Here is a 57,671-nt window from a genome sequence, read left to right as displayed (position 1 = left end):
TTTGTCTTTAGTTTGATTTTCTAATGTCTCTGTTTCATCATCTGTATGCCCTTTTGCCATTTCAAGATTCTTCTCCGTATTCTTACGTTTTTCGGCTTTTGAACGTTTATCATAAGCACGTTCTTCATATACTGAACCTACCGTTAATATGAGTATGACGGCAATTGTAACAATGATGATTACTGCTAATATTATCCACATCCAAATATTAAATTCCATGCGATTTCACCATCCTCAACACTTTTTAGTTAGTTTAATGCTATTCTTAGTTGTGTTTTTCCCTTAAATAACGTGTTCAATCACATAAGACTATGTATTGTTGATGGCTATTTTAATTTTCGAAACTAATAGCAAAAAAGCCACGAACCTCTAACGATTCGTGACTTCAATATTAAATATATTTGTGGATACAAAATTATGAAATATAGTTATAAGAGCTTGCTTGGCTAGCTGAAATTGTACGTGTAGATACAACACCAGGTCCGCCGTTATAGTTCATTTCAGATACTTTTACTGAACCGTCGCTGTTTACATTTTCAACATATGCAACGTGACCGAAAGCACCTTGTGATGTTTGCATTACCGCACCTTGTTTAGGTTTGTTATTTACTGTGTATCCGTCTTGTGCAGCTGCGTTAGCCCAGTTATTAGCGTTGCCCCATGTAGAACCGATTTTACCGCCTACTTTGTCAAATACATAATAAGTACATTGACCTGAAGTATAAAGGTTTGAACCTGAAGATGTTTGACCTGAGAATGCAGCTGATGAATGGTTTGAAGATTGTTGTGTTGGTGCAGATTGTGTAGTAACTTTAACGTTTCTATCTGAAGTTGAATAGCTTGCACCTAAACCTCCGCCATTGTTGTTTGATTGATATGATTGAGTTTGGTTATTATTTGAACCATTGTAATTGTAGCTATAATAATTATTTGAATTATAGTTTTGAGTACCTTGGTTAGCATTTGAGTAGTTAGCGTTATTTCCTTGTTGAGCTTGATTAGGGCTCCAGTTACCTTGCCAATTGTAGTGATAATTACCTTGTTGATCAATTGTATAAGTGTAGCTGTATGAATAAGGATCATTAGGGTTATATCCGTTATTGTTATTTTCCGCTGCATCTGCATCATGTTGCATGAAACCGAATGTTGCAATACCTGCTGTTGCGATTGTAGCTGTAGCGATTTTTTTCATTTTTAATATCCTCCTAAATTTTGTATATCTTTAACTATCTCGTGGCTACCTTCAATTTTCTATTTGCAATATCATTTTAATTTTTCTTCGTTAATTAACGACAAGACACACTCTAACAGACACACAACCATTTGTGGGCGATGTTAATGCTTTGTAAATGAATCATAATAATGTAACGCTTTCTTGTAAAAATGATGTTTGATTTTTACAGAATATAATTTGCTTTCATGACAGGAGTTATAGCATTTTATTCAACAATGTTGCACGAACTGTTGTAATTTATCTGATAATTTTACAACCTTATTTTTTCATAAAAAAGAGGTGAAACTTACGTTCCACCTCTTAAGAGTTAATCATCTTTTTACTATACGTATGACTATAATACATTGCCTTCATGATTGTTCTTATTTACTTTTATCTTCTAGATATTTCACAAACACATCTTTATATAGATCAATATAGTTAAGATATGTATCTTTTTCTAAATATTCATCTACTTGATGTGCTTCAAGTGGTACACCAGGTCCGAAAATTGCAAAATCAACATCATCTTCGCGATCTTTTAATAAATTAGAACCGTCTGTTGTACCGATTAATGCGCTGACAATCATTTTATCATCTACATAATCAGGACCAATGTTTGCGATACATTTGACTAACGCGTTGTCCTTATCACTTTTTACCAAACTATTATCGCTTGGCACTTCGAAAGTTAATCTATCCTCATCTACTTCTTTGATGACATCTTTAAATAACTTCTTCACAAATTCGTTATCATATTCCGGTACAGTTCTAACATTATATTCTATGTAGGCATGTCCAGGAACTGAATTAAACTGACTTCCACCATTAATAATGGAACCAACCATTGAAAATCCTGATACAATATTTTCTTGTTCCTCAGTTAACGGATCATCAAGAAGGCTATTAAACATTGGCGCTACATCTAATTCATGTTTTGTATCTTCTTTTTTAATATCTTGATACTTGTTTTTCATTTGATTCACGAAATCAACAAGCGTATCTATCGCACTATCACCTAAGAATGGCACTGAACTATGCGTTGTTTTACCTTTCGCTGAAACTTTACAATCCATTGAACCTTTGTGTGCGTAAAATATCATACTTTTTGTAGGCTCGGCGATGATGAGACCATCTACATCGTCCATGTACCCTTCTTTAGCAAATAATTTGGCACCTTCTTGCTCTTTTTCTTCTCCTGTTGTAGCTAATAAGCGTATTGTACCATCTTTTAAAGCATCTTCTTCTTTAAGCTCAATAAGTGAAATGACAAGTGCTGCAAGGCCACCTTTCATATCACTCGTTCCTCTACCATACAATTTCCCATCTTTTTCAGTGAGTTCGAACGGAGGATACGTCCATTCATTTTCATCTCCACTTGTCACAACATCCATATGACCACTTATTGCTAATACTGGAGAACCACTTCCAATTTCAGCTACGATATTTGCTCTTTTATCGTTTACTTTTAAAATATTTGAATCAATGTCGTGCTTTGATAATAACTTTTGTAGATACTGGCACACTTCGATTTCATTATCATTTTCTGTTCGAATCTCTACCATATCTGCCAATATTTGTAGTTTTTCTTCTTCACTAAATGTACTCATTTCATCACTACCTTTTTTGTTCTTCATTTATTTCTTAACAAAATACAGCAATGTTAAACATTATATAATATGATGAAAAAGTAGTATTAGTTTTAATAGATCACTAGTGTATGCATGGCAATGTTTTCACTGGAAATCGATTCAAATCGATCATGCTAACTAAATGTTTCAACCTTTTAAAGATATCGATGTGCTTTAAGATAATGGATGACGCGATCTACGGATTCTTCAATTGTCTCATTTTCCGTATCTAGAATAATTTCTGGATGTTCTGGAGCTTCGTACGGTGCGCTAATTCCTGTAAATTCAGGTATTTCTCCAGCACGTGCTTTCTTGTATAATCCCTTAGGGTCACGTTTCTCACATTCTTCAACGCTACATTGTGTATAGACCTCAATAAACTCATCGTCTTCAAGAATTGCACGAACGTTATCACGATCTTCTTTATAAGGAGAAATAAATGCCGTAACGGTCAATGAACCGGCATCTACCATTAATTTGGCTACTTCTCCAATACGACGGATATTTTCAGTACGGTCTTCAGGACTAAAACCTAAATTTTTATTTAAACCATGACGTACATTATCCCCATCTAAACGGTATGTTTGTTTCCCTTCATTGAATAATGCTTTTTCAAGAGCGACGGATACGGTTGATTTACCAGACCCAGACAATCCAGTGAACCATATCACTGCGCTTTTATGGCCATTACGATTTTGTCTTTCTTCTTTCGTTACTTCTGAATCATGCCAAGTAATATGATTAGATTCACTCATGTTATCTTTCCCCTCTATTTATTATTTTTGTTGTAACCCTTTAATAAGCACTTCAGCAACTTCTGGTCTAGAGAATTCAGGAGGTAGTGATTCACCATTACGTAACTTTTCTCTTACTTTTGTACCACTTAGATGCAAATGTTGCGATGCATCATGAGGGCATGTTTTAGCAGTTGCCATATTGCCACACGTTTCGCAATAAAATGCATGTTCAAATTTTAATATTTGAATATCTAATTCATCTTCAAATTGAGAAATGAGTTCTTGTGCCTCGTATGTGCCGTAATAATCACCTACACCCGCATGATCACGTCCTACAATGAAATGTGTACATCCATAATTTTTACGTACTGTCGCATGAAGTATTGCTTCACGGGGTCCTGCATAACGCATAGCTGCTGGATAAATCACTAAACGTGCTCTATTTTCCGGGAAATAATTCTTAAGAATAGCTTGGTAACTTTCCATACGTACATCAGCAGGGATGTCATCAGATTTTGTTTCTCCAACTAGAGGGTTTAATAATAGACCATCCACGATTTCTAACGCTGATTTTTGAATATATTCATGGGCACGGTGAACAGGATTTCTTGTTTGGAAGCCAACGACTGTTTTCCATCCTAAGTCATGAAATAACTGTCTTGTCTCAGATGGATCTAAATGATAATCAGAAAATTCATCATGTTTAGGACGATTCAATAATTGTATAGGTCCTGCTAAATAAACATTTCCTTTTTCATATATCTTTTTCACACCTGGATGTGCTTCTTCAGTTGTTCCGTATACTAACTTCGCTTCTTTTTCTTTATCATATGTGTACTTTTCTTCTAATTTTAAAGTACCGTATAATTCTCCATCTTCACCGTATAAGGCAACATGCTCTCCAATTTCTAGCTGATCCGCTTCATCTTCAGTTACTGGAAGTGTGATGGGAATACTCCAAACTAATCCATTTTCTAAATGTGTGTCTTCAACCACTGCCGTGTAATCCACTTTGTTCATAAACCCTGTTAAAGGACTAAATCCGCCTATACCGATCAATTCTAAATCTGATATACTCCATGGATTTAACGTGATTGATTTATAGGATGAAGCTTCTTTGATTAAATGTTCTCTTTCTTCACCTTCGAGTACTCGATTAATTAATTCTCCACCATGTGGTTTGATTGTATAATTGATTACTTCTTCATTATTAGACATCGTTTCATAACCCCTTTATCCAATTAATTATATTTGTTTACTCGGCTTTTCTTGTAAGAAAAAGACAATAACTTGTTTCGAACCATCTGAACAATGAGTAGAACAATGATTGACGCAAGAATAATAAATCTAACTGTATTTGAAATTGTTGCATCTTTAACGAAATAACTTAATAATGCATTACTATTTGTGAATATAATTAAACCACCAACACAAATAGCTAAAATATTTATAGGTAAAATTTTAACTAAATAAGCAGAAATCGGAGCTGCAATCATTCCACCAACACTAAGCGCAATGACAGCAAACCAATTAATTTGCGTTAAACCTAAAAATATAATAAAGCTTAATGCAGCAGAAGACGTGACAAAAAATTCACTCGCTGAGACTGTACCAATCGCATAACGTGGTTGAATCTTCTTACTTGAGAGCAAAAGTGGCGTATTGACTGGTCCCCAGCCGCCACCACCTATAGCATCTAAAAATCCAGCGATCGCGCCTTGTGGAATAACTTTGAAACTACTTAAATCTCCAACATGTGTATGATGTTCATGTGTTCTTTTAAATAGGAATTGATATAAAATGTAGAACCCCATACTTAATAAAAATAATGCAATGAACGGTTTAATATAATCACCATGAATAAATGTTAAAACACCCGCTCCAATAAATGCGGAAATAGAACCAGGTATCGCAAGCTTTAACATCGTTGGCTTATGAACATTTTCGAATTTCCAGTGAGATGTTCCTGAAGCTGCAGTAGTTGCAATTTCTGAAAAATGAACCGTAGCGGAAACTACTGCTGGTGCGATGCCGTAAGTTAGTAGTATAGATGACGACGAAGCACCGAATCCCATACCGAGTGACCCGTCTACAAGTTGAGCTAAGAATCCTGCAATTGCGAATATTAATACTTTGCGCATATATTATACGCCCCCATTCTTCATTTGACTTGTGATTTAAGCCATCGGATGAATTCATGTTGCTTAGTCTCATCTAAATATTTTTCTGATAAAATTTGTTCAAGTAACGCTTGTTTATCAGATGGCTCTATTCTGAGTGCTTTAATGTATTGTCTACTTTCATATAAAAATTGAACGTAATCCGCGTAATCTTCGGTGTATGTATGTTCTAAATTTTTGATAATACGTTGGCCTAATTTCGGGCTTGCTCCTTCAGTAGAAACGCCAATCGTTAATCGGTTTCTTTTAAAGATATTGGGAAACGTTACATTACCTAATTTGGCTTGTCCTGCATGATTAAATAATGCATGTCGAGGTAATGCGCGCATCACCTCTTCATTTACCTTCTGATCATTAGTGGCTGCTATCACAAAGTCTGCATCATCAATATCTTGTGGTTCAAAGCACTTATTCGAATATGTGATACATTTTGTTTTAACCAGTTGTTCAATGGTCTCAGTTAAGGTTGGACTTACCACGTGAATCAATGTCGCATAATCTAATAATGTTTGAACGCGTCTCGTGGCGATTTTACCCCCGCCCACAATTACGACTTTCTTATCTGTTAAATCCAACATTAATGGCATATTCACGTTAAAGCCCTCCTGAAAGTTTATAGTATTCATCTTACTATTTTTCTTCATTTTCTGAAAATTAATATTAAAACAACGAAGGATTGATTCAAATCAGCATACGATTCAGATGTTACTTTGTCGATAAACTCAGTGACATTTCAGCTTGATCTGCTTGTTCTCTAAACCAATTAATCTTCTCTCTCATATGAACAACATCGCCAACTATAATGATAGCTGGATTTTTAATTTGGTGTGACTTCTCTACAATAGTACTTAATGTACCTGTAACTGTTCTTTGTTGTTCTGATGTTCCCATATGAACAAGTGCTACAGGTGTATCAATTGAACGACCGTGTTTAATCAATAATTGACAGATTTCAGGAAGTCGTTTCACTCCCATATACACACATAAAGTTTCAGGTCCATTAGCTAGGTGTTCCCAATATTGTTCTTTAGTCATTCCTGTTTTATTCACTGCAGTTACGAACGCCACTGACGAACTAAAGTCACGATGCGTAACAGGAATGCCTGCATATGCAGGTGCTGCAATGCCAGAGGTAATGCCTGGCACAACTTCGAAAGGAATATTGTGATTTGCTAGCTCTTCTGCTTCCTCGCCACCTCTGCCAAAGACAAAAGGATCACCACCTTTTAAGCGTGTAACTGTATGCCCTTTTTTAGCTAAAGCGACCATCATTTTATTCGTCTCTTCTTGAGGTAAAGCATACCTGTTAGGGTCCTTACCACAGTATAAGAATTTGGTCGAGGGTGACGCAAATTCTAAAATTTTCTTGTTAACAAGACGATCGTAAAGTATGACGTCAGCCTCTTTGATGGCTTTTAACCCTTTAATCGTTAATAAATCAGGATCACCAGGACCTGCACCAACTAGAAATACCTTGCCCATATCAATCACTCCCCTTTAGATTAGCTATGGAAGTCTCGACCATCGTGAACTTTCGCTACGACACCTGAACGGATAACGAAGTCACCAAAGTGTTCGCCATCTAAGCGCTCTTTTCCGTAACTTATCAATAATGGACGTAAACTATTTAGAATTTCATTTTCATCAATATTTTCTTTATACAATTTATTAAGACGTTCGCCTTTGAAGCCACCGCCTAAATACATATTATATTTGCCTGGGGCTTTTCCGATAAATGCAACTTCCGCAAGCGCTGGACGCGCACAACCGTTTGGACAACCTGTCATACGGATTGTGATTTCATCGTCTTGTACACCCGCTTCGTCTAATAAGTCTTCTATCTTAGAAATAAGTGATGGTAAATATCTTTCAGATTCTACCATCGCTAACCCACAAGTTGGGAAGGCTACACATGCCATAGAATTCCTACGTAATCCAGTATAGTTCTTGCCATCAGTCAGACTATATTTATCTATAATAGCTTGAATTTCATCTTTTTTCGCTGGTGTTACATTGGCGATGACTAAGTTTTGATTAGGCGATAGTCTGAAGTCTCCTGTGTGAATTTCAGCTATCTCTCTTAATGCTGTTTTCAATTGATAATCTTCAGTATCTTTGACACGGCCGTTTTGGATAAATAAAGTAAAATTCCAATTACCGTCCCCTTCAATCCAACCTAAACGGTCACCGTTATGTTCAAATTCAAAATCACGTACCTCTTCAATCTTCCATCCTAAACGACGATTCAATTCTTCTTTAACCCACTTTTCTCCTAGTCGATCAACAGTATATTTGAAACGTGCGTTTTTACGATTTTCACGATTACCATAATCACGTTGAATCGTAAGTAATTTTTCGCAGACCTCTACAGCACTCTCCTTAGGAATAAAACCAATCAGTCGACCAAGTTGAGGGTATGTGTTTGTATTACCATGCGTCATACCCATGCCTCCACCAACAGTGACATTGAACCCAACTAATTCGCCGTTATCCACGATAGCGATTAATCCGATATCTTGAGAATACACGTCGATATCATTTGAAGGTGGTACCGCAATACCGATTTTGAATTTACGTGGTAGATACGTGCTGCCGTATATCGGTTCCTTTTCCACACTAGAATCTAAAACTTTCTCACCGTCTAGCCAGATTTCATGATAAGCACCCGTGCGAGGTAAGAGATGATTACTTATATGAGTGGCGTAATCATTCACTTCCTTATGCACTTGAGATTGATAGGGATTCGGATTACACATAGTATTACGATTCACATCTCCACATGCAGCGATAGAATCTAGCACAGCGTTATTAATTTCTTTCATTGATTGTTTTAAATTACGTTTGAGAATGCCGTGGAATTGGAATGCCTGTCTCGTCGTTAATTTAATCGTATGATTGGCATGGTTGTTTGAAATTTCATCCATGGCTATCCATTGATCTGGTGTCGCTTTACCCCCGGGAACACGCACACGAATCATAAAACTATATGCTGGTTCTAATTTTTGTTTACGTCGTTCATCTCTTAAGTCTCTATCATCTTGCATGTAACTTCCGTGGAACTTTAATAGTTTCGCATCATCCTGTGAAATTGCGCCCGTAATAGGATTAGCAAGACCTTGTTCAATTGTGCCACGTAGAAAGTCACTATCGGCTTTTAAATATTCCATTTCATCAAGATTGTTACCAAGTTCTTCTGAAATTTGCTTATTTGTTTTAGCCATGTATCCCCCATCCTTTCAATTAATACACGTCTCGTTGATATCTCTTATCTCGTTTCAATTGTTTTAAATATTCTTCTGCATCTTCTTCAGATAAGTTTTGTTCTTTCATTAATACTTCTCTAATTGCTAAGTGAACATCTTTAGCCATTTTGCTTTCATCACCACAAACGTAGATTGCACCGCCATTCTCAATCCATTGATTAAATTGTTCACTATTTTCAGCAATCTTATGTTGCACATACACTTTTTGGTCTGTATCTCTTGAAAATGCCACATCCAACTTAGATAGTGTTCCATCGTTTAACCATTCTTGCCATTCTGTTTGGTACAAGAAATCAGTTGTAAAGTGTTGTTCACCGAAGAATAACCATGTATTACCTTTAAATCCTAGTTCTTCACGTTCTTGCATGTAAGATCTAAAAGGTGCTACGCCTGTACCAGGACCAATCATAATAACTGGGGTTTCTTCATTTTGAGGGAATTTAAAGTTCGGATTACGTTTCAAGTAAATTGGCACTGTGTCTCCTTCTTGAATTCTTTCAGCAAATTGGACTGAGCATACCCCTGTACGATCTCGACCATGCGCATTGTATCTGACAGCTCCTACAGTAATGTGCACTTCATCAGGCGTTGCCTTATAACTACTAGATATTGAATATTCTCTAGGTGGTAACTTTCTCAATAATTGATACATATTTTCTGGCTGTAAATCCGTTGTAGCAAAATCATTTAATAAATCGATTAAGTCGCGTCCTTCGATATAATTTTGAATCCACGCTTTATCTTGAACTTTCTCAGATAGCTCTTCATTGTCGAAGAAAGTGGCCGCATTCTCTATTAACGGTTTCGTTAATTTCGTAATTTCAAAGTGTGATGTTAATGCTTCCTCAAGATTAAGTGTGTCTCCATCATCATTGATTAATACTTGAGTATCTGGACTCCAACCTAATGTACTGATTAATAAATCAACAAGTGCTGGGTCGTTTTGAGGTAAGACCACCAGACAGTCGCCCGGTTCGTATTCTTCACCAAAATTATCAAGTAGTAATTCAACATGTCTTGTTTCTTTATTCGAACCTCGACCGTTTAAATTAATATTCGTCAAAACTTCAGCATCATAAGGATTGGACTTAGAGTATTTCTTCTCCTTTGCGGACTTTATTGATTCACTCACCACTTGTTCACTATCTGTATCAGCTGGCGTAGAATCTATGGCATTGATGACATTTGCCATCCACTTTTCAGCGTCTTCATCATAATCCACATCACAGTCGACGCGGTCATAAATTCTTTCCGCACCAAGTTCTGCAAGGCGATTATCGAAATCCTTACCTGTTTGACAGAAGAATTCATATGTCTGGTCACCTAAAGCTAACACTGAGAATCGCACACCATCTAATTTAGGCGCTTTACGACCATGAATATATTCATGTAGTTCAACTGCGTTATCTGGTGGATCACCTTCACCATGCGTTGCTGTAACGATAAATAGGTCTTCAACTTTTTTAAGATCTTTCGGTTTGAAATCATCCATAGACTTGAGCGTGACTTCGTTTCCAATATCTGATAAACGTTCTTCAAAAATTTCTGCTAATCCTTGTGCATTACCTGTTTCAGATCCATAAAGAATGGTAATCGAACGTTTCTGTGGTATAACTTCAGGCTCTTTCTCTTGCAACATCTCTTCCGTTTTCTGTTCTACGGATGGTGTTGAAGAAGTTGTACCATTAAGAGAGGTTTCTCCATTTGCAACATTCGATTGTTGATTTGCTATAAGGTAGCCACTCAACCATACTTTTTGGTCTGGTGTTAAGGTTTGGAGTAATTCATTAATCTGTGATGCTTGCCCTTCAGTAAAGGGACTATTAGTGACACTTAAGTTCAATCATATACACCTCTTATCTATAATATCCCGATATTTTGTTTACTCTATATTTGAAAATGAATTTGCAATATCGTCAATTCTAGTATGTACCAAATATTCTCTACAGTAAAACAAAGAAAATAAAGCATTGTGTCGGACAATGAGTATACATGAGCCACCGAGAATGTTCTTCGTTTATCATTTCAAACATCATACTCACATAGTCAAAATGCAACCTATTCTTTATACCTTATCGGAATACTAGGTTTTAATTGTAAAAAATTTTATTTACCTTTATGGTTTGTCAGCAACATGTAATCCGCATTCTGTTTTCTCGAAGTTAGACCATCTTCCAGCACGTGAATCATTCGAGTCAAATACAGGCGCAGTGCATGGAATACAGCCGATACTAGGATAATGCTGATCATGTAATTCATTGTAAGGTAAGTCATTACTCTTGATGTAGTCCCAAACCTCGTCTTCTGTCCAATAAATTAACGGACATACTTTAACTGATTTAAAACGTTCATCTTTATTAATAAAATCTGTGTTAGCACGTATTGGTGATTGAGCACGTCTTAATCCAGAAACCCAAGCTACAGCTCCAGATAATACCTCTTCAAGTGGCTTTATCTTTCTGATATAACAGCACTGGTTTGGATTGTTCTTCCATAAGGCCGGATTATATTTTTCAGCCTGCTCTTCTATTGTAAGTTCTGGTTTCTTCATTTTAATGCGAAGTTGTGGATATTTGTCTCTCACTCTATCGATTAAATCATAGGTTTCTTGAAAATGTAGATCAGTATCTAGAAAAACGATTTGAGCATCTGGTTTAATTTGAGAAATTAAATCGATGAGTACCATACTCTCTGCACCGAAACTACAAGAATAAACAATGTCGTCACCATATGTTTTGTACGCCCAATTTAATATTTGATAAGCGCCCTTTGTTTCATCGTCAGTATTGATAGCGTTAATAAATGGATCGCCCGTAAAACTTTGATAAGTAATCTTATCGACTGAAATCAATTTATGGTACCCCCTTATTCATAAATTTATTCAATTATATTAATTCCTATCTGAATTGTCAGAATAATTATGTTTTATACTTTAACTACTTTTATATTGAAAGTCAAGATGAGAGTGTAAATATTCATGATTAATTTTTAGAAAATAAATAAAAAAATTTCCTTCAAAGCGTCATTCAATTCAGAACGACTTTGAAGGAAACTTATCGTTAATCTTTGTATTCATTTAATAATTCTTTGATGTGTGCTTCCATTTCTTCTGGCTTATCAAATGGTAAATATTTTCCTACAACTTTACCATCTCTATCAATGATAAATTTAGTGAAATTCCATTTGATTGGTGAACCAAATAATCCTGGTTTTTCACGTTTCAATAAAGTATATAAAGGATGTTCATTTTCTCCATTCACATCAGTCTTTGAATGAATTGGAAATGTGATACCAAACTGTTGTCGATACGTGTCGTATATTTCCTCTATCGACCCCGGTTCTTGGTTGTCAAAGTTGTTGCATGGAAAGCTTAGAATGACTAAGCCCTCTTCTTTATAATGTTGATATAACGTTTCTAGTCCTTCAAATTGATCACTTAATGCGCAATTAGTTGCGGTATTTACAATAATTAGAACTTTTCCTTTATATTTTTCTAAAAAGTAGGTAGAGCCATCATAATTTTCAACTTCTATATCATAAACATCCTTACTCATTGAGATACACCTCTACATCATTGCGAATTTTAATAAATCAATAACGCCACTAGATGCTCCAGGGAAAGCAAAAATATTTTGATTTAATTCTTGAGCTGTCATTTGTTTATTAATAACAAATACTAATAGATTGACTAAATCATTTGCATCATTACCATAAATTTCTGCACCGACTAATCGTTGATGACGATCTAATACTATAGACATTTCTGCTTCAGTTTCATTTTTATATTCAAACACCATCTGTTTACCAAACGGAATATCTTTAACAGTATAGTCATCACTCTTTTGAGCCTCACTTACTGTGACACCAATTTGAGACAATCTTGGCAATGAATATAATACTGAAGGAATTGCTGGATATTGAATTGCATTCTGATCTAATCCAAGAATATGCGCAGCGATATAATTAGATTCAAATGTTGCAGTTGGAGTTAGTTTAGGAATCGTTTTGTCAATTACATCGCCACTTGCATATATGTTTTTCACATTTGTTCTCAAATAATCATCGACTTTTATACCTTTATCGCTAAATTCAATGTTTACATTTTCTAAACCTATCTCTTGCACGTTTGGTTTTCTTCCTGTCGCATCTAGTACGTACTCTGTTTCAATAGATAACCCAGATTCAGTCGTCACAACAAAATGTTGTCCGTCTTTTTTAACTGATTGAGTATTTTCATTGAAATAAAATTGTACGCCTTCTGATTTTAGTTTTTCAATTAATTTATTTACATGAGATGTGTTAAAGCCTTTTAAAGGTTCATTTGAATGATGAATCACATTAACTTCAACACCTGATTTAATCATGATAGATGCGAATTCTATACTTATGATACCCGCTCCAATAAAAGTTATACTTTGGGGTAGAGATTCCATTGATAAGAAATCACGACTATCATACGTGAGTTCTTTCCCTTCAATATCTAATTTATTACTATGCTGACCTGTAGCAACCACAATAAAATCTGCTTGGATTTGATTACCTTCTACATCGATGGTATATTCATCCATAATTTTGCCTTTTCCCATAATGACATCAATGCCTTGTTGCTCAAACATTGATTTAAGGCTACCTGACATCGGGTGAATCACTTCTTTTTTATAATCCATTAAATTTTGCCAATTCACGGCGAGGTTTTGAGTGTTAATGATATTTGAATATTGTTTCGCTTCTTCTAAGACTTCGTATGGCCCTTCAAGTAAAATTTTGGCATTACAGCCATAGTTAGTGCATGTTCCAGCAATTGTATCTTTCTCAACAATCGCAACAGATTTACCAAATTGTTTTAAAGTTAATGCGGCATGCCATGCTGCGTGTCCACTTCCTAGAAATACAACGTCATATTTTTTCATTTTCCTCATCCTTTACTTATTTTTGTATGAGTGCTTTGAGTGTGTGTTCTAGTTCGTCGAATACTCGTTTGGTTTCATCATATTCATCTATATTAAACTCTTTTGGTAAACAACGAGATATGGCTGCGAATACAGCATCTTGTTGTTGATGACCTTTGTGAGTAAGCGAGACAATTAATTGTCTTTTATCCTCTTGCGCGCGTTCTCTTTTAACCCATCCTGCTTGTTCGAGTCTTTTTAATAGTGGTGTCAACGTGTTACTAGATAAATCTAATTGTTGGCCAATGACATTCAGTGGTTGTTCATCCTTTTCCCATAAAACTAATAACACGAGATATTGTGAATAGGTTAAACCAAATTGCTTGAGTTCTTTCTCGTAAAATTGTGCAAATAAGCGACTTACATTATATGCGGAAAAACATAGTTGATTCGCAAGTCCTCTGTATTGTTGATTCACACATTCACCTCTTTTCAATCGTGTGCGATTGATTGCATTCTATTACATTGTGTAATGCAAATCAAAAATTCTGCATAATTGTATGCCAAATAAAAAAAGAGTTGCTTTCGCAACTCTTTGCAACTTTTACTCTTCGAATGATACTGCTCCTCTCAGCCATCGCATCAATACTGATTAAAAGTTATATTTGATCAACATTTTCGATAACAGAGACTTTCCCATCTTTAGTGTTAACTAATACTGAGAAATCATTATCTTTATTACTGTCATAAATTAATTGGTTGGTTTTTCTTTCATCTGGTTCGTTGTATGTTTGGATAAATTGATCTTCCGACACATTACTTGGTGCTATACCAACTTGAACAACTTCATCATTTTCATAAGCCACTGCCAAGTTGCCATATGTTTCATAATTATAATTTGAACCCTCTACATTTCCATTAGATTTACCAAATTTATCTTCTACTTCTTTACGTGTCATACCTTTGTATATACCGTGATATCCACGTGTCGAAGCAGATTTCATATAATTTTTATCAAAATCGCTACTAAAGATATCAATGCGAGGACCTTTGGAAGTTGAATCACTTTTACTTTGCGAATCATTCGAATCCGTTTGAGTCGTTTGTGTTGATTCTGCTTCTGTATCATCATTCTTAACATAATGATTATAGGCGTAATACCCACCATACAGAACTGCGGCAATTAATAAAACAAAGATGATAGATAACAACACAATCCACCCTGTGGGTTTCTTCTCTTCTTTCTGTTGATATAGTTGATAATTTCGATGATTACCATTCGATTGAGGTGAATGATTTTGATTCGATTGTTTAATATGCGTTCCACATTTATTACAGAATGATTGTCCCTCTTTCAATTGATTTCCGCAATTCGGACAATATTTCATTACGCTTCACTCTTTTCCGTTAAAAAATACGCTTCCCTAAGTTTATTTACTTGAGTTAAACCTGATTTCATTAAAATAAATACGAGTAACCAAGCAATAATAATTAATAAGATCATTTTAAGATTCATGCTTCCTAAAATGGTAATATCTGTATCCCAAATACAATGTAAAATTACTGAGGCAAAAAAGAAGAACAAGAAACGTTTATCTAATATATTGCTCCACTCAAATTGACGTTCTCCTTTAGCTATAACAACTGCAGCACCAACAATAGCAGCCCACACTAAGTGTCCACCTAAAGATGACCATCCTCTTAAGACAATGACATCAGTCATCGCACTTAAACTATCTACAGATTGCAACCCTGAATTAAGTATGTAACCAGCTGTCTCGAACACTGCAAATCCCGCTCCTATAGAAGCGCCTACTAATAAACCATTTAAAATTTTATTTGTTTTTAAATAATTGATAAATAAAATTACTATAATAGCTTTCCCAATTTCTTCAATTAAACCAACTAAAAATGCGTCTCTAATCGTCATGATGCCATAATATTGAAATTCGTCACTAAACGTAACAAAATTATATAAAATGATTGTACTGATTAAAGAAAAGACACCACCAATAAAGAACATTTTCATAACATCAAAAATGCTGATATTTTTAAATGCATTGGATTCAAAAAAGAAAATCAAACCGGAAATAGGAACTGTTAAAGCACCTATAAATATCATCCCTGGAATACTGTTCTCATTTCCAAGAACATTAGTTAACACCCATAACACACCAAAAGTAATAGCTAAAGCTATAAACACTCTAGAAAATACCCATGGCTTACTCCATTCTTCCGAAACTTCGCTTATATGAGGCGTTGTGTTTCGTGTACCTGCAATGAATACTTCATCTGAATCATTTTTATTGTGATGTTTAAAAACTTCAGAGAACATGTCTCTCAAGTTTAATTTTAAGCTTTCATCATTTCCAGCTAATTTCCCTATAGATTTCGTTGTACTATTAAATAAATTTTTAGCTTCCTCAGTAAAATTAATACTCTCGGTTGCTTCTTTCTCAATGTGATTATTTGTGTTTGAATAATTTGTTGCAGCTATACTCGAATTTATTTGTGTTTCTGATTTTTCAATTGGACTACCACAATTCATGCAAAATTGATCATTCTCCCCGACAACTTCAGAACATGCTGGACACTTTCTTTCTAAATTATTTTCAGAATGATTCTCCCCATGCCCCTCAGTTTTACTTCCACAATGGGCACAAAATTTATCATCCTTTTGAATGACTCCTCCACAATTTGAACATTGCATAACCAACCCTACTTTCATTTTCTCTTTAAAATAAGTTGTTACACAATATTTTAAATTATTTTTTATAAAAAATCTATACTCTTAATAGTTTAAATTACTCTTATTTACCTTACTTCTCCTATTTAAATGTAAATATTACACTTCAATATCAGTCATTAAAATCTTTATACATATAAATATAACCACTCCAAACATTTTTAGGAGTGGTTACTTTTTGAATTACTTCGTATTGTTTAATCTATTCTGTTTGGTCTCAGCCAACATCTGTGACTCACATTACGCTCTCAGAAATCTTTTAAAAATACTTCAATTGCATTTAATTATTCATTAAATTTTTTCTATTTATTTTTCATCATAATTATCTTCATAGCGAATGCGTTGTCGATAGCCATAGGTACTTTCTTTAATTAATTGGTCATTTAAAAGACCTGCACCAATGGCACCTGCAACTGTTGAAATGGAAGCTGCAAACCAAGGAATACTTAGATAAAGGTCTGGACCAGCGGGACCTTTGAGACTTACTTGTTGACCGAGGAAATCAGCTGGTAGTAATACAAGTTCGGCAATTAAGAATAACAAGTAAAGAATAATATAGTAGATGATAATTGCGATGACTAGAGTCATGACTGTTGTGGCATTATATAGCCAAGTAATGCGTTTATTGTTGCTCTCTTTGATAGATTCCCATAAATTGTGTGACATCATTATCCAAATAAGCATGCCGATAATCGCTATAATTGAAATACCAAATAAACGCCACATTGAAAAACTATTTGCCATTTGCCACATTGTCGTAAACACTAAACCAAATGCGCCAGTTGTAAAGGCAATCGCTACGATATTACTTAAACTTGCCATCATGTTTAATGGATTGTTCGCGAAAGTCATCCCACTGACAAGTCTAAACATACCTCTAGAACGTGAATCAGATAAATATCTTAAATGGTAAGAGTCTGTCTCTTCTAAATATACTTTTGTTTTACTAATTTTCGAGAGAGGAAATTGTCTACTAACAGAAGTTTCAATTTTGTTATTATCATCATAATTACGATCTACATTTTCCGCTTCGTGTAATTCTTGAATGATGCTTACTATTGCTTGTTTAAATCTTTTCTTCACAGGTCGCCATCCAAATGCAGGATATGAAAAGATAGCAGCGCCGTTGTACATATTAATATCCAATGCCATCACTTGATGTTCAGCAAACATCGGCAAATCTGTGATGGAAATAACGTAATCCCATTGACGTTTATCATGATAATCTGCAACTTTCTTGAAAATTTCATCTACAGATTCTGCGAAACCAGTTAACGGATCAGTGACTAAATCAATCGTCCATTCCTTCTTATTGTTGTACTGTTCGGAAAGTACGTCTGGTAGTTCTTGGATTAAACTTTCACCTAACCGTTCTGTGACACCAGGTGCTACAACAAGACCAATTGTTATTTTTTCTGTTTCTGTCATGACTCATCCTCCTCTCTGTGTCCTTGTTTTTTGCCTTCATATTGCTCATCTTTATTTTCATTACTAGATGCTTGTTGTTCCACTTTTTGATGAGAAACATCTTGAGATTCCTCTTGTTGCTCTTGTTCTTGTTCAGCTTCTTTATAACGATGATATTGTCGATAAGAATACGTAATACGACGTATTTTTTCTTCATTTTCAACTGTGGAACCCATAGCACCTGCTAATAAGCCTAATGATGCGACAAACCAAATCAATCGCAGATAATTCGTAAATGTGAACTGTGCTTTAGCGCTTGTCCAACTATTAAATAAATCGACAGGAACAAATAATGTAATACTAACCGCTAGTAAGATATATAAAATGAAATAATTGATAAGTGTAATCATACTTAAAGTGACGAGTGTCGTTGAATTATAAATATAACGATACACACGTTGCGACTTAGCAGTCTTTCTCTCCAATAGCTGATGCGCATAGAAGAGCCATCCTGCCATTCCTACTATGGCAGTGACCATCAATAATATTAATCTGAACGGTGAATAGATGACACTTAACTCCCATGGCATGGAGAAGATAGAAATATAAGTTCCTGTCGCAAAGGCTACAGATATAATCTTCTTAAAGTTAAATATATTCTTCCACGGTTGATTTGCACGTGTCAGACCCGCAACGAGCTGTATCCAACTCATAATAAACAACGTATTAATATAGCGCTCTTTAGATGATTCATCTTCTTCAGGTTCAACTGCTTTCATACGTACAAATGGATGAGGCGCATTTTTACTTTTTGGTCTTTCATAATAAAGTTGTTCAATCAAAGAAGTTACCGTTTTGATCAATTTACGTTTTAAATCAATAACGCCAAGTGATGGCAAAGATAACATTGCCACTTGTTTCTCACTATTATAATCACTGATAACGACTTTATTATCAGAAATACTTGGTAAATCTGTTAAACAAATGACATAATCCCATTGATGTTGCTCTTTGAGTTTTGCAGCTTTATCAACACTTTCATGCACATCCTCCGCTGAACCAATCATCAAATCTACTTTAATATCAAAGTTCCAGTGATTGTCCCCGTCAATACGTTCAGTGAGTAGTTTCTTTACTCTTGGTATTATTTTCTTCGCATGTTCATGCGCAACACCGGGTGACGGTATGATGCCTACTGTATGCATGTGTTAGTGAACCTCCTTTCGTTTTCATTTTCAGGAAAATTAAATTTAATATAACTAAAGTGTACGTCTACGCCGATTGATACGGGTTTCAACGCACACTTGTGTTCATTCATTTATCAAATTCCAATTGTAACATTTATTTCGCTAGTACGAGTGGTGAAAAGATAACATAACTTAATACAACGAGTAAAAGAATGATAGTACCTGCAATATAACGATATTTCCATGGTGTTGTATCAACAACTGCTTTACGTGACTTCAAGTCGTACTCACTTGACGGTTTAATCTTATTGAAAATTAATACAATAGCTAAATCTACAAAGAATAATACGCTAAACGTATATAGATAGTTGATTTGCGTAAATACGAGACTGATAATTGCGTATAGCACAATGTGTGTTGCAAGTGCCACTTTAGCACCTAATTTTGAAGTTTGTTTAGAGAAAAAGGCTACTAAAATAAGTACTAAAACTGGCATACTGTATACGCCATTAAATTGTTGTACAACTGCGTATAATCCACTTGGGAATAATGAAATAACAGGCGCAAGTCCTACTACAATTGCACCAATGACAACAGTAGCAATATGACCTACACGCGCAATGTGTTTGTCGGATTTATTTTTTCCGAAAATAGGTTTATAGAAATCTAACGTCAGTAACGTTGTTGTACTATTTAGAGAACCTACGAATGAACTTAAAATCGCACCGAAAATCACCGCACCAAATAAGCCGAACGCCCAATCTGGTAGAACAGAACTGACAAGTGCAGGATACGCGTTATCTGAAGTTTTGATACTACCATTGAAATAGTTATACGCTACCACACCAGGTAACACGGTAAATAAAGGACCGAATACCTTGAATAAACTTAAGTAAATTGCACCTTTTTGTGATTCTTTTAAGTTTTTAGCGGCGAGTGCTTTTTGTACAATCATTTGGTTAGCGCACCAAAAGAATAAGTTATTGAAGAACATACCAAAGAAAAGTGTTGGCCATGGCACGATATCGGAATCTATCTTACCGAAACCGTTCAATTTCTCAGGTGTGTTTTGGACCATTTTATCGAAACCGTGTAAGAAATTACCATCACCTAGGTGGCCTAATCCAAGAATTGTAATCGCAAGACCGCCAACAATAAGCGCCATTCCATAAATTGAATCACTAAATGCACTTAATGATAAACCGCCAACGAAGAGATAGAGAATCCCTACGATACCGATAACTGAAGAAATAATAATGACAGCAGTAGTACTGCTCACACCTAAATATTTGTCGACGTTAAACATTTTGTTGAAAACGAGTGACCCTGAGTAAAGTACTACAGGTAAAAAGGAAACTACATACGTGAAGATAAATAAGATGGATACAAATCGTTTAGTGAATGTATCATATCTCAGTTCTAGGAATTCTGAAATTGTGCTTACACCATATTGTAGATATTTAGGTAGAAACACCCATGCAAGTAATACAACTGCGACAGCTGCAGTGACCTCCCAAGCCATTACTTCCATGCCTTGTGCATAACTTTGACCATTTTGTCCTACAATTTGTTCTGTAGATAAATTGGTCATAATAATCGTAGAAGCGACTGTAAATCCTGTTAGACTGTTACCTCCCATAAAGTAACCGTCCGAACTATCTGTTTTAACCTTTCTTGATTGCAGATAGGCATATAATGATATACCCCCTACAACTAGAATGAATAAGAATATCGATATCCAATTCATTCTTTAAACAACCTCCCTCAAATTTTAAGTTGAACTTTGCACGCAAGATATATATAGACGTAAATATTATTTTTAAAACTTCATTTTCATATACGCATTGAATTGTGCGCATCGAAGAATTCTAGACTAATTCATTAATATTTTCAATAGTTGTATGTAAATTTCATTTTCATATACAAATCAGTTTGGAAATTTATATTATATAATAGGAAGAAACTCGTTCGTAATGCATCTGATTTGCGTAAAAAATCGACCCAACTTGCGTGTCAGGTCGATATTGGACATTAATATTAAACTAGTATTTATAGCTGTTTAATATTTAAATGGATCTTCTTCTTTTTTATCTTTGCGAAGTTGTTCTTCTTTATCAATAAAGTCGTTATCTTTATGCGTATTAGCGTTTAAATCTTGATGATTGTTGTCTTTATGGTTGGCATGGTTGTCTCTATTCCCATTAACGTTTTGAGTGTCATTGTGGCTATCATTTGAATAGTGTTCTTTAATGTTTTGTTGTTCATTTTTCTTGTCTTCTTCAGATAAAATAAATGAATTGTTTTTTTCGTTTACTTGTTGATCGCCGTTTTCATAGCGTTCATGATTGTTGTTACTTTGATATTCGTTATTTGCATAGGCACCATTATGGTTATTGTTGTCATAATTATCATAGTTGTCATAGTTATCATCTTTAGGTTTACGTGCTAATAACATGATACCTGCAATAAGCCATAGAATTCCTGCGATAAAGCTTGTAAATATACCTATTATACCTGCAATGATGAGTAAAATACCTGCAACTTTAGGTTTTTTACTAATTAAAATCGTACCTATAATTGCAAGAATCAATAATGCAATTAAAAATATAATAAAACCTGTTCCCATACTTGATAACATACCATAAGATTGGTTAAGTTGATCAGATGATACGTTTGGATTTGAACTTTGACTACTGTTAATCATTTCATCTTTAAAATCTTTATTGCCCATCATGGAAACCATTAAAACAATAAAACCTAAGTATAAAAGATGGAGAATATTTCCAATCCAGGATAGAACTTTTTCACCAGTACGTTTAATCATGTTTATTATTCCTCCTTTTTAAGTTATTTATTTTATACCCTCACATATGAGATTTATTCCTGATAAATAAAAAATGGATACTAACTTTTTGATAATATCCATTTTAATTATAAATATTTAATTTGAAGTATTAAACAATTTAGCGTCTACTATTAACAATCATGTAATAAATACGCGAAGTAATCCAGTACATGAGAGAGTATATAGCAATAAATACTACAATTACTCCTAAGTAACTTGTCGCAAACATTCCAATGTCTTTAACTGTTACGAATCCAAGAAGATTAAAAATTATTTTAGATGCAACCAAGGTGTGAATCATTGCTACAATTACAGGTATTGAGAATATCCAGATGATTTGTTTGTTAATAATTTGTTTAATCAAACTTTGTTCTAATCCAATTTTCTTCATGACTTCGTATTCGTGTCGATCATCGTAACCCTCAGAAATTTGTTTATAATACATCATCAAGAATATCGCAATGAGTAAGACAAATGATACAACTGTGCCGACAAATATTAACCCTCCGTTAACTCCTATCCACTGCCTCTTAAACGTTGGTTTATCCTCTATGAATCCTTTAATCTTTTTATTAATTTTATTCATTTGAGCATGTGTCAGAGGTTTATCTTCCATATTATTAAACTCTATATGAGAACTTGAAGGATAAATTTTTTCTCGATTATCTTTATTTAAATAATTAAATATCTTTGTCTTTGTTTGATTATTCTTCGTTACGATATAGGCACCATCCATGACGTTATCTAAAGTATTGATATTCATTTTTTTGATATGCTTCACCTTATATACAGTTCCATTAATTTCTATTTTATTAGCCTTGCTTAATAAACTATTATCCGTGTTAATGGCAATTTCATTACTTTTAAGATTAAGATGGGAATGGTAATGATTATAATCGGCAAGTGGCATAAAAGTTATTGTAAAATAGTGAGGAACTTGTTTAGATAAATAGAATAATCTACCATCAAATTGGTTTGAGCTCGGGTTCAATGTTGAACCATTTTTGTTCACTTCTAATTCAGCATTGATTGTATCTAAGGTATACCTTTTAAACGTATCAGTTTTGACATGTTTTTTAATATAATCTTCTGTTTTTGTCATATCTTTTTTTACTTTTTTATCTTTATGAAAGTCGCCACTCATATTGACTTTATATTGATTCGCCCATATATTATCTAATCTTTCATTGAAACCTCTGTATGTTTGAATTGTCATACCTAAAGTGACTATAAGAAAAGTAGATAATAACGAAATGGTAGCCAAACTTACCGCATTGGATTTCAAACGACTTCTTAGGTTAGATACGGTAAAAAAGTTATTGGTCTTATAGTAGAATTTTGGTATTTTTTTCAAACAATCTAGTACTACAACGCTCAAAGATATAAAAAGAAAGTACGTGCCTAGAAATACGCAGAACATTGCCACAAATATAGACGCTAATGAACCCATTGCCGAATTATCTTGTAAGGCAATGCTATACCCAGTGCCTGTCGCAAGGATGCCCAATACCAATACCATATAAGTAAAAATTTTAGATGTTTTCCCTGACTTTTTTACGTTTTGATCGACTAGTTTAAGCGGACTTTGGAAAGTTACTTTTATAATATTAATCATATTGAGAACGCTTAAAACTACAATCAGCATCGTTAAAGTAATTAACATGGACTTAAAGTCAAATGGGTAATCGACTAAACTCGCATTTTTGCCTATCCATACCTTACTTATAAGCATAAAAAATAAAGAACCGAATAAGTATCCACCAATCATACTAATACAACTTATAATTATGAAATTAATAAAAGATTCAATAATAAGTACAATTTTAAGATGTTTCTTCTCCATCCCTAAAATCATATACACTGCGAATTCTCGTTGCCTTCTCTTAATCACAAAGTTATTTGCATAGACAACAAAAATCAATGTCAACATAGACATTAGTACATTACCGAGTATGGCAAATATTGGCAAAAAGCTATTATGCTTTTGAGTATAGGTGTTTTGTGTAATCGAGATTAATATGTACTCTATAGCAAACATAATACTTACAGCAATAATAAATGGGATGATAATATGACGTTGTGTAACGTAACTTCGTTTAACCATTTGCCAAAGCATCTTGAATGTCACACTAATCACCTCTCCCATTTAAGATGGCTAAACTGTCGGCAATTCGTTTCTGATATTCATCTCGAGATTCTTCACCACGATAAATTTCGTGATATAATCTACCATCTTTGATAAAAATCACACGTTCGGCATAGGAGGCATCAATATTAGAGTGTGTGACCATTAATATCGTTTGATTATTTTGGTTAATTTCTCTAAAGAGTTTCATAAGGTTTTTAGAAGTTTTAGAATCAAGCGCGCCTGTTGGTTCATCGGCAAGGAGTAATTTAGGTTGAGCGATCAGTGCACGGGCTATGGCAACACGTTGCTTTTGACCACCTGAAATTTCGTATGGATATTTATCTAGTAGATCATGAATCCCTAATTGAGTACTTATCGATTTAAGACGTTCGTCCATCGTTTTAGGGCGTTCATTCGCAAGGACAAGTGGCATCAAAATATTATCTTTGTTGGACATAGTATTAAGTACGTTGAAGTCTTGAAAGACAAACCCTAATGTTTCCCTGCGAAAACGGGCAATTTCTTTATTTCGCAATTTATTAATCGCTGTGCCATTCAATGTAATAAAGCCTTCAGTTAATTTATCGAAAGTAGCTATGAGATTGAGTAATGTAGACTTACCGGAACCAGACTCCCCCATAATAGCTACAAATTCGCCTTCTTCTATTTCTAAGTTCATATTATTTAACGCAGTCGTTGAGTTAAGCCCTCTGCCATATACTTTTTTTACACTTTTCACTTCTAATAACATCATGAATGCCCCTTTCTCATTTCACTTATTATCATAAAATAAAAAAGCGCCAACAACATTCATAATTTCTTACAAATATCGTTGGCAAACTTACAGTTTTGAAAGTTTAGCTAATCTTCCCTCGGAAAATGGATTTTAAATGTTGTACCTTCATTAAGTTTTGAATCTACATCGACCTCATGATTCAGGTGATTAGAAATATGTTTAACAATAAATAAACCTATTCCACTTGATTCTTCATTGAGTCTGCCATTATAACCTGAATAGCCTTTATCAAATATTTTGGGAATATCTGCTTTACTGATACCTACGCCATTATCTTTGATGATAAGTGATTGTTCTGATGCATCGAATTCAATCCATATATCTTTTCCACGTGCATATTTCAAAGCATTGTTGAGAATTTGTTCAATCATTATTGAAGCCCATTGTGCATCAGTTAAAACTTTATCTTCACATTTTTCATAATGAATTCGCGTATGTTGTTCAATAAACTGAATTCTATATTTCATAATAAGTGGACGAATGAGTTCGTTAATTTCAACTTCTGAAATTGTCATATCGGATTCTTCGTTGAGTAACTTCAAATAACTTAAAGCTAAGCTTGTATAGTTATCGATTTGTACAATTTCTTGTCTGACACGATTTACGACATTTTCTTCATTACGCTCAAGTAATAATTGAGAAGCTGTTATAGGCGTTTTAATTTGATGCACCCATGTTAGAAAATAACTTTCTACATCATTACGATATTCCACTTGTTGATTTTTCACTTCTGTTAATTCATTTTCCAAATTATCAATCGTCTCTTTAAGACGCTCATCCTTCTTAAATCCAAGATATTTAATCCACCAATGAATGGATATGACGAGTAAAACGATACCTAGCGCAAGACCGAAAGCACTGAATGGCAATGTAAACAGGAAGAAAATGAGTGCAAATAATAAAAATATACATACTACGATTGAGATTTCATTACGAATTGATTTAATAAATGATAGTAACATAATTTTTAAACCCTATATCCGACATTTTTCTTTGTTTCTATAAAATGATCCACACCGATAGATGATAATTTTTTACGTAATCGTGTCATATTTACTGCTAATGTATTGTCATCGATGAAGTTTTCAGATTCCCAACATTTTTCAATTAAAGTTGTACGACTTACATATTTCCCTTCATTTTGGAATAGCATTTTCAAAATTTGAAGTTCTGTTAGTGATAATTGAACCGCTTCGCCTTCCTTAATCAGTTTAGCTTCATCAAGGATGAGCTTACAGCCTTTCACATCCAATTCGTCATTAGATACTGATAGGTCGTATGTTCGTCGTAGCAAGGCTTGGATCTTTGCGATGGTTAACGATAAGTTGAACGGCTTCTCAATAAAATCATCGCCACCCATTTGAATTGCCATAATTTGATCCATATTATCCGTACGCGAACTTATAAACATAATAGGGACGTTGGATACTTTGCGCATTTCTTGACACCAATGAAAGCCATTAAGCGTGGGCAAATTAATGTCTAATAAGACAAGCTGCGGATCCATTTCATGAAAATCTTCCATGATTTTGTCAAAATTCTCAACCACTTTTACGTCGTAGTTCCATTTTGACAATTCATTCGCCAAACTTTCAGCAATCACTAAGTCGTCTTCTACAATGAGAATCTTCATACCTGTTCACCTTTCAACCACATTGTGTAATTTATTTATCCTCTTCTGAATCATAAACTTTATTTTTATCTTTTTCAATTTGGTCTTTTTGTTCTTGAGCCTTTTTACTTCTTCGTCTTTCTTCAAATATACCTAAAGCAATAAATCCAATGATTAAAATTGGAGATAACATAACAAGTATCATTATTTCACCTACTTCAAAGAGTTAAAATTCCTATTATTAATTAAGATTCTGTTTATCCTCATTTTACATGTTTATGACTTAAAAAGACATTTTAAAATAAGTTATTCTATCACCATATTTTGACACTCCATGGCTGTTGGGGTTCGTAAGAAATGTAATTTTTGATTCACTTGCTCATGTGTTGAATTTAATTTTAAACAATTTATATTTAAATTCTTTTTAGAATTATATCCATTTACAATTCATTTACTTAAAAATTACTTTTAGTCAAAATTCATATTCTATACTGAAATTGCAATACATAACTATACTTATTTAGGGGGTACCTTAATGATGAATTTTATAAATAAATTGAGTAAAACTACGATAGCAAGTTCAATGGTGGCTGCTTCAGTTTTAGGCGTTTCAAATATCTCGCATGCATCTGGAAGTGGCGCAGGTCCAGGAGAAAATGCACAAGGTCAACAAGGGCAAGATGATGCCATCGCGTTTGGTAATACTAAGAATCCTAAAAATGTTATCTTCATGGTTGGTGACGGCATGGGGCCATCTTTCAACACAGCTTACCGTTATTATAAAAATCAACCTGGCGCTAAAAAAATGAACCCTACTGCGTTTGATAAATATTTAAAAGGCACAAATCGTACATATCCTAATGATCCTAAAGAAAATGTAACAGACTCAGCTGCTGGCGGTACTGCTTTCGCCACAGGACATAAAACATACAACGGCGCAATTAGCGTTGATAACAACAAAAAGCCTTTAAAATCAGTATTAGAACAAGCTAAAGAACAAGGTAAATCTACAGGTTTAGTAACGACTGCTGAACTTACAGACGCAACACCAGCTGTTTACGCCGCTCATGTTGATTCTCGTGATAAAAAAGACGAAATTGCTCAACAATTTTATAATGATAAAATCAATGGCCAACACAAAGTAGATGTAATGCTAGGTGGAGGTTCTAAATACTTCGGTAAAGAAAATGGTCACCTTGATAAGAAATTCAAAAAAGATGGTTACGATTTAGTTAACAATAAAACACAACTTCTAAATTCTCAAAGTGATAAAGTTTTAGGTACATTTTCTGAAAAAGATATGCCACTTCAAATCGATGCACCGTCAAAAAATCCTTTACTCGTTGATATGGAACAAAGTGCATTAAGTAAGTTAGATAAAAATAAAAAAGGATTCTTCCTAATGGTAGAAGGCGCTTCAATCGATAAGGCGGCTCACCCTAACGATGTTACTGGTGTCATGTCTGAGATGAGTGGTTTCGAAAAAGCATTCCAAAATTCAATCGATTATGCTAAAACAAATAAAGATACTTTAGTTATTGCAACAGCCGACCATTCTACAGGTGGTATGACTATTGCTAAAGGTAAAGATTATAAGTGGGATCCAGAAGCCATTCATAAAATGAAGCATTCTGGTATGTATATGACTAAAGAGATTGCTTCAGGAAAAGATCCAGAAAAAGTGATTAACGAAGGTTACGGTATTAACTTCCCAAGTAAACAAATGGATAAAGTAAAACAAGCTGCGAAAGATTTACGCAAACTTCAAAAAGAAGGTAAAGACGAAAAAGATCCAAAAGTAGTTGCTGCTACAACTAAATTACAAAATGCAATTCAAAAACCAATCAATGATGCATCACATACTGGTTGGACTACAAACGGACATACCGGTGAAGACGTGAATACTTACGCTTATGGTCCAGGATCAAGTAAATTCAAAGGTAACATGGAAAATACTCAGAGTGCTAAAAACATTTTCGATTTCTTTAAAAATGATGTAGCATCTAACCAAAATCAACAATAATATAATATAGATGTGGGAATCCCGGCGTTTAGCCAAGTAACCCTTGAATATTACAAAACCCAGTTAGAACCTTTCATCGTTCTAACTGGGTTTTAATTTATAAATCTAAATTGTCTTTATATTTTTTCATTACCTTGTTTAGACTGTCTTCGTTTGGATAGAAGTACCACAAGTTATCGTTCCCAATTTTATTCTCACCTTGGATTGTATCACGTTCAACATTATCTTGGGCATCATTGTAATTTTGACGCATTTTATTTAACTGACCTAAACTTAAGTCTGTTTTAACATTATCTTCAGCTGCTTTAAAGATTCCATCAATTTTAGTTATTGATCCGATTTGTAAACCTTCTTTAGCTACTGCTTCTATGACTTGTTGTTGACGTAATTGACGGCCACTATCTCCACCAGCGCCTTCTTGTTCACGGCTTCTCATATAAGTTAAAGCTTTATCGCCATTCATATGGTATTTTTGACCTTTATTAAATTGATATCCATGGAATTTAAATGTAGCGTTACTTGTTACATCAACACCACCTAATTGGTCTACAACTGTTTTAACACCATCCATGTTAATTGCAGCATAATGGTCCACTGGCACGTTAGTTAATTTTTCTAAAGACTTTACTGCCATGGTTGGTCCACCATAAGCATAGGCATGATTGATTTTTTCAGTCGTTCCTCTTCCCACAATTTTAGCTCTTGTATCACGTGGAATACTTACCATTACTGTTTTGTGATCTTTAGGATTAATAGACATCATGATTATAGAATCTGTTCTTTGACCTAAATTTTGTTGTTTACGTTCTGAATCTTCATCTATACCATAGATTACAATTGACACTGGATCTCCATCACCCACAGCCTTGTTTCTTAATTCAGATTTATCCCTATCTAATGGATTATGAATTGCGTTACTTAATGAATTTACTTTTGAAAAAATATAAATACCAAATACTATTAAAATGGTTACTAGAATTTTAAAGACTAAAGATTTCTTTTTCTTTTCTCTGGCCATGAGTTACCCCCTATTATGCATTTCCTTAATAATATTAATAACATGCTTTAATTGTTCATCAGTCATATCTGATCCTGAAGGTAAGCATACACCATTTTCGAATAAAAATGCACTATTATCTTTATCTTCTTTAAAAAATTCATAACCTTCATACAATGGTTGTAAATGCATAGGTTTCCAAACAGGTCTTGCTTCAATATTATGTTCTTGAAGTTTTTCAATAAGCTCTGTTGCAGTAAAACCTGTCTTCTCACAATCAATTGTTAAAGCAGTTAACCAACGATTGGCTTTTGAATCAGGAAGTTCTGGTTGGAAATTAAAACCACCCAATGGTGACAATTCTTTCTCATACGTACTAAATATCTCACGTCTACGATTGATGTGTTCATCTAATACTTCCATTTGACCTCTGCCTATACCTGCTGATATATTACTTAATCTGTAGTTAAAACCTAATTCACTGTGTTGATAATGTAGAGCCTTATCTCGTGCTTGAGTAGATAAAAACAATGCGTGTGCAATTGCTTTTTTATCATTTGAAATCAACATACCACCGCCACTAGTAGTGATGATTTTATTACCATTGAATGAGAAGATACCAAAATGGCCAAATGTTCCACTTTTCTGACCTTTATATATTGCTCCTAAAGATTCAGCCGCATCTTCAACTAATACAACATTGTACTCATCACAAATTTGTTTAATTTCATCTATTTTAGAAGATTGACCATAAAGGTTAACGGCTATTACTGCTTTAGGTTTAACTCCCTCTCTCTCAAATTTTTCAAATGCTTTACGTAATGCAACTGGTGACATATTCCATGAATCATTTTCAGAATCGATAAATACTGGTTTAGCTCCTTGATACATAATTGGGTTTGCAGATGCACAGAAAGTTAGAGAACTACAGAATACAATGTCATCTCTTTCTACGCCAGCTTCAATAAGCGCTAAATGTATAGCCGAAGTACCGCTACCAACAGCTAATGCCGCTTCACTACCTGTATAAGCCTTAACGCTATTTTCAAATTCTGTAACATTTTCTCCCAACGGGGCAATCCAGTTTTTCTCAAAAGCATCTTGAATATATTTTTGTTCACTTCCACCCATGTGAGGGCGTGATAAGTAAATTCTTTCTTCTTTCAATTTTTTCACTCCTTGTATTTTGCTGGCGTACCAATGACTGTTGATTCTGATTTAACATTTTTTATTACTGTGGCTCCTGCACCCACTACACAATGACTTCCAATTTCAACTAATGGCAATACTGTAGCATTAAGAGCTATATGAGATAAATTCCCTACTTTTACTCCTCCAGCTAATACTGCACTTGGGGAAATATGAACATAATCTCCAATTTGATTATCATGTTCAACAATCGCATTAGTATTAATAATGGTATGAATTCCGATTTTACTATCTGCATTTATAACAGCTTTAGGCATAACAACGGTACCATAACCAATTTTAGCACTTGGACTAATTATTGATGACGGGTGAATAAAAACTGGGAAACGTTCAATCGGAATATCATTTTTATTAAATATTTTTTCTCTCACTGTATTATTACCGATTGCTAAAACAAAATAATATTGTGATTTCAATCGATTGATGTCTTTTAGATTATCGTAAATTAATCCATCTTCTTCATAATAATCATTAATGACATCATCTAAGTAACCAGCTAAATGGTAATCAGTGCTACTTTCAATAATATCTCTCACTACTTTTGAATGACCACCCATACCTATTAATAAAACTGGTTTGCTCATACGTGATTCCCCTTAAACTTTTCAGCTGTAACGTGATTCGGCGAGTTAATATCTTTTTTTTGTAATGTATTAACAATCGTTTTATAGATAATATACATATCTAATTTAAATGATTGATTTTCCACATACCACACATCTAGTTTAAACTTAGCATCCCATGAAATTGCATTTCTACCATTTATTTGTGCCCATCCTGTAATTCCTGGTTTAACATTATGACGCTTTTTCTGTTCTTGATTATAGAGTGGTAAATATTCCATCAACAAAGGCCTAGGACCAACTAAACTAATATCTCCCTTTAACACATTGATAAGTTGAGGTAGTTCATCAATACTTGAATTTCTAATAAATCGACCTACAGGTGTCATACGCTGTTCATCTGGTAATAGTTCACCATTTTCATCTTTTGCATCAGTCATTGTACGAAATTTATAAATTTGAAATGGCTTACCATATTGACCTGGTCTTGTTTGTTTAAACAAAACGGGTTTCCCTAACTTTTTAGCTATTAATATCGATGCGCCTAAAATGATGGGGGATGATAGGATTAATCCGGAAGAACTCACTGCAACATCAAAAGCACGTTTAAGCATAGTCAACACACTCTCTTATAAATTTTTATTTCGGTAAATTGTTTCTAGATGTTTCCAAATAATTTTACTATCAAATTTATCGACAACTCGTTTTCTAGCGTTACGACCTAATTCGTATCTTAAAGTTTCATCAATGATTAAAGTTTCAGTTTTCTCAGCAATTTTTATATAATCACCTATTTCAACTATATATCCTGTATGCTTATCTTCAACTGTATCTTTAGCACCTGTAGCGTTACTAGTAATTACTGGTATCTCAAGTGCTTGCGCCTCAATACTCACATTGCCAAATCCTTCTCTATACGTAGGGAATAGTAATACATCCATATGATTATAGTAATTTACAGGTTGATCAACATGCCCCGTTAACACAATGTCTTTGTTGTTTGAAATAAAGTTATAGTATTCTTCACCTATTGAATCATCTTTTTCTAATGCGCCCACGATTAAGAGTTTTACTTTGTATCCTTTATCTTTAAGGATTTTAAAACTTTCTATTACTTCACGAATACCTTTATCTTTTACTATTCTTCCCACATAACCTAATACGAAGTGATTTTCTAATTGGTTTTCAATTGAAACTGGTATGTCGTTATACGATTTAGAGAATTTCTCCAAGTTAATTCCATTACTACTTCCGTAACCTAAAACTTGAATATTTCTTTGTTTTTCTAATCTTAAAGATACGATTTTATCTTTTAAACTTTCGGATATAGCTATAACATCCGTGGCACAAAACATTGCTAATTTTTCCATAGCATATAATATTCTATACTTTAAACCCTTTACCGTTTCTAGACGTAAACCTCTAACAGTGTAAATTCGCACTGGTCGTCGAGTGATAAATGCTGCTAATGTTCCGATTAGACCAGCTTTGGGTGTACCTGAATTAACAATGAGTGGTTTCTCTTTAAGAAATAATTTTGTCATTTTAAATAATGATATTAAATCTTGTTTTATAGAAATTTCTCTTTCCATGTTAATTGCATGTACAATATCTTTTGGATATGCGTTTTGTTCTTTACCAGCTGAGGATACGATGTGGACATCGAATCCTTTATTTCTTAAATACTCAATTTGGCCGTTCATTAAAGGAATACTTTTTGAAACTGTAACTAAATGAAATATTTTTTTCTTATCCAATCTTTTCCACCTACAGATCAATCATTATTATAAGCGCCATAATCCTTGTTTTGAGCTTACATCGTTATCGTCAATAACACCTTTTATATCAAAAACAATGCCATTTTCTTTAACTAAATTGATATACTCTTTTTTATTTTGAACATAATCTTTATGAGCTACTGCAAATACGACTGCATCTGCCTCTGGTAATTGATCCTTACTTTTTAAATCGATATTGTAAAATTTCTTTGCTTCATCTTTATCTGCTTCTACATCACTAACATGAACATCTAAACCATAGTCTATTAATTCTTCAATAATATGGATTACTTTTGTATTTCTTAAATCTGGGCAATTTTCCTTGAAAGTTAACCCTAGAACATTTACTGTAGCACCTTGTACTTCTAAACCTTGTTTTAATAAACCTTTTACAACGTTAGATGCTATGAATTTTGACATGTCATCATTAATTCGACGCCCTGCTAATATCACTTCTGGATGATGGCCTACTTCTTGAGCTTTATGAGTTAAATAGTATGGATCTACACCAATACAGTGTCCACCCACCAAGCCCGGTTTAAAGTTAAGGAAGTTCCATTTTGTGCCTGAAGCTTTTAACACTTCATTTGTGTCTATATTTAATTTATCAAAAATGAGTGCTAGTTCATTCATCAATGCAATATTCACGTCACGTTGCGTGTTCTCAATAACTTTAGCCGCTTCGGCAACTTTAATTGAAGATGCTTTATGAACGCCAGCTGTTACAACTGAACCATATACTTCTGCTACAATATCTAATACTTCAGATGTTTGTCCTGAAACTACTTTAGTAATTGTTTCAAATGTATGAACTTTATCTCCTGGGTTAATTCTCTCTGGAGAATAACCAACGAAGAAATCATCGCCACATTTAAGACCAGATTCTTTTTCTAAAATTGGTACACAATCCTCTTCAGTTGCACCTGGATAAACTGTTGATTCATAAACCACAATTGTATCTTTAGTTAACTCTTTACCTACTGTCTCACTTGCTTTTAGCAATGGTGTTAAGTCAGGTTTATTATTTTTATCAATTGGTGTAGGTACAGCTACAATGATAAAGTCGGCTGCTTTTAGATCTTCTGATTTCGAAGTGAAATTAATATTTGTCTCTTTTAAATCCTCTGTAGTTACTTCATTTGTTCTGTCATAATTTTCTTTTAACTCATTGATACGACGATCATTAATATCGAAACCAATGACTTCATGTTTTTTCCCAAAAGTAACTGCTACCGGTAAACCTACATATCCTAATCCAACTACTGCAATTTTTCTATTCATTCAATCATTTCCCCTTTATTTGTAATATTCTAAATACCAATCAATAAATTTGTTTACTCCATCTTGAATAGAGGTCTGTGGTTTGAAATTAATATCTCTATATAAATCATCTACGTTTGCATAAGTTTCAGGAACATCACCTGGCTGTAAATCCAAATAATTCTTTTTAGCTTTTTTATTCAATTTATTTTCAATGGCTTCGACAAATTCCATTAATCTCACCGGACTATTATTACCGATATTGTAAATTTTATACGGTGCATATGAAGAACTTGGATCAGGATTTGATCCAGACCAATTCGGATTAGGTTGGGCAGGTTTATTAATTAAGCGACTTATTGCTTCAACAATATCGTCTACATATGTGAAGTCTCGCATCATATTACCATGATTATAAACATCTATAGACTCATCATTTACAACTGCTTTTGTAAATTTAAATAGTGCCATATCTGGTCTTCCCCATGGCCCATACACAGTGAAGAATCTAAGTCCTGTCGTTGGTAAGTCATATAAATCACTATAAGTATGTGCCATTAATTCGTTAGACTTTTTAGTTGCTGCGTACAAACTTAATGGATGGTCAATATTATCTGAAGTTTTGAATGGTTTATTTGTGTTTGCTCCATAAACTGAACTTGATGAAGCATAGATTAGATTCCCTACTTTATGGTGTCTACATCCCTCCAAAATATTTAAGAAACCTACTACATTTGAATCTATATATGCCCTAGGATTATCTATACTGTAGCGTACACCTGCTTGTGCAGCTAAGTTAACTACAACTTCAGGTTTCTCCTTGTCGAAAATTTGATCGATAGTTTCATTGTCTTCTAAATCTGTTTTGTAAAAAGTGAAATTTTCATTACCTATTGATTTCAATCTATCCTCTTTTAATTGAACTGAATAGTAATCATTTATGTTATCAATACCAACTACTTCGTATCCTTGATTGATAAGTTTCTTTGATAAATGAGAACCTATAAAACCTGCCACACCAGTAATTAATACCTTCATATTTAGACCTCCTTCATTCTTTTAGCGGGTATACCAACGTATAAACTATTTGGTTCAGTATTTTTAGTCAAAACTGCACCAGCTCCAATAATATTTCTTTCTCTAATGATATTACCTCCTAAAATTCTCACTCCTGAAGCTATCCATACATCCTTTTCAATAATGATTTTCTTAGGACAGATTGCGTTAAATTTAATAGGCATATTTCGATCATCCCATGTGTGTTCAGAGGAAATTAACGTACAATGATTGGCTATGGAAACATTATCCCCGATGAAAATTTCTCCATAAGCATCAATGTAGCTAAATGAATGGATGCTAACGTTTTTACCGATTGTTAACCTATCAATATTTTTTAAACAAACAAATTTACCGACATAAACATTCCTATCAATAAAACTGGCGTATTTCTTTAAATACATATATCTAGAAGTTACTGCTATTTTAGAATCACTTACTGTAAAAGCATTCCATATCATATCGCTCAGAGCCTTAGGTAGTTTATTATATGGAATTTGCATTAAATCAATTAATCTATGGGTGAGTTTCATATCACTTTAACCACCCTTTCTTGTTGAATTTCCTCTTATAGTACAAATAGAGTATTAATGATGGTGGTAATACTATAATAGATTGAATTAACAATTCTAAATTTTTAAATCTATACTTAGGATTCAACTTAGTATCTATCCAAGATATATCAAATAACATTAAGTTGATTATTTTATCTTTTAAATATGGCAATTGTTTATGAGCTAACTTTCGGTACTCACAATAATTTTCAGCTGATTTAAAATAATTCGATTTAACTTTACTACTAATCCCATCCTCTTGATATTCAACATACTTGGTGTTTTTATTAGCAAGGTAACAATCATATAACTCACTAAATTCAAACCATTGATAAGATGGTGGCATATGTCTGGACTTACCATATTGAGGAAACGTCATATTTCGAATAGCATTCGTTTTAAATACGTAACACTTGTCATGCCTTACTTTATATTTATAACGTAAGTCTACCCAATTCACTTTTGTAAGAGGAGGTAGTTTTTCACCAATCACTGTCCCATCTTCGTATGTGTCTAAAGTAATAAGTGCTTTCATACTTTTAAATTTATTAAATTGAGTATTAAAAAACTCTACAGCATCAGGATAAAACCAATCATCACTATCCAGAACAGTAAATAAATCGCCCTGTGCTGATTTCAAGCCAACATTTGTAGCGATATGTTTACCCCCGTTTTCTTGTTTAATATAGCGAATTTTAAAGTGCTCTTCGCTAAATGTTTTAACAATTTCTTCTGTGTCATCTTTTGATCCATCGTCTACAATTAACCATTCAAAGTTATGATCTGTTTGTTTGAGTAACGATTCATATAGTCTTGGTAGCGTATGTGCACGATTAAATGTAGGTGTAAAAATAGTTAACATTTAATTTCCCACCTTTTTAATAATATTCAAGAACTCTTGACCTTTATGCATTTGAATATCTGTACTCTGACTTAAATTCTGTTTAATACTATCTAATAAATTTTTATCATTGTTTAGAAGCTCAATTTTCGAAGCTATTTCTATTGGTTCCATTTCTACAATGAAACCATTTTTACCATCTTGAATTTGCTCAAAAACTGTTTCAAAATTTGTTGCGACAACAGGTGTTGTATAATATAAAGCTTCATCTATAGTGTTAGATTTCCCTTCAAATCTTGAAGGATGCACTAAAATATCAACTTTCTTCACTATACTCCCAGTATTAAACTTGAATCCTAAAGGTATGACTTCGTTAGTTAAGTTGTTGTCTTTTATTGCATCATTCAACCATTTTTTTAATTTTCCATTTCCAACCACGTACCATTTAAATTTAATGTTTCGTTTTTTAAGAATTTTAGCTGTATCAATCAACAAATCAAGACCCTTACCATTATCTAACCGACAAATCGTGGCAAGATTTAAAAAATTCTTATTAATTTCAAGATTTTCATCCGGAATATTTTCATAGAGTTTTATCGGTAAACTATTATAAAAAACATAAGGTTTAATATTAAAAATATTCTCAAAAATATCAGCACACATTTTAGAAACTGCTAACATTCCCGATATTCGGCTAAAATATTTTTGATCTATATCGTGATCTCTTTTTAACACTCTATAATCAGTGCGAATCCATCCTATCTTTTTATCAGCACTAATATAATCATGAATGAAATACACAGAATGGCCACCTGACACACCGATAGCGTAATCATAGTGGTTTTCATTGTATTGTGTTTTCCATTTATTTTTAATCCAAAATTTTTGTTTTGCTTTTGTATTATCTTGAAGGTTTAATTTACTGCGAAGGACAAATAAGAAAACTTTCATTACTAACTTCGGACTTTTCCAATTTTTTAAAGCTGAAGATACTAGATTACTTTTATTGAGCATTAGCAATGAAAATTTACTTGGTACTTTCTTTACATGAACATATTTAGGTAAATACTGAACTAATGCGTCTTGTTGATTTAATATCATTAAATCAACTTCTATCTTGGAATCTTCTAATTCATATAACAAATTTAATAAACTTTTTTGTGGCCCACCAAAGTTGAAATTATTTACAACAAATAAAACTTTCATAATTTACCCCCTGTGCAAACACTTACTAATTTGCTTGGAATTCTTTTCTATCATTTTTAATATCTTTAATTACATACACGATCCAATACCAATTATTGAAAGCTAATTGAATCAATAATAACGGTAGAATGAGCCAGATCAATTTTGAATTTAAAAATTGAAGAAGTATAACTTGTACAATAACAGTTACGATTGCCGACAATAAAAAGGATTTATGATGTGGTATGAGGTTCTTAGTTGATAAGAAATTCGTAAACAACATCTGATTATTATATAGAAATCTATAAAGCATGATAATAATCATAGGTACTAAACTAAATAAGTGATAGTCTGCTCCTAATATATCTAATACTAAGTTGCCCAAAACTAAGAATATTATGAAAGCAACAATAGTAAAGAAACAACTCGTCACTATTGCTTTTCTAAATAAATTAATTAATTCATTAAATCTATTTTTTACTCTAAGATAGTTAAATTTTGATAAGTACGTATTGTAATAAGAGTTAGAAAGCATAATAATTAATGTCACAATTTGATTTATAAATCCAAATTGACCTGAAACCTTTAATGACAAGTAATATGAGCTTAAGATAATCGGAAAATTGATAATCAAATAATTTGATAAAGAAAGCGAGCCTGTTCTTAATGTATTAGGTAAGATAGCCTGGAAAATTTCTTTATCGTATTTAACTTTAATTTTATGTTTGGTTTTTTTCGTTTCTTGAGAATAATTATAATAACTGAATGATTGTAACAGGCGATTTACTATCACTGAAATGAAATAAGCTACTGAAACACCTATCAAACCATAGCCTAGAAAAAGCAACACAACTGAAATGAGAAGTTGAGTTAGTTTAGTTACTACTAAGATTTGATTATATGTTTTAATTGCTCCAATACCCTTTAAAATCGAATTCCAATAAGAAAAGCTAATATTAAGAACTATCGAAAACATATAAAAAATCCATGCTATTAACATCGTTTTAATATCTATTTGACCACTATTGATGTTTAACATGTACCACGTTCCAAAAATGCTAAATAGAATAAATATAATTATTCCCATTGAAGTATAAATAAATTTCACTGTTGATAATACTTTTGAAAAATACGGTATGTTTAATGTTGAATTTTCACTGGTTGCTAGTTCAAACCCTTCACTTTTTACACTGTTAGCGCCTGACCATAAATAGCTTACATTACGAGATATGATGGTTTGAAAGCCAAAATCAATTAGCATTGCCAAACCATATAATGAAGTAAATGTATACCATAACCCTAGTTCAACCGTATTTAAGTAACGAATGATTACTGGAAGAAGGATAATATTTATACCTTGAACCATTAGTAAACTTAAATAGCTCCATGCAACATCTTTTCTCCCGATATTCATAAATTACTCCTTTTTATAACTTATTTTACTATTTAAATAAGCTATTAATAATAAAATCAAAATAAAGTTCGTAAAGAATGATGTAAGTATTGTAGCGTTAGACATGAATAGCATTGAGAATTTCAGACAGAAATATGCCAAGATATATAATGTAAATACTGACTTAGTTCGAAATACCATCTTATCTAAAAACATTACGACAATAAGTCCAATAACCGAAAAAATAGGAGCTAAGATTGTCCCAAAGTAAAGATAACCTTGGCCTAAGATGGGCACGATTTGGTCAGCAACACCTGTCGTTTTATAAAACATGTCATTAAATGCTATTAATGCACTTTGGCTTTGATGGAAAAAATTGTTTATAAAGACAACTGAATGAGTTAAATCACTCATAATTAAATTAAAGTCAAATGGTCTTATGACACTACTTGTTTCAATTGAATGCCCCACATTGATTAAGCCAGAAAAATATAATTGAATATCAGTGTTAAAATTCTCTAAAGGACCTGCTGAGTGATAAAGTGATCTCGATCCTATAGTTACATTCGTTTGTTGCTTTAACAATGTAGATACCGAAATAACTAATAAGCTAAGTATCAAAGACGATCCTATAATTAATTTTCTGTACTTATTATAAAGAACTAACAAAGCAAATAATCCTGTTACTAAAGGAATGATTATACTCGATCTACTAGTCCCAGTTATAAATGAGGCAGAAGCTACAATCACTATAAATGATAAAAATAAGTAAATAATGCTATTTTTCTTTTCATAATATTTGTGAATAATATTAAGTATACTTACAGTGAAAACAATTTGAGCTAGCTGAATCAGTAATGCAAATAAAGTGACATTCTCATTAGCAGTATCAGTCTTTAATTTACTAGCCGACCAAATAAATGAATAATTTCCTAAAACTGAAGGTTGATTAATTATAATTAACAACGCAAAAGCTATGAATATCCATCCAAATATATTAGATTGAGATTTAACATTTCTAATTTTTGAATTGTTAGAGTAAAAGTACTTGTGTAATAACGCAAAAATTAGAAACATTGCAATCATTTCATATACCATAAGTAAAACCGCTTTGCTTTGAATATCGATGGATACAGTTGAACCCATTTGGATATCTGAACCATATAAAGCCATTAAAAAAGGTGAAACAACATATCTTAATAGCATAGTAAAGTTAATAATTGTAATTCCTAAGTTATTAAAAATATATCTACTAAATGAAGGAAACACTACAAATAAAAGTACGAATACGAAAGGTAAAAGTACTAAATTATTTGGTATATGCTGTGTAGTGACCATATCTAATATGATTGTAATAATAGATGAAATAATTACGAATAATCTATAAAAAAGTGTCATTTTAAAACTTCCTGTTAGCTAATTTTAATAAAATATCTCTTATCTTTTCTTTATTAACAACTAATTCCTTAATTGTAGAATCTAACTCTTCTTTCGAAGCTACTGAAGTTTTACCGCGGTAAATTTTTTCATATACCTGTTCTGGATGAACTTCATTTTCATTCAATAATTCTTCATATAACTTTTCTCCAGGTCTTATACCAGAGAATTTAATTTCAATTTCATCTTCGCTTTTACCACTTAATCTAATTAAGTTACGTGCTAAATCAACGATTTTAACTGGTTCTCCCATATCTAATACGAATACTTCTCCACCTTGGGCTAAAGCTCCGGCTTGTAGAACTAACCTAGATGCTTCAGGAATAGTCATAAAGTATCTTGTCATATCTGGATGTGTAACTGTAACTGGTCCGCCTGCTTCGATTTGTTTTTTAAATAAAGGAATAACAGAACCTCTAGAACCTAAAACATTACCGAATCTTACAGCAACAAAATCTGTATATCCGTTTTTATCATTTAAACTTTGAATAATCATTTCTGCTACGCGTTTTGAGGCGCCCATCACATTAGGTGGATTAACAGCTTTATCAGTAGAAATCATTACGAATTTTCTTACTCGTGCTTTTTTTGCCGCCACTGCTACATTACGTGTACCTATTACATTGTTGTTAAATGCCTCTTCAGGGTTATACTCCATTAAAGGCACGTGTTTATGTGCAGCAGCATGGTATATCGCGTATGGTTTATAAACATTTACGATTTGCTCGATACGTTCTTTGTTTTGAACATCTGCTATAACTGGTACAATTTCGATACTATCTCCATATGTGTTAGTAAGTTCTTGGTTAATTAGATAGATACTATTCTCACCGTGTCCTAATAGAACGATTCTATCAGGTTGGAATTTACAAACCTGTCGACAAATTTCTGAACCTATTGACCCCCCAGCCCCAGTTACTAAAATTGTTTGATGTGTCAATTCCTTAGATATCATGGCCATGTCTAGCTCTACTGGGTCTCTCCCTAACAAGTCTTCAACTTCCACTTTTTTCAGTTGATTCACTTCTAGTTCACCAGATAACACATCCTCAATGCTAGGCATTTTAAATAATTCAATTCCCGTACTTGTACAAATATCATTAATTTCTTTATATCTTGAAGCGCTGAGTGTAGGTATAGCAATGATAATTCGCTTTATTTTGAATTTATTAGTTAAATAAGGTATATCTTCAATCGTACCTTGTACCTTTACACTATCAGCAATAGTTAATTTACGTTTATCAGGATCGTCATCAACTGCTAAAATAGGTTCAAGATCCATATCGCTTCTTAGCATTTGTCTAATTAAAAGTGATCCGCCACGTCCTGCCCCTACTATTAAAGTAGGTTTTTTCTTGGGCTTATTCCCACCAGTTACATATTTTCTACTTACTCTCCAAAAGATTCTGGAACCACCAATAAGAATTAAATGCATCATCCATGTAATTAAATATAATCTTAAAAATGGTGGATGACCTGAAAAGATTGGCACAATTAAAATAGTGGTAAGTATCGAACATGTAACTGATTCAACTATAAGAAACAACTCGTTGACACTCGCGTATTCCCAGGCTCTATGATATAAATTAAATAAGTATGCAAAAACATGATGAGAAAGTAGTAATACTATTGCAGATATAATCAAAATATCTGGTGAATAATTTTTAAAGTAAGGTTCTAATATTTCGTAACAAACAAATATTGAAAAGAAAACTATCAAAGAATCTATAATTAATAAAATAATCAGACGCTTTCTTGCATTTAATTTATCCACGTCTATATCTCCCTCCCATTCTCAAAAACACTAAAATAGACCGAAAAACTTTTTGTTTTTGTAATTCTGAGTTGGTTGCTTCTTAGATACATCTAAGTTCTTAACTACAGATTCTGAATTCTTCATAAAATCTTCTAAATCTATTCCTAAGTCTTTTAATTTTTTATTTTCAAAAATACTTTTCATTTTAAAAGGTCTTACAGTTTCATGATGTGCATCTGAAGCAATAAAATGTGTTAAATGATTCTCTATCATTTGTATAGAAATCTTCTGTAATTTTTTACCATTATCCCCGGATAAAGAAGATGATGTTAATTGACTTAATGCGCCTGCTTTAACAAGTTGATAAAGTTTGTCTAAATCTTGTGAAATCCCTTTATTTCTCTCAGGATGGGCAATAATTGGCACGTACCCTTCAGATAACAATTCATAAAATAATCTTTCAGTGTAATGAGGAACACCATTAGAGGGAAGTTCAATCAATAAATACTTAGAATGATTTAAGCTCAAGATATTCCCTTTTTCTATTTCTGGCAGAATTTGATCAGTTATTCTAATTTCTTGTCCAGGGTATATTTTGATTCCTAATTGTTGTACCTCTTCCATGGAGCTAAGTTCCTCAATTTTATTTAAAACTTTTTCACGATCATTATTAAAAGTCGGGCTTAAGTGATGCGGCGTCGCAATGATTTCGTTCACACCTTCCGACTTTGCTTGTTTTAATAATTGAATTGCCTCTGCTCTGTTCTTAGGTCCATCATCCACATCAATTAAAATATGATTGTGTATATCTATCATTGTTATTCCTCTTCTCCATAGTAAGAATAATAACTTGATGATTTGTCTCTTGGAGTTTTATTTAAAACTGCACCGATAATTTTTCCATCTGCTTTCTCAATAAGTGATTTAGCCTTTTTCACTTCATATTTATTGTTTTTTTCCGCATCAATAACAATAATTGCATCTTTAACATATTGTAAAAATACTTGAGCATCGGTCACTGTATTAACAGGTGGTGTATCAATTAATACAAAATCGTATCTTCTTAATAATTCATTGTAAATTTCATAGAATCTGTCAGAATCTATCAATTCTGAAGGATTAGGTGGTATCGGTCCTGATGTAAGTAAATCTAAATTTGGAACCCTAGTTGATCTGATAGCTTTGTCGTAATCCGATTTCCCAATAATCAAATTTGATAATCCGTCATAATTTGCTTCTTCGAAAATATAATTTTGAGTTGGTTTACGCATATCACCATCAATAATTAAAGTCCTATACCCAGCTTGAGCATAAGTCGTTGCGATATTAGCTGAGACAATACTCTTACCCGCTGCCGGTTTTTCAGAGGTAACGATGATACTTATAATTTCATCTTTAGCTCTAGAAAACATAATATTAGAACGAATACCTCTAAATTTTTCACTAATAATTGATTTGGGTTTATCATTAACAAAAAGTGGTTGTTCAAGTTTTTTTCTTTTTTCAGCCATCATTATTCTCCTTATTTAATTTTTTGGATAGAACCTAGTACAGGAACACCAAGTTCTTTTTCAACATCTTCTTCAGTTCTAATACACTTATCAAAGATTTCTCTTAAGGCTGCTATAATAATTGCTAAAACTAAACCTAAAATAAGTCCTGCAAATAAGTTCATTATTGTTCTAGGTGAAACTTTCTCTGCGGTACCATTAGCTTTAGAAAGTATAGAAACATTATCTACACTCATGATATCTGGCACATCTTTACTAAACACTTTAGCCACATCATTTGCGATTTTTTCAGATTCTTTTTCACTTTTGCTTCTAACTCCAACATTAAGTATTTGAGAGTCCGCTTCAGTATTGACGTCAATCATTTTAGATAACTTATCCGCTGAGTAGTCTTTATTTTCTTTGGCAACATCATCTAATATTCGTGGACTTTTAATAATTTCTGCATATGTATTAACTAACTGAATGTTACTTTGTACTTCTTGAGCCATCATTTTAGATTCTTTTTCTTTTTGGCTCACTAAAATTTGAGTAGATGCTTCATATTTAGGTTTAGCTAAAAAGAATGTAAAAATGGCACTTAAAATTAGAAAAATCAAAGGAATAATCACTAAAAGTTTCCAATTTTTCTTAATAATCTCCCAAACTCTCATTAAATCTAAAGTATTTTCCATATTAACCTCCAAACAATTTCCTTTTAAATGTTTGTTTAATTAAACCGCTATTCTGAAAATTTGGGATTTAATTAAACTAGCAATTACAAATGTAAGTTATTATCTTTATAAAAATGTTTTATTCTCGTAATCACCTTATTTCATTAATACTATACTTAAATTTCAAAGGAACTTTTAATTAATTGTAAATTTCATGTAAATTACATAATAAAACATGGCACCATACTTAAATTTAAGTTATAGATAAAAAAATGCCCAATTAATCCATTTTTGATTAATTGGGCTTATAGGTTACATTATATATTAATTAGTTAAGTTTTTGTATATTGCTATACATATTTATTTAATATCTTTAAACACTAAGAATAAAGTAGTTTTATACTTTTTCTATAATTCTGCGTTTGACATACTTTCTTTTTTCATTTGATTGCGCTTAATCAGTTTAAAACCTGCAAATCCTCCAACTACTAGTGCGACTACTACTGAAACGCCAATAATAATATTTCTAGTCATATCTTAATCACCTATTCCTTTATTAAATTCTGTCAATTTTGTAAAGCTATATTTCAGCTTTAATATATACATATATTTACCCTAAAATAAAAAAATGAGACAAATCTTGTTGGATTTTGCCTCATCTCTTGAATATTGTTATTAACTTTAAGGTTTAATTTTAGTATTCGATGTTTGGTGCTTGGTTTACGTGATTTTGATATTTTTTGAAACCGTAGTATGCTGCGCCAGCTAATGCTAAAATGATTGCTAATTTTTTCATTCGATAACACTCCTTTCTTAGTTGCATAGTATGAACATGTAAGCTGTTCAAGTCTTTAGTACTATTATACACATTTTAAAGTTAATTTTAAAAATTTCAAATTCATATGATATTAATTCTATGAGAATATATTTTGAAGCCAACTCCATTTGAGTCAATAACAACTTTCTTATAGTCCATTAGGATGATTTTTCATCTACTATATTGTGTAATTATCTGAACTGAGTATAATAATTATATCAAATAAACAACATTTTAAGGAGAAACAAAAAATGGCAAAATTATTATACATTACAGCTCATCCGTTAGATGAACTCGTTTCAAACTCAATGGCATCAGGTAAAGCTTTCATCGAATCTTATCAAGACAATCATTCAGATGATGAAGTTAAACATATCGACTTATTCACTGAGGATATCCCTTATATTGATAAAGATGTATTAACAGGTTGGGGTAAAGCAGCTAAAGGCGAAGAACTTACTTCAGAAGAAAGTAAAAAGGTAACTCGTCTTGGAGCAATTCTTGACGAATTCTTAGAAGCAGATAAATACGTTTTCGTAAGCCCAATGTGGAATTTATCCTTCCCACCTGTTTTAAAAGCATACATCGATGCTATTGCAGTAGCAGGTAAAACGTTTAAATACACTGCTGAAGGCCCTCAAGGTCTTTTAACTGATAAAAAAGTACTTCATATTCAATCTAGAGGCGGCTATTATAGTGAAGGCCCAACCGCAGAAGTTGAATCTGGAGATCGTTATTTAAGAAATATTATGACATTCTTAGGCGTTCCTTCTTATGAAACAGTGATTATTGAAGGTCATAACGCTGAACCTGAAAAAGCTGAAGAAATCAAATTAGCTGGTGTTGAAGAAGCTAAGAACTTAGGTAAAACATTCTAATATATTCATTAAAAAATTCTCAGGTGCGCACATGCGTATCTGAGAATTTTTATTTTTAGCAACATCACTATTCATTACCTATCTTCACCTGAGTCATCGACTTGTTGTACTGCTTTATCGATTGCATCTGAAAAGCGATACATGACAGGTGACCAGTTACTTCTTTTATTTCTAGAATTTGGCGAAAGTTTCTCGTTCACAAATAAGGATTTTCTTAAAGCCGTTGTTAATTCGAGTTGAACGCCTTTACCCTTTATATTCTCATTAACAAAATTCTCTTTTAAATCGCCGCCTAAATAGGATGGTGCAATTTTTACGACAAAATGATGTTTAACTAATTGCTTTTTAATGGCTTCTTTTAATGGTGTATCTAATCCGCCTAAATAAATGACAGGTTGATTTCCCTTAGCACCATGAATCGACACAGTAAAGTCTTTAGATTTCACCATATTTAATAATGTTGGATCGTTGTAATGTGCCGATGTGACGTGTAAATCTTCTGCATGTTTCTTTCTTAAAACTGTAAATGAGTAATAATCATAGTGATTATCATTAGCGATTAACTTGGTTAATTCTGTAGTTCCCGCTTCTATATTTCCACCATGAGGCGCTATAACAAGAACGTTACTCCCCACTTTTCTAACTTCTTTCTTCCAATCCACACCTTTTTTCGTGTGTTTAAATAATTGCGTCATAGAATTAAAATGATCTTTATGATGTACATCTTCTTGAGCTGGCTCAGAAGGTTCTAAATTTACTACTGACTCTCTTCCTTTTTCATCATCATGACCAGCAATCAGTGGTATGTGATGAAGTTTAGAATGATGTGCTGTTGAATGATTAGATTCTTGTTTATTAGTGCATGCATATGCTAATCCTAAAATTAAAATAACTATGCTAATAAGTATTAACAATTTCTTTTTTCTTAAGGTACTCAGTGATGTTCTCTTTTTCAAAATCAAATATTTCCCTTCATATATTTATAAATCTAAAAGTTTAAATTCTTGATATTAGAATATAACGCTTCTTCCATTTATAAATATAAAAAATAATAGAGCTAACGAAATCATCCTTTAGCCCTATTATGACAATATTGTTATATGATTGTTATGTTAAAATTTCAAAAATGAATTTATTCAAACCAAATTTATTTTTCCGGATAAATATTGTGAATACTTGTATATAATGCATCAACAAATGACTGCATCAACGGCGTCCAATTGCTTTCATTAGTACGATTCTTAGTATTTGTATCTCCATTATTGAAGAAAGCCTTTCTTAAAGCAGTCGTCAATTCTAATTGAACACCTGTAGTTCCATCTTGTCTATTAATAAAGTTTTTATCATTTTGACCACCAAGATACGCAGGTGGTACTAAAACTTTGAACCCGCGACTTTTTAATTGAGCTTCAATCTCATCTCTTAATGCGGAATCTGGTCCTCCTAGATATACAATCTGTTCAGTACCAGCTGCACCGTGAATTGAAATAGTGGCAGTACGGTTTTCTATCATTTGGTTGAGCGTTGCATCATCATAATGCGTAGAAGTCACATGTAAATCAGAATTATTTTTAGATCTCATCGCTTCAAATGAGAAATAGTCATAATCTCCTTTATTAGCCAATGCCTTCGTTACCTCAGTCGTACCCTGTTCTATATTTCCACCATGTGGTGCTACAATCAGTACTTTCGTTCCATTATCTCTTGTTTCTTTTTTCCAATCTACCCCTTCAACTGTCTGATTTTCAAGTTCCGTCATAGATTGATATTTATCTTTTTTACGTTCAACCGGTGCTGTACCAATTTCATCTTGTTTACTATCTATTGGAACTGTGGTTGTCGGCGGTGTTGTTGGTTTAGTATTTGTAGTAGATGGTGTATGAGTTGTAGATGTCTTAGGTTGTGTTGATGTTGACGTAGTTTTTGTTGTAGATTTTGTCGTCGTTGTTGATGTTGTGGGTTTGGTTGTTGAAGTCTTAGTTGATGCTGACGTAGATGGCTTTGTTGTCGATGTGGTTGGCTTTTGGGTTGTACTCGTACCGGTTGTACTTGGATGTGTTGTAGTTGATTTACTAGGTACTTTTGTATGGCTTGTTGTTCCGCTCTTACTACTTGAAGTTGACTTAGATGTACTTTTCTTTGTAGTTGACGTCGTCGTAGGTTTCTTCGTCGTTGTTGAAGTTGATTTCTTAGTTGTAGAAGTTGGTGCTTTTGTTGGTGTTGTAGTTTTAGCTTTTGATGCTGTAGACGAATTTTTTGATGATTTCGTAGTAGTAGAACGTTTGGTTGTCGTAGATGTTTGAGTATGTGTGCCTGACTTAGAGGATTTCGTTTTGCTTGTAGAAGTTGTCGGTGATTTAGTAGCAGTTGTATTCACTCTCTGGCTTGTAGATTGCTTTGTAGATGCTTTCGTTACAACTGGTTTAACATTTTTAGTGGTTTGTTTGGTAGGTGTAACTTTCTTTGTAGTTTGAACTTTACTTGTATATTGAACAGGTTTAACTACTTTTGGTGTTAATTTTGTAGTTTTAGTTGTCGTACTTTTCCCACTTGTCGATGTACGGTTTGGTTGTGAATAGCTCGAATGCGTACTTGCGTGTGCTTGAGTTCCCATTGCTCCAAACGCGCCTAATCCAAATAATGCAGTAACTGCCCCTAGTGATAGTTTTTTTATTGAAAAGGCACGTGTAAGTCCTATTATTTTCATTTACATTTCCCCTTAAATATTGATTAACATAAAACAATAATATACTAATTTTTTATAAAAGCAACAATTTTTATTTGGTTGCAATCGGCATTTAAAACATTCTATAAAATACTTTATTCTTCACATTAATCAACTTTCCTTACATTATTGAAAGATATCTCTAAAGGAATTGAATCCCTTCTATTACTTATATAACCTAGATACAGATGAGTAAACGAGGAGGGAATTAAATATGAGTGCAGGCGGTTTAGGCTTATATTGTTACTTATACTTTTAATACCAGTCGGTCTTATTGCATTAGTCATTCATCTTGTAAGAAAGCATATTCATTAATACCCATTTATATATTAAATAATTATAAAAGAAGCTGAGACGCTTCATTAATGCACTCTCTTAAATATCTACTTTGTAGAGAGCACATCACACATTTAGTCTCAGCTTCCTAGTCTTCTTTTAAATGTTCAATTGTTTTGAAACCTTCACGATAATTCGCTAATTCTTCCATAATTGCGTACCAATCATTTCCTACTTTCTGCTTTGTACAATGGAACAAGTCGTCTTGAGCTTTATTTAATTTACGAATCAATGCGTCGCCCTTGTCCGTAGAATATAATTTCTTCACTCTTCGATCGATTTCAGACGTTTCTTCAATAATTAATCCTTCTTCTTTCAATTTACGTAACGTACCATGCGACCCTTGTTTAGATATTTCTAGTGTGATTAATAATTCTTTAATGGTAATTCCGGGTAACTTATTTATGAAGAATAAAAAACGATGGTGTTGACGACTCATACCATATTCTTCAATAATTTCATCTGCTGTGGTGATAAAAGTTTTGTACGCAAAATAAAATAGCATGTGTTCATAATCATTTTTATTCATCGTCATCTTTACTCTTTCCCTTCCGTCCGTTACCGTTATTATAATAAATTTTGGATATTACGTCATCATTTATAAAATGAGTTAATCCGAAACATAGGTCAAGTTAGTTGACGTTATTTTACAAAAAGTTTATCGTTTTAAGTGGAATAAAAATACAATACAAAGGTGGAATTGAATATGAAACAACGCGTAGGACAATATTTAATGGACGCAGTTTACGCAGCCGGAGTTGACAAAGTCTTTGGTGTGCCGGGAGATTTCAACCTAGCCTTTTTAGACGATATCATTTCTCATGATCATATAGAATGGATTGGTAATACAAATGAATTGAATGCAAGTTATGCAACAGATGGTTATGCACGCATTAACGGATTAGGTGCAATGGTGACAACATTTGGAGTTGGTGAACTTAGTGCAGTTAACGGCATTGCAGGTTCATACGCAGAACGTGTACCAGTCATTGCCATTACTGGAGCACCTACTCGCGCAGTAGAAGAAGCAGGTAAATTTGTCCACCATTCACTTGGTGAAGGTACATTTGATGATTATCGTAAAATGTTCGAACCTATTACAACTGCACAAGGTTATATCACACCTGAAAATGCTACTACTGAAATTCCAAGATTAATCAATGCTGCAATACAAGAACGTCGCCCAGTACATTTACACTTACCTATCGATGTAGCATTAGCTGAAATTGAAGTTTCAGAAACTTTCCAACCTGAAGCATTACCACAACAAGATGTTCATAAATATGTAAACATGATTGAAGATAAACTCAAATCAGCATCACAACCACTTATTATTGCAGGTCATGAAATTAATAGTTTCAACTTGCATGAAGAACTAGAAGAAATTGTAGATCGTACGAATATACCTGTTGTTCAATTATCATTAGGTAAAGGCGCATTTAATGAAGAAAACCCTCATTATATAGGAATATTCGATGGCGAAATTGCTGAAGATAAGATTAAAGAATATGTAAACAATAGTGATGCTATTTTAAATATTGGTGCTAAATTAACAGACTCAGCAACAGCTGGTTTCTCTTATCAATTCGATATTGATGATGTCGTAATGATTAATCACAAGAACTTCAAGATGAATGACACTGTTGCAAATGACGTCACATTACCTAGCTTAGTACATGCATTGAAGGGTCTTAATTTTAAAAATGAAAACGACTACCCTCAATACGAAAGACCACAAGCACACAATTATGAACTTAATAATCAACCGTTAACTCAAGAAACGTACTTCAACATGATGCAAGATTTCATACAACTTGATGATGTCTTAATTGCAGAACAAGGTACCTCATTCTTTGGTGCATATGATTTAGCATTGTATAAAGACAATACGTTCATCGGACAACCATTATGGGGTTCAATTGGTTATACATTACCTGCTACATTAGGTACACAAATTGCTAATCCACATCGTAGAAACGTCTTACTCATTGGTGATGGTTCTCTACAATTAACAGTACAATCACTATCTACAATGATTCGCCAAGACTTGAAACCAATTATCTTTGTCATCAACAATGATGGTTATACTGTTGAAAGAATGATACACGGTATGAAAGAACCATACAATGACATTAAGATGTGGGATTATAAAGCATTACCTGCTGTATTCGGTGGAGACAATGTGGCAGTCCATGATGTAAACAATTCAGAAGAATTAATGCAAGCATTTGAAGATATTAAAGCGCGTAATGATCGTATGCATTATGTAGAAGTGAAAATGGCTGTTGAAGATGCGCCTACTAAACTTAGCGAAATTGCCAAAGCGTTTGCATCTCAAAATAAATAACTCGTGCGAAAATTAAAACCTATAGAATGATTGCAAAATCAATGCCCTCCTATCAGTTCTTTGATAAGAGGGCATTTTATCTATATGATTTATTAAATTGTTAAACTACTGAATTACTCAGTAAATTGTGTGATATCTTCTAAGATTTGTTCTGCAGCGATTAATCCACGATGTTTAGCCCATGTTTCACGGTTAACTTCATGAACTCTATTGTTTTTAACTGCATCTAATTGATTCCATGCATCAGACTCTTTAAAGTTGTTGAAATCTTTTTGATTATCTTCATCTACCATAACAATGAGTCGTTCTGGGTTTACATCTGCAACTTTGCTAATTGGTAATTTATGATAATCTGCACCCATATATTCAGGTAAGTCATTTTCATTTTCTTTAGAAATGCCAGCTTTGAAACCAACATCTTCTAGTAATTGACCTACATATGATTTAGAAGCATGAATTACTAAGTCTTGATCTGTAACGACTGCTGCAATTGTAGCAACATCTTTATCTACACGTACTTTAGAACTTAAATCTTTAATTTCTTTTTCGTGGTTATCGATGATCGTTTTACCTTCATCTTGTTTAGAAACGACTTTAGCAATATAATCGAAAGCTTCCTTACTTTCTTTATAATCTGCATCGAAACTTTTCACTAAAACTGTAGGAGCAATTGCATTTAAATCTTCGAAAATGGATTCATGTCTATCCACATCTGCAAAAATGACTTGTGGTTCAGCTTTTTTAATATCATCTACGCTTGGCGTTTGACGATGTCCTACTGATTGATAGTTACCTACATTTTTACGTGTTTCTTCATCTAAATTGTCTTTATTATTATCGTCTGCAATACCAGTTACATTAACATCTAATTTCACTAATGCTTCGGCAAATGAATATTCTAAAGCTACTGCAGATTCAACTGTATCAGGGACTTGTACTGTACCAACATTTTGTTTAATTTCTTTAGCCATGCTTAACATTCCTCCCAAAAATTAATGATAAATTCTATAATGTCTAGTAAATAAGGTTACATATTTTTTATGTCCGTTTTAGACGTATTTAAACATTAAAAATTTTAAAGACGAAAAAAATTGATGACAACGCAAATGGTTTATTGTACAATTTATTGTACAATAATAGTGGTGAAGGAGGATGAGGACATGCCATCCATAAATTATTCCAATGCACGTCAAAATTTTAAAAAACTGATTTCTAAAGTAAACGAAGACAGTGTAACTTACACAATTACAACGAAAGAAGATAAGAATGCTGTCATTCTGGCTGAAAAAGATTACAATGCAATTCTAGAAACAATGTATCTTCAGTCTAATCCGGCTAATGTGTCTCACCTGAACAAATCTATTCAAGAATTAAACCAAAACGATACGATTACAGTTGAGATTGATGAAAATGAATAAACTTAATGTGACTTTTACAACTCGAGCATTTAAAGATTATCAATTTTGGAAACAACATAACTTAGGAAATTTTAAAAAAATTAACACTTTACTTAAAAGTATCGCACGAGATGGTTGCATCGAGGGTATCGGAAAACCGGAAGCGCTAAAAGGCAATTATGAAGGTTATTATAGTAGGAGAATCACGATTGAACATCGGTTAGTATACAAAATAAAGAATGATTCTATTTTTATAGTGTCTTGTAGATTTCATTACCTATAATTGCAATCGTTTCGCGTGAAACAGTCAGCTATTGATATTCAAATTTATAAATATTAATGAAACATGAGTGCTATATAGTCATTTACTTTAATAATTAAAATGTTTATATTTAAAGTAAATAAAAATAAAGGGGCTATAATACATATGAATTTGATTAATCAATCTAAAAATCCTTATGCATTTAAAGAAGTTTCTGATAATGAAACGACCATCGCTATGGTGATTTGGTTATTATCATTTTTCACTTCTTTTCTTGGACCGCTCATTATTTGGGCAATAAAAAGAGAAGATTCTGCATTTATTGATCAACAAGGTAAAAATTATCTTAATTTCTTAATTAGTTATCTCATATATACAGTGATTGCAGCTATTTTAGTTTTTCTACTCATTGGCGTCTTATTATTATTCATCCTTAGTATAGTTATAGTTGTCTATTCAATTATTGCAATCGTCTTTGTCTTAAAAGGACAAGATTATGTTGTCCCTTTCACAATAGAAATCATTAAATAAATCAAAATCACGCTAGAACGTAAGCACGTTCTAGCGTGATTCTCTATTATCTATAAACTTTTATCATCTAAGAACTCTTTATCAATGACGTCTTTAGTTATTTCTTGCAATCTTTCTTTAGTCATATTTGCCCCATTGACATAGTGTAATCCATGTTTTTCGGCTAATTGATTCGTGTAATCATGTAAAGGATATACTTTGAAATCCTTCTTAGAGTTCTTGTCATATAAATTGGCTAATTCATAATGATTCACCATACTTCTCCATTTTACGTTTTCCACTTTAACGCCTTTAGGATTTTTCACTAATTTAAAATTGAGACGACCTAATAAATTATTACTTTCATTTCCTGTAGCTTGACCATTTAAGAAATTTCCCAGGGAATAAGCGACAAGTGTTTTATTTCCATCTTTGCCTTCAACCCATTTCACTGGCTCTATCACATGTGGATGCATGCCTAACACAACATCTACACCAGCATCCGCGAAGACTTTAGCATATTTTTCCTGCGTTTTGTTTTGTTTATGTTGTCCTTCATTACCCCAGTGCGCAGATACAATCACTGCATCACTATGTTTTTTAGCCTCTTTAACATCCTTTTTAATTTGTTCCTCATCAAATGTTTTGATTGTATACGGATGTGGAGGTTTAATACCATTTGTCCCAAACGTATAACTTAACATTGAAACTTTTATTCCATTAACTGTCTTCGTCGGAATGTTATCATGTGCCTCTTGAGAGTTAAAAATGCCAGTAAATAATACTTTATCTTTAAATTTCTCCCAAGTATGTATATTATTATTTACGCCCGATTCTCCTTGATCAATGGCATGGTTGTTAGAGCCATTTACAAAGTTAAAACCTGTATCGACTAAATCTTTAGCGATACTACTAGGCGTATTAAAACGTTTAAAACCATGATATGGCCGATCGTCCCCACCTAAAGGGGATTCTTGGTTTACATATGCTATATCTGCATCTTGAATATCTTTTTTTACAGGTTCATACATAGGTTTAAAGTTAAAACTATCTTGCCCTGTTTTAGCATCATTATAGACTTCGGGATGTATTAAGTTATCTCCTACCGCAACGACAGAAGCCTCGGTATCTAAATCAGTCGCAAGTGCTAATCCACTTACGAATAAAAATGCCAGAAAGAATATAATTGTAGATATATAATATTTCAACAATAGTTATCGCTCCTATTGAAAAGATTTTATACTTAAAATTAATGAACTTAGCACTTTTATTTTATACTTTGCTATATTTGAAAACAATATAATCTAGTGTATTTTAACTTTTCTATCTATTTTTACATTAAATTAATATATCGAAAAACATAAAACGTTTTATTTGATAAAATAGTTATAGATTAAATCAACTTAAAAGGAGTGATTAAAATAGTTCTACTTTTCAAAAGCATAATCATGTTAGCAGTGACCTATTTATTCAAATTAACTCCCCCGACACAACGTAACAAAACATATGGATTTCGAACTAGAAAAGCTTTACGTAATGATGAAAGTTGGGCAAAAGCTCAAAAATTATTCACCCTATATAGTTTCCAAATTTATAAGAAAGTGATACTCATTGCGTTACCTTGGACCATTCTTGATATTTACTTAATTATCAATTTAAGTCATTTAGAATATTGGCTGATTATTTCAATCATTGTAGAAACCATTGTTGTTTCAATTCTGTTGTATTGGTTAGTTTTCAAGGTAAATAGAAATATCTAAATTTAATCCCCCGTGTCGTTAGTTCAAAGACATGGGGGTATTGAATATATTTTAGATGCTATCTTTAGGTTTAAACTTCCACTAATTTACGAACCACTCTATCGCTGTTTTGATCGCTTTGTCCCAATATGCGTAATTATGTTCGCCAGGACTTTCTTCAAATGTATATGGAATTCCCTTTTCATCTAAATAATGAATAAACTCTAAATTATCCTGATATAAGAAATCTTCAGTTCCACACATAATAAGCAATTCAGGAATATCAGCATTCGACGCTATAGCTCGATTGAGGAGGTAATATGTATCTAATTCTGTTCCTGTAATATCGGTATTCTCTCCTGTGATAGATTTGGCGGAAAAGTCTATCCAATCTATATCAATAAGATGTTGTGCTTGAAATACTGCAGATAATGGTGCTGCTTTGGAAAACTTATGGGATTGAGTCAGCGCAAACTTAATTGTACCGTACCCTCCCATAGAATGACCTGCAATAAAGTTATCTTCACGTTTCTTTGAAAGTGGTAAAATCTGATGCACATAGTCGTATATTTCTAAAATATAATCATAATAACTATGGCCGTATGCCATATTAGCGTATGCACTGTGATCTACATTCGGCATAATAATAGCGAGTTGATGTTCATTGGCATATCGTTCAATACTCGTATATCTAATATACGTCGTTTCATCACTCGACAAACCATGTAAAAGTAAAAGTGTTTTAAGTTGTTTAGGAGAATTGGAGCTATCAAAGTATGTTGTGTCCTCCGGTAAGATGACTGTTAAATTTTGATGCATTCCTATTGTCGGTGAACTATAATTTAATGTCATTAAAGCCATATGCTTCACTCCTTAATTCATATTCTTCTTTATTTTACCTTACTTTTCTTTATTTCACAGAAAAACCCGAGCACTAAGGCCCGGGTCTAAATCAAATATTTAGTGTTCATCTTTTCTATTTCTACGTTTGTTTCCGAAGAAGAATAAAGAACCTAATAAGGCTAACAATCCTCCAAATAATGTACCGTTATGTGTACTATCATCATTACCAGTATCTGGTAAACCTTTCTCTTTAGCATGATGGCTGTGATGATTTGTTTCATGATGTGTTGGTGTTGAGTAATCTTGATGAGATGGTGTTCCTGGTGTCTCATGGTCTGAGTCTGAGTCGCTATCTGAATCTGAGTCACTATCTGAGTCGGAATCGCTATCTGAGTCGGAGTCACTGTCTGAATCTGAGTCACTGTCTGAATCGGAATCACTGTCTGAATCTGAGTCGCTATCTGAATCAGAATCGCTGTCTGAATCGGAGTCACTATCTGAGTCAGAATCACTGTCTGAGTCGGAATCGCTATCTGAATCTGAGTCGCTATCTGAATCTGAGTCACTGTCGGAGTCGGAATCACTATCTGAATCTGAGTCGCTATCTGAATCCGAGTCGCTATCTGAGTCGGAATCGCTATCTGAATCTGAGTCACTATCTGAATCTGAGTCACTATCTGAGTCCGAGTCGCTGTCTGAGTCCGAGTCGCTATCTGAATCGGAATCGCTGTCTGAATCGGAGTCACTATCTGAGTCAGAATCACTGTCTGAGTCGGAATCGCTATCTGAATCTGAGTCACTGTCGGAGTCGGAATCACTATCTGAATCTGAGTCGCTATCTGAATCCGAGTCGCTATCTGAATCCGAGTTGCTATCTGAGTCGGAATCGCTATCTGACTCTGAGTCACTGTCTGAATCGGAATCGCTGTCTGAGTCTGAGTCGCTATCTGAGTCGGAATCGCTATCT

The 57,671-nt window shown here is 33.2% G+C and carries 57 protein-coding genes (1 of these 57 running past the window's edge); 7 read left to right on the top strand and 50 right to left on the bottom strand.

From position 1 onward, the window contains the following. From HMPREF2580_RS00990 to HMPREF2580_RS12300, 25 genes are all read right to left on the bottom strand, one after another. Nucleotides 1–219, bottom strand: partial view of a hypothetical protein gene (locus tag HMPREF2580_RS00990; protein WP_070830085.1) — the 5' portion only. It extends 72 nt beyond the left edge of the window; only the first 219 of its 291 coding nucleotides appear in the window; the start codon lies at nt 217–219; its stop codon lies off the left edge, out of view. A gap of 196 nt (nt 220–415) precedes the next feature. Further along, on the bottom strand, nt 416–1,192 hold the full coding sequence (locus tag HMPREF2580_RS00985) for a CHAP domain-containing protein (RefSeq protein WP_070830084.1): 777 nt from the start codon (nt 1,190–1,192) through the stop codon (nt 416–418). 404 nt (nt 1,193–1,596) lie between these two features. Continuing rightward, complete coding sequence (locus HMPREF2580_RS00980) at nt 1,597–2,823, bottom strand: ArgE/DapE family deacylase (protein WP_070830083.1); 1,227 nt, start codon at nt 2,821–2,823, stop codon at nt 1,597–1,599. 176 nt (nt 2,824–2,999) lie between these two features. Beyond that, nucleotides 3,000–3,599 (bottom strand): adenylyl-sulfate kinase, encoded by a 600-nt coding sequence (gene cysC, locus HMPREF2580_RS00975; protein ID WP_070830082.1) that lies wholly within the window; start codon nt 3,597–3,599, stop codon nt 3,000–3,002. A 21-nt stretch (nt 3,600–3,620) separates the two neighbouring features. Then, a complete protein-coding gene (gene sat, locus HMPREF2580_RS00970; RefSeq protein WP_070830081.1) occupies nt 3,621–4,799 on the bottom strand; it encodes a sulfate adenylyltransferase in 1,179 nt (392 codons plus the stop codon). Between the two features lie 23 nt (nt 4,800–4,822). Continuing rightward, complete coding sequence (locus HMPREF2580_RS00965) at nt 4,823–5,722, bottom strand: sulfite exporter TauE/SafE family protein (RefSeq protein ID WP_002444510.1); 900 nt, start codon at nt 5,720–5,722, stop codon at nt 4,823–4,825. A gap of 20 nt (nt 5,723–5,742) precedes the next feature. After that, a complete protein-coding gene (locus HMPREF2580_RS00960) occupies nt 5,743–6,354 on the bottom strand; it encodes an NAD(P)-binding protein (RefSeq protein WP_070830080.1) in 612 nt (203 codons plus the stop codon). 112 nt (nt 6,355–6,466) lie between these two features. Continuing rightward, nucleotides 6,467–7,243: a uroporphyrinogen-III C-methyltransferase gene (gene cobA / locus HMPREF2580_RS00955; protein WP_070830079.1), complete on the bottom strand. Its 777-nt coding sequence runs from the start codon at nt 7,241–7,243 to the stop codon at nt 6,467–6,469. A gap of 20 nt (nt 7,244–7,263) precedes the next feature. Then, on the bottom strand, nt 7,264–8,982 hold the full coding sequence (gene cysI, locus HMPREF2580_RS00950; protein WP_070830078.1) for an assimilatory sulfite reductase (NADPH) hemoprotein subunit: 1,719 nt from the start codon (nt 8,980–8,982) through the stop codon (nt 7,264–7,266). Between the two features lie 19 nt (nt 8,983–9,001). After that, a complete protein-coding gene (locus tag HMPREF2580_RS00945) occupies nt 9,002–10,867 on the bottom strand; it encodes an assimilatory sulfite reductase (NADPH) flavoprotein subunit (protein WP_070830077.1) in 1,866 nt (621 codons plus the stop codon). Nucleotides 10,868–11,140: 273 nt separating this feature from the next. Continuing rightward, a complete protein-coding gene (locus tag HMPREF2580_RS00940; RefSeq protein WP_070830373.1) occupies nt 11,141–11,872 on the bottom strand; it encodes a phosphoadenylyl-sulfate reductase in 732 nt (243 codons plus the stop codon). A gap of 211 nt (nt 11,873–12,083) precedes the next feature. Then, a complete protein-coding gene (locus HMPREF2580_RS00935; RefSeq protein ID WP_070830076.1) occupies nt 12,084–12,578 on the bottom strand; it encodes a glutathione peroxidase in 495 nt (164 codons plus the stop codon). Nucleotides 12,579–12,590: 12 nt separating this feature from the next. Then, nucleotides 12,591–13,934, bottom strand: coding sequence for a dihydrolipoyl dehydrogenase family protein (locus HMPREF2580_RS00930; RefSeq protein ID WP_070830075.1), 1,344 nt, complete (start codon nt 13,932–13,934; stop codon nt 12,591–12,593). 16 nt (nt 13,935–13,950) lie between these two features. Further along, nucleotides 13,951–14,391 carry a MarR family winged helix-turn-helix transcriptional regulator gene (locus tag HMPREF2580_RS00925; protein WP_070830074.1) on the bottom strand — a complete coding sequence of 147 codons (441 nt, stop codon included), beginning with the start codon at nt 14,389–14,391 and terminating at the stop codon, nt 13,951–13,953. Nucleotides 14,392–14,572: 181 nt separating this feature from the next. Then, on the bottom strand, nt 14,573–15,301 hold the full coding sequence (locus tag HMPREF2580_RS00920) for a zinc-ribbon domain-containing protein (protein WP_070830073.1): 729 nt from the start codon (nt 15,299–15,301) through the stop codon (nt 14,573–14,575). After that, complete coding sequence (locus HMPREF2580_RS00915) at nt 15,301–16,623, bottom strand: PrsW family glutamic-type intramembrane protease (RefSeq protein ID WP_070830072.1); 1,323 nt, start codon at nt 16,621–16,623, stop codon at nt 15,301–15,303. Before HMPREF2580_RS00915 ends, HMPREF2580_RS00920 begins: the two co-directional genes overlap by 1 nt. 342 nt (nt 16,624–16,965) lie before the next feature. Further along, the gene (locus tag HMPREF2580_RS00910; RefSeq protein ID WP_070830071.1) at nt 16,966–18,087 is read right to left on the bottom strand and encodes a 5,10-methylene-tetrahydrofolate dehydrogenase; all 1,122 of its coding nucleotides are present in this window, start codon (nt 18,085–18,087) and stop codon (nt 16,966–16,968) included. Continuing rightward, nucleotides 18,084–19,271 carry a 5,10-methylene-tetrahydrofolate dehydrogenase gene (locus tag HMPREF2580_RS00905; RefSeq protein WP_070830070.1) on the bottom strand — a complete coding sequence of 396 codons (1,188 nt, stop codon included), beginning with the start codon at nt 19,269–19,271 and terminating at the stop codon, nt 18,084–18,086. The genes HMPREF2580_RS00910 and HMPREF2580_RS00905 overlap by 4 nt, the downstream gene beginning before the upstream one ends. A gap of 136 nt (nt 19,272–19,407) precedes the next feature. Continuing rightward, a complete protein-coding gene (locus HMPREF2580_RS00900) occupies nt 19,408–21,000 on the bottom strand; it encodes a solute:sodium symporter family transporter (RefSeq protein WP_044466401.1) in 1,593 nt (530 codons plus the stop codon). Between the two features lie 312 nt (nt 21,001–21,312). Next, nucleotides 21,313–22,077 carry a DUF4064 domain-containing protein gene (locus HMPREF2580_RS00895; protein WP_070830069.1) on the bottom strand — a complete coding sequence of 255 codons (765 nt, stop codon included), beginning with the start codon at nt 22,075–22,077 and terminating at the stop codon, nt 21,313–21,315. Between the two features lie 139 nt (nt 22,078–22,216). After that, nucleotides 22,217–24,226 carry an FtsX-like permease family protein gene (locus HMPREF2580_RS00890; protein ID WP_070830068.1) on the bottom strand — a complete coding sequence of 670 codons (2,010 nt, stop codon included), beginning with the start codon at nt 24,224–24,226 and terminating at the stop codon, nt 22,217–22,219. A 1-nt stretch (nt 24,227) separates the two neighbouring features. Next, nucleotides 24,228–24,977, bottom strand: coding sequence for an ABC transporter ATP-binding protein (locus HMPREF2580_RS00885; RefSeq protein ID WP_037541718.1), 750 nt, complete (start codon nt 24,975–24,977; stop codon nt 24,228–24,230). 110 nt (nt 24,978–25,087) lie between these two features. Next, nucleotides 25,088–25,984 (bottom strand): sensor histidine kinase, encoded by an 897-nt coding sequence (locus HMPREF2580_RS00880; protein ID WP_070830067.1) that lies wholly within the window; start codon nt 25,982–25,984, stop codon nt 25,088–25,090. Between the two features lie 5 nt (nt 25,985–25,989). Next, a complete protein-coding gene (locus tag HMPREF2580_RS00875) occupies nt 25,990–26,655 on the bottom strand; it encodes a response regulator transcription factor (protein WP_002444548.1) in 666 nt (221 codons plus the stop codon). 31 nt (nt 26,656–26,686) lie between these two features. Beyond that, entirely contained in the window at nt 26,687–26,839 is a 153-nt protein-coding gene (locus HMPREF2580_RS12300; protein WP_165764690.1) for a hypothetical protein, read from the bottom strand. A gap of 333 nt (nt 26,840–27,172) precedes the next feature. Here HMPREF2580_RS12300 and HMPREF2580_RS00870 point away from each other — a divergent pair, with 333 nt between their 5' ends. Next, on the top strand, nt 27,173–28,657 hold the full coding sequence (locus tag HMPREF2580_RS00870) for an alkaline phosphatase (protein ID WP_070830372.1): 1,485 nt from the start codon (nt 27,173–27,175) through the stop codon (nt 28,655–28,657). 97 nt (nt 28,658–28,754) lie between these two features. On the opposite strand, the gene HMPREF2580_RS00865 is transcribed toward HMPREF2580_RS00870, so the two are convergent. From HMPREF2580_RS00865 to HMPREF2580_RS00785, 18 genes are all read right to left on the bottom strand, one after another. Continuing rightward, nucleotides 28,755–29,675, bottom strand: a complete 921-nt coding sequence (locus HMPREF2580_RS00865; protein ID WP_070830066.1) for an LCP family glycopolymer transferase — start codon at nt 29,673–29,675, stop codon at nt 28,755–28,757. A gap of 3 nt (nt 29,676–29,678) precedes the next feature. Further along, the gene (locus tag HMPREF2580_RS00860; RefSeq protein ID WP_305367156.1) at nt 29,679–30,821 is read right to left on the bottom strand and encodes a DegT/DnrJ/EryC1/StrS family aminotransferase; all 1,143 of its coding nucleotides are present in this window, start codon (nt 30,819–30,821) and stop codon (nt 29,679–29,681) included. A 5-nt stretch (nt 30,822–30,826) separates the two neighbouring features. Further along, entirely contained in the window at nt 30,827–31,447 is a 621-nt protein-coding gene (locus HMPREF2580_RS00855) for an acetyltransferase (protein ID WP_002444559.1), read from the bottom strand. Continuing rightward, complete coding sequence (locus tag HMPREF2580_RS00850) at nt 31,444–32,040, bottom strand: sugar transferase (RefSeq protein WP_070830065.1); 597 nt, start codon at nt 32,038–32,040, stop codon at nt 31,444–31,446. The genes HMPREF2580_RS00855 and HMPREF2580_RS00850 overlap by 4 nt, the downstream gene beginning before the upstream one ends. Before the next feature lie 15 nt (nt 32,041–32,055). Further along, nucleotides 32,056–33,183 (bottom strand): glycosyltransferase family 4 protein, encoded by a 1,128-nt coding sequence (locus HMPREF2580_RS00845; RefSeq protein ID WP_083321647.1) that lies wholly within the window; start codon nt 33,181–33,183, stop codon nt 32,056–32,058. Between the two features lie 27 nt (nt 33,184–33,210). Continuing rightward, a complete protein-coding gene (locus tag HMPREF2580_RS00840) occupies nt 33,211–34,485 on the bottom strand; it encodes a nucleotide sugar dehydrogenase (RefSeq protein WP_002444563.1) in 1,275 nt (424 codons plus the stop codon). Between the two features lie 15 nt (nt 34,486–34,500). Then, complete coding sequence (locus HMPREF2580_RS00835; RefSeq protein WP_002444565.1) at nt 34,501–35,502, bottom strand: NAD-dependent epimerase; 1,002 nt, start codon at nt 35,500–35,502, stop codon at nt 34,501–34,503. 2 nt (nt 35,503–35,504) lie between these two features. Then, entirely contained in the window at nt 35,505–36,053 is a 549-nt protein-coding gene (locus HMPREF2580_RS00830; protein ID WP_083321646.1) for an acyltransferase, read from the bottom strand. 1 nt (nt 36,054) lies between these two features. Beyond that, nucleotides 36,055–36,936 carry a glycosyltransferase family 2 protein gene (locus tag HMPREF2580_RS00825; RefSeq protein ID WP_070830064.1) on the bottom strand — a complete coding sequence of 294 codons (882 nt, stop codon included), beginning with the start codon at nt 36,934–36,936 and terminating at the stop codon, nt 36,055–36,057. Further along, complete coding sequence (locus HMPREF2580_RS00820) at nt 36,937–38,121, bottom strand: glycosyltransferase (protein WP_070830063.1); 1,185 nt, start codon at nt 38,119–38,121, stop codon at nt 36,937–36,939. Nucleotides 38,122–38,146: 25 nt separating this feature from the next. Beyond that, nucleotides 38,147–39,514: an O-unit flippase-like protein gene (gene wzx / locus HMPREF2580_RS00815; protein ID WP_070830062.1), complete on the bottom strand. Its 1,368-nt coding sequence runs from the start codon at nt 39,512–39,514 to the stop codon at nt 38,147–38,149. Between the two features lie 3 nt (nt 39,515–39,517). Further along, nucleotides 39,518–40,891 carry a hypothetical protein gene (locus HMPREF2580_RS00810; protein WP_070830061.1) on the bottom strand — a complete coding sequence of 458 codons (1,374 nt, stop codon included), beginning with the start codon at nt 40,889–40,891 and terminating at the stop codon, nt 39,518–39,520. A 1-nt stretch (nt 40,892) separates the two neighbouring features. After that, entirely contained in the window at nt 40,893–42,704 is a 1,812-nt protein-coding gene (locus tag HMPREF2580_RS00805; protein ID WP_049401994.1) for a polysaccharide biosynthesis protein, read from the bottom strand. Nucleotides 42,705–42,734: 30 nt separating this feature from the next. After that, entirely contained in the window at nt 42,735–43,502 is a 768-nt protein-coding gene (locus HMPREF2580_RS00800) for a tyrosine-protein phosphatase (RefSeq protein WP_070830060.1), read from the bottom strand. Between the two features lie 2 nt (nt 43,503–43,504). Beyond that, nucleotides 43,505–44,200, bottom strand: coding sequence for a polysaccharide biosynthesis tyrosine autokinase (locus HMPREF2580_RS00795; RefSeq protein WP_083321645.1), 696 nt, complete (start codon nt 44,198–44,200; stop codon nt 43,505–43,507). 8 nt (nt 44,201–44,208) lie between these two features. After that, entirely contained in the window at nt 44,209–44,871 is a 663-nt protein-coding gene (locus tag HMPREF2580_RS00790; protein ID WP_070830058.1) for a Wzz/FepE/Etk N-terminal domain-containing protein, read from the bottom strand. Between the two features lie 387 nt (nt 44,872–45,258). Further along, nucleotides 45,259–45,384 carry a hypothetical protein gene (locus HMPREF2580_RS11930; RefSeq protein ID WP_256326268.1) on the bottom strand — a complete coding sequence of 42 codons (126 nt, stop codon included), beginning with the start codon at nt 45,382–45,384 and terminating at the stop codon, nt 45,259–45,261. A gap of 160 nt (nt 45,385–45,544) precedes the next feature. Further along, complete coding sequence (locus HMPREF2580_RS00785; RefSeq protein ID WP_070830057.1) at nt 45,545–45,646, bottom strand: SE2200 family small protein; 102 nt, start codon at nt 45,644–45,646, stop codon at nt 45,545–45,547. A 272-nt stretch (nt 45,647–45,918) separates the two neighbouring features. Between HMPREF2580_RS00785 and HMPREF2580_RS00780 the strand changes: the two genes are divergently transcribed. Further along, nucleotides 45,919–46,545, top strand: coding sequence for an FMN-dependent NADH-azoreductase (locus HMPREF2580_RS00780; protein ID WP_070830056.1), 627 nt, complete (start codon nt 45,919–45,921; stop codon nt 46,543–46,545). Nucleotides 46,546–46,619: 74 nt separating this feature from the next. Here HMPREF2580_RS00780 and HMPREF2580_RS00775 read toward each other — a convergent pair whose 3' ends face one another. From HMPREF2580_RS00775 to HMPREF2580_RS00765, 3 genes are all read right to left on the bottom strand, one after another. Further along, complete coding sequence (locus tag HMPREF2580_RS00775) at nt 46,620–47,501, bottom strand: poly-gamma-glutamate hydrolase family protein (protein ID WP_256326267.1); 882 nt, start codon at nt 47,499–47,501, stop codon at nt 46,620–46,622. Between the two features lie 191 nt (nt 47,502–47,692). Further along, nucleotides 47,693–49,252, bottom strand: a complete 1,560-nt coding sequence (locus HMPREF2580_RS00770; RefSeq protein WP_070830054.1) for a poly-gamma-glutamate hydrolase family protein — start codon at nt 49,250–49,252, stop codon at nt 47,693–47,695. A gap of 442 nt (nt 49,253–49,694) precedes the next feature. Continuing rightward, nucleotides 49,695–50,141, bottom strand: a complete 447-nt coding sequence (locus tag HMPREF2580_RS00765; protein ID WP_070830053.1) for a MarR family winged helix-turn-helix transcriptional regulator — start codon at nt 50,139–50,141, stop codon at nt 49,695–49,697. A gap of 171 nt (nt 50,142–50,312) precedes the next feature. Here HMPREF2580_RS00765 and HMPREF2580_RS00760 point away from each other — a divergent pair, with 171 nt between their 5' ends. Continuing rightward, the gene (locus tag HMPREF2580_RS00760; protein WP_070830052.1) at nt 50,313–51,953 is read left to right on the top strand and encodes an alpha-keto acid decarboxylase family protein; all 1,641 of its coding nucleotides are present in this window, start codon (nt 50,313–50,315) and stop codon (nt 51,951–51,953) included. Between the two features lie 113 nt (nt 51,954–52,066). On the opposite strand, the gene HMPREF2580_RS00755 is transcribed toward HMPREF2580_RS00760, so the two are convergent. Beyond that, entirely contained in the window at nt 52,067–52,924 is an 858-nt protein-coding gene (locus HMPREF2580_RS00755; protein ID WP_070830051.1) for an ABC transporter substrate-binding protein, read from the bottom strand. Nucleotides 52,925–53,113: 189 nt separating this feature from the next. Here HMPREF2580_RS00755 and HMPREF2580_RS00750 point away from each other — a divergent pair, with 189 nt between their 5' ends. The 3 genes from HMPREF2580_RS00750 (at nt 53,114) to HMPREF2580_RS00740 (ending at nt 54,143) form a co-directional block, all read left to right on the top strand. Continuing rightward, nucleotides 53,114–53,371, top strand: a complete 258-nt coding sequence (locus HMPREF2580_RS00750; RefSeq protein WP_070830050.1) for a type II toxin-antitoxin system Phd/YefM family antitoxin — start codon at nt 53,114–53,116, stop codon at nt 53,369–53,371. Beyond that, the gene (locus HMPREF2580_RS00745; protein WP_070830049.1) at nt 53,364–53,633 is read left to right on the top strand and encodes a Txe/YoeB family addiction module toxin; all 270 of its coding nucleotides are present in this window, start codon (nt 53,364–53,366) and stop codon (nt 53,631–53,633) included. The genes HMPREF2580_RS00750 and HMPREF2580_RS00745 overlap by 8 nt, the downstream gene beginning before the upstream one ends. 144 nt (nt 53,634–53,777) lie before the next feature. Continuing rightward, on the top strand, nt 53,778–54,143 hold the full coding sequence (locus HMPREF2580_RS00740; protein WP_044466382.1) for a DUF4870 domain-containing protein: 366 nt from the start codon (nt 53,778–53,780) through the stop codon (nt 54,141–54,143). A 50-nt stretch (nt 54,144–54,193) separates the two neighbouring features. Here HMPREF2580_RS00740 and HMPREF2580_RS00735 read toward each other — a convergent pair whose 3' ends face one another. Next, on the bottom strand, nt 54,194–55,333 hold the full coding sequence (locus HMPREF2580_RS00735; RefSeq protein WP_070830048.1) for a CapA family protein: 1,140 nt from the start codon (nt 55,331–55,333) through the stop codon (nt 54,194–54,196). A gap of 237 nt (nt 55,334–55,570) precedes the next feature. Between HMPREF2580_RS00735 and HMPREF2580_RS00730 the strand changes: the two genes are divergently transcribed. After that, nucleotides 55,571–55,882, top strand: a complete 312-nt coding sequence (locus HMPREF2580_RS00730; protein ID WP_002444606.1) for an SdpI family protein — start codon at nt 55,571–55,573, stop codon at nt 55,880–55,882. Between the two features lie 81 nt (nt 55,883–55,963). On the opposite strand, the gene HMPREF2580_RS00725 is transcribed toward HMPREF2580_RS00730, so the two are convergent. Together HMPREF2580_RS00725 and HMPREF2580_RS12140 are read right to left on the bottom strand one after the other, a co-directional pair. Further along, nucleotides 55,964–56,722, bottom strand: coding sequence for an alpha/beta hydrolase (locus HMPREF2580_RS00725; protein ID WP_044466379.1), 759 nt, complete (start codon nt 56,720–56,722; stop codon nt 55,964–55,966). Nucleotides 56,723–56,821: 99 nt separating this feature from the next. Next, nucleotides 56,822–57,671: LPXTG cell wall anchor domain-containing protein (locus tag HMPREF2580_RS12140; RefSeq protein ID WP_176747459.1), on the bottom strand; the 850-nt coding region annotated here is incomplete at its 5' end.

Origin of the sequence: Staphylococcus sp. HMSC036D05 (genome assembly GCF_001836225.1) — a bacterium.
In the GTDB taxonomy this organism is placed as follows: domain Bacteria; phylum Bacillota; class Bacilli; order Staphylococcales; family Staphylococcaceae; genus Staphylococcus; species Staphylococcus caprae.
The sequence above is the reverse complement of the archived record's forward strand: the minus strand, read 5'-3'. Positions and strand labels throughout refer to the sequence as shown.

Bases quoted from the DNA above. Each gene is read 5' to 3' on its own strand.
- HMPREF2580_RS00985 (WP_070830084.1), bottom strand. From the start codon at position 1,192: ATGAAAAAAATCGCTACAGCTACAATCGCAACAGCAGGTATTGCAACA.
- HMPREF2580_RS00980 (WP_070830083.1), bottom strand. From the start codon at position 2,823: ATGAGTACATTTAGTGAAGAAGAAAAACTACAAATATTGGCAGATATG.
- cysC (WP_070830082.1), bottom strand. From the start codon at position 3,599: ATGAGTGAATCTAATCATATTACTTGGCATGATTCAGAAGTAACGAAA.
- sat (WP_070830081.1), bottom strand. From the start codon at position 4,799: ATGTCTAATAATGAAGAAGTAATCAATTATACAATCAAACCACATGGT.
- HMPREF2580_RS00965 (WP_002444510.1), bottom strand. From the start codon at position 5,722: ATGCGCAAAGTATTAATATTCGCAATTGCAGGATTCTTAGCTCAACTT.
- cobA (WP_070830079.1), bottom strand. From the start codon at position 7,243: ATGGGCAAGGTATTTCTAGTTGGTGCAGGTCCTGGTGATCCTGATTTA.
- cysI (WP_070830078.1), bottom strand. From the start codon at position 8,982: ATGGCTAAAACAAATAAGCAAATTTCAGAAGAACTTGGTAACAATCTT.
- HMPREF2580_RS00935 (WP_070830076.1), bottom strand. From the start codon at position 12,578: ATGAGTAAGGATGTTTATGATATAGAAGTTGAAAATTATGATGGCTCT.
- HMPREF2580_RS00930 (WP_070830075.1), bottom strand. From the start codon at position 13,934: ATGAAAAAATATGACGTTGTATTTCTAGGAAGTGGACACGCAGCATGG.
- HMPREF2580_RS00920 (WP_070830073.1), bottom strand. From the start codon at position 15,301: ATGAAATATTGTCCGAATTGCGGAAATCAATTGAAAGAGGGACAATCA.
- HMPREF2580_RS00915 (WP_070830072.1), bottom strand. From the start codon at position 16,623: ATGCAATGTTCAAATTGTGGAGGAGTCATTCAAAAGGATGATAAATTT.
- HMPREF2580_RS00910 (WP_070830071.1), bottom strand. From the start codon at position 18,087: ATGACAGAAACAGAAAAAATAACAATTGGTCTTGTTGTAGCACCTGGT.
- HMPREF2580_RS00905 (WP_070830070.1), bottom strand. From the start codon at position 19,271: ATGCATACAGTAGGCATCATACCGTCACCCGGTGTTGCGCATGAACAT.
- HMPREF2580_RS00900 (WP_044466401.1), bottom strand. From the start codon at position 21,000: ATGAATTGGATATCGATATTCTTATTCATTCTAGTTGTAGGGGGTATA.
- HMPREF2580_RS00895 (WP_070830069.1), bottom strand. From the start codon at position 22,077: ATGATTAAACGTACTGGTGAAAAAGTTCTATCCTGGATTGGAAATATT.
- HMPREF2580_RS00885 (WP_037541718.1), bottom strand. From the start codon at position 24,977: ATGTTATTAGAAGTGAAAAGTGTAAAAAAAGTATATGGCAGAGGGCTT.
- HMPREF2580_RS00880 (WP_070830067.1), bottom strand. From the start codon at position 25,984: ATGTTACTATCATTTATTAAATCAATTCGTAATGAAATCTCAATCGTA.
- HMPREF2580_RS00875 (WP_002444548.1), bottom strand. From the start codon at position 26,655: ATGAAGATTCTCATTGTAGAAGACGACTTAGTGATTGCTGAAAGTTTG.
- HMPREF2580_RS12300 (WP_165764690.1), bottom strand. From the start codon at position 26,839: ATGATACTTGTTATGTTATCTCCAATTTTAATCATTGGATTTATTGCT.
- HMPREF2580_RS00870 (WP_070830372.1), top strand. From the start codon at position 27,173: ATGAATTTTATAAATAAATTGAGTAAAACTACGATAGCAAGTTCAATG.
- HMPREF2580_RS00865 (WP_070830066.1), bottom strand. From the start codon at position 29,675: ATGGCCAGAGAAAAGAAAAAGAAATCTTTAGTCTTTAAAATTCTAGTA.
- HMPREF2580_RS00855 (WP_002444559.1), bottom strand. From the start codon at position 31,447: ATGAGCAAACCAGTTTTATTAATAGGTATGGGTGGTCATTCAAAAGTA.
- HMPREF2580_RS00850 (WP_070830065.1), bottom strand. From the start codon at position 32,040: ATGCTTAAACGTGCTTTTGATGTTGCAGTGAGTTCTTCCGGATTAATC.
- HMPREF2580_RS00840 (WP_002444563.1), bottom strand. From the start codon at position 34,485: ATGAATAGAAAAATTGCAGTAGTTGGATTAGGATATGTAGGTTTACCG.
- HMPREF2580_RS00835 (WP_002444565.1), bottom strand. From the start codon at position 35,502: ATGAAGGTATTAATTACTGGTGTGGCAGGTTTTATAGGTTCTCATTTA.
- HMPREF2580_RS00830 (WP_083321646.1), bottom strand. From the start codon at position 36,053: ATGAAACTCACCCATAGATTAATTGATTTAATGCAAATTCCATATAAT.
- HMPREF2580_RS00825 (WP_070830064.1), bottom strand. From the start codon at position 36,936: ATGTTAACTATTTTTACACCTACATTTAATCGTGCACATACGCTACCA.
- HMPREF2580_RS00820 (WP_070830063.1), bottom strand. From the start codon at position 38,121: ATGAAAGTTTTATTTGTTGTAAATAATTTCAACTTTGGTGGGCCACAA.
- wzx (WP_070830062.1), bottom strand. From the start codon at position 39,514: ATGAATATCGGGAGAAAAGATGTTGCATGGAGCTATTTAAGTTTACTA.
- HMPREF2580_RS00810 (WP_070830061.1), bottom strand. From the start codon at position 40,891: ATGACACTTTTTTATAGATTATTCGTAATTATTTCATCTATTATTACA.
- HMPREF2580_RS00800 (WP_070830060.1), bottom strand. From the start codon at position 43,502: ATGATAGATATACACAATCATATTTTAATTGATGTGGATGATGGACCT.
- HMPREF2580_RS00795 (WP_083321645.1), bottom strand. From the start codon at position 44,200: ATGATGGCTGAAAAAAGAAAAAAACTTGAACAACCACTTTTTGTTAAT.
- HMPREF2580_RS00790 (WP_070830058.1), bottom strand. From the start codon at position 44,871: ATGGAAAATACTTTAGATTTAATGAGAGTTTGGGAGATTATTAAGAAA.
- HMPREF2580_RS11930 (WP_256326268.1), bottom strand. From the start codon at position 45,384: ATGACTAGAAATATTATTATTGGCGTTTCAGTAGTAGTCGCACTAGTA.
- HMPREF2580_RS00785 (WP_070830057.1), bottom strand. From the start codon at position 45,646: ATGAAAAAATTAGCAATCATTTTAGCATTAGCTGGCGCAGCATACTAC.
- HMPREF2580_RS00780 (WP_070830056.1), top strand. From the start codon at position 45,919: ATGGCAAAATTATTATACATTACAGCTCATCCGTTAGATGAACTCGTT.
- HMPREF2580_RS00770 (WP_070830054.1), bottom strand. From the start codon at position 49,252: ATGAAAATAATAGGACTTACACGTGCCTTTTCAATAAAAAAACTATCA.
- HMPREF2580_RS00765 (WP_070830053.1), bottom strand. From the start codon at position 50,141: ATGACGATGAATAAAAATGATTATGAACACATGCTATTTTATTTTGCG.
- HMPREF2580_RS00760 (WP_070830052.1), top strand. From the start codon at position 50,313: ATGAAACAACGCGTAGGACAATATTTAATGGACGCAGTTTACGCAGCC.
- HMPREF2580_RS00755 (WP_070830051.1), bottom strand. From the start codon at position 52,924: ATGGCTAAAGAAATTAAACAAAATGTTGGTACAGTACAAGTCCCTGAT.
- HMPREF2580_RS00750 (WP_070830050.1), top strand. From the start codon at position 53,114: ATGCCATCCATAAATTATTCCAATGCACGTCAAAATTTTAAAAAACTG.
- HMPREF2580_RS00745 (WP_070830049.1), top strand. From the start codon at position 53,364: ATGAATAAACTTAATGTGACTTTTACAACTCGAGCATTTAAAGATTAT.
- HMPREF2580_RS00740 (WP_044466382.1), top strand. From the start codon at position 53,778: ATGAATTTGATTAATCAATCTAAAAATCCTTATGCATTTAAAGAAGTT.
- HMPREF2580_RS00730 (WP_002444606.1), top strand. From the start codon at position 55,571: ATGTTAGCAGTGACCTATTTATTCAAATTAACTCCCCCGACACAACGT.
- HMPREF2580_RS00725 (WP_044466379.1), bottom strand. From the start codon at position 56,722: ATGGCTTTAATGACATTAAATTATAGTTCACCGACAATAGGAATGCAT.